Source organism: Nonomuraea sp. NPDC049695, from assembly GCF_040674955.1.
Lineage (GTDB): Bacteria > Actinomycetota > Actinomycetes > Streptosporangiales > Streptosporangiaceae > Nonomuraea > Nonomuraea helvata.
This window is the reverse complement of the sequence record NZ_JBFANV010000010.1, coordinates 1-56141: the sequence shown is the minus strand read 5'-3', so window position 1 is coordinate 56141 and position 56141 is coordinate 1. Positions and strand designations below refer to the sequence as shown.

The window sequence follows — 56141 nt, the reverse complement described above, 5'->3', positions numbered from 1 at the left end:
GCAACGACGACCTGCGCCGCACGCTCGCCACGGACGCCCCGCTGGTACGGGCCATCCCCTTGCCCGCCGTACGCGAACGCCGCTCGGTCACGGTGACGTACCCGTCGCACCCGGTGGTGGACGCGCTGTTCGAGCACCTGGGCGGGTCGCAACCGGTCGCGGACGAGGCGGCCTTCACCGTCTTCTCCGCGCTGACGGGGACGCTGACCACCCACTACCGCTACCTCGCCACGCTCACGTCGTGGGCCATCGGCCACGGCATCGCCTCCGGCGAGGCGGACCGCTACGTTCGCAGCCTCTTCCAGGGCATCGGCCGTGGCCTGGGTGACGAGACGCGCTCTTTGCACCAGCTCGCGGCCGACCACGAGACCCCGAACGGGAACAACGAACGCATCCGCACCACCTGGTTCACCGCTGCCAACTCCGAAGCCCTCGGCAAGGCCCTCGATGACCTCCTGGCCGATCTGACGTAGCCCCGGCCAGGGGGCTCACGCCCCAACCGGCCGGTGAGTTGACGTGAGCCCACGGGCCCATCACACCGGCCGGTTCACGCCACACGGGGCCGCCATGCCGGGCGTGCTCTAGTTGAAGCAGTCCTGCTTGTTGAGCGCGATGCCGTACTCGGTGACCTTGCCGCGCGTGACGCCGAAGCTGTAGTAAGCCTTCTTGTTGCCGGGGACCGTGATCACGTAGAAGCCGTGGAAGTCCTTCTTGATGCGCGGGTAGGCCGCCTTCACCTGCTTGGCAGTGGAGCCGATCGTGATGCCTTCCGGGGTCGTCATCCCCTTCACCGCGAAAATGGCGGCCAGCCCCACGCGCGGCGAGATGTAGATGCCGACCGCGTCCTTCGGCGTCGGGAACTTCTTCAGATCCCAGCCGGAGCAGCCGCCGCCGCCCGGCATCTTCTGGACCACGCCCCCCGTCGCCTTGGCCTGCTTGACCGTCATGCCGAGCTTGACCGCACCGTAACCGTAGGGACCAAGTGTCGGCTTCGTCTGGGCGAGCGCCGCGGTGGAGCCGGAAACAAGCAGGGAGCCGGCGAGGAGCGAGGCCCCGATCATCGTCTTCATCATGTCTGCTTTGACTGCGAAGTACCGCGAAAAGTTCAAAGTCACGATCTATCCCACGCGCGAGTACTTCTGTCGATGTCCATTCGGTTGGCGCGCTCGATCCTGGCAAGCCAGGATGGCCCGCATGCCTACCGTGCCCGAAGATCACATGGGGTCCGCACGTCCGTCCCGGGTCAACGACTATGACAGTCTCGCCGAGGCGTACGCGGCCGAGAACGAGGCCGGCATCGCGAACGCCTATTACGAGCGGCCCGCCATCCTGGCCCTCGCCGGGGAGGTGAGCGGCCGGCGGATCCTCGACGCCGGCTGCGGCTCGGGCCCGACGTTCGCGGCGCTGCGCGAGCGGGGCGCCGTCGTGTCCGGCATCGACAGCAGCGCCGGGATGCTGGAGCTGGCCAGGCGGCGGCTCGGTGAGGGCGCGGACCTGCAGGTGGCCGACCTGCGTGATCCGCTGCCGTTCCCCGACGGCGCGTTCGACGATGTCATTGCGTCCCTGGTCCTGCACTACCTGGAAGACTGGGGGCCGACGCTCGCCGAACTGCGGCGCGTGCTGAGGACCGGCGGCCGGCTGATCGTGTCCGTCGACCATCCCTTTGCCATCCACGCCCTGCACCGTCAGGCCGGGCGCAAGGTCAGCTATCTCGCGACCTACAACTGGACCGAAGAGTGGACCATGGGCGGCCAGAGCGCTCCCATGAGCTTCTGGCACCGGCCGCTGCACGAGATGACCGACGCCTTCGCCGCGGCCGGCTTCCGCGTGGCCGTCATCAGCGAGCCGCAGCCCGTGCCGGCCGCCCGCGAGCTGTTCCCCGACGAATTCCGTGCCCTCGCCAGCGGCCCGAGCTTCCTGTTCTTCGTTCTGGATGCCGACTGACGGCGCCTGGTAACGATCACGGTCTCGGTCCTTACTGGTGGCTTGCCTCGTCGACGAGGGTGGTGACCGTCCGTCCGGGCGCCCAGCGCCTCCCGCGAGGCGTCCATGGACGGCGATTCCTCTACTCTGACCCGGGAAGCGGTCCATCGGGAGAGGTGAACGGTGAGCGACAGTGCGGCCAAGGCCCCCGGCACCGAGCTTTCGGCCGTACTTGAACGCATCACCTACGCCAACGAGGAGACCGGCTACACCATCGCCCGCGTGGCCACCGACCGTTCCGGCTCCGACCTGCTGACCGTCGTCGGCCCGCTGCTGGGCGCGCAGGTCGGCGAGTCGCTGCGGCTGCTCGGCCGCTGGAGCTCCCATCCCCGCTACGGCCGCCAGTTCGAGGTGTGGTCCTACACCACCGTCCTGCCGGCCACCGTGCAGGGCATCCGCCGCTACCTCGGCTCCGGCCTGATCAAGGGCATCGGCCCCAAGATGGCCGAGCGGATCGTCGACCACTTCGGCACCGACACCCTCGAGGTCATCGAGCAGGAGCCGCAGCGCCTGGTCGAGGTGCCGGGGCTGGGTCCCAAGCGGACGAAGATGATCGCCGCCGCCTGGGAGGAACAGAAGATCATCAAAGAGGTGATGATCTTCCTGCAGGGCGTCGGCGTGTCCACCTCGATCGCGGTGCGCATCTTCAAGCAGTACGGCGAATCGTCGGTCTCGGTGGTGAAGACCCGGCCGTACCAGCTGGCCGACGACGTGTGGGGGATCGGGTTCAAGACGGCCGACACCATCGCCCAGGCCGTCGGCATCCCGCACGACAGCCCCGAACGCGTCAAAGCGGGCCTGCGCTACACGCTGTCGCAGGCCGCCGACGACGGCCACTGCTACCTGCCCGCCCCCAACCTCGTCGCCGACGCCGTCAAGATCCTCGAGGTGCCCGCCGAGCTGGTCACCGCCTGCCTGGAGGAGCTCGTCGCCGCCGAGGGCGTCGTACGCGAGCCCGTCCCGGCAGGCGAGAACGTCGTGCCGGCCGTCTACCTGCCGCCCTTCCACCGCGCCGAGCTCTCGCTCGCCTCCGGCCTGCTGTCGCTGCTGCGCTCGGGCCACGACCGGCTCAAGGCCTTCGCCGACGTCGACTGGGAGCGGGCCGAGAGCTGGCTGCACGGCCAGACCGGCGCCGAACTGGCCGCCGAACAGCGTCAGGCCGTCCGCCTGGCGCTGACGGAGAAGGTGGCCGTGCTGACCGGCGGGCCGGGCTGCGGCAAGAGCTTCACCGTACGCTCCATCGTGCTGCTGGCCCGCGCCAAACGCGCCAAGGTCATCCTGGCCGCCCCCACCGGACGCGCCGCCAAGCGCCTGTCCGAGCTGACCGGCCACGAGGCCACCACCGTGCACCGACTGCTGCAGCTGCGGCCCGGCGGCGAGGCCACCTTCGACCGCGACAACCCCCTGGATGCCGACCTCGTCGTCGTCGACGAGGCCTCCATGCTCGACCTGCTGCTGGCCAACAAGCTCGTCAAGGCCGTCGCCCCGGGCGCGCACCTGCTGTTCGTCGGCGACGTCGACCAGCTGCCCTCGGTCGGGGCGGGGGAGGTGCTCAAAGACCTGCTGGCCGCCGAGAACATCCCGCGCGTACGGCTGACGCAGATCTTCCGCCAGGCCCAGGAGTCCGGCGTCGTCGTCAACGCCCACCGCGTCAACACCGGCCACCACCCGATCCTGCAGGGCATGAACGACTTCTTCCTGTTCCCGTGCGAGGAGCCGGAGGAGATCGCCGCCCTGACCGTCGACATCGTCGCCCGCCGCATCCCGCGCCGCTTCGGCCTCGACGCGCGCCGCGACGTGCAGGTCCTGGCGCCCATGCACCGCGGCGCCGCCGGCGCCGGCGCCCTCAACATCGCCCTGCAGGAGGCCCTCACCCCGGCCCGCGAGGGCATGCCGGAGCGCCGGTACGGAGGCCGCGTCTTCCGCGTCGGCGACAAGGTCACCCAGCTGCGCAACAACTACGACAAGGGCGCCGCCGGGGTGTTCAACGGCACCGTCGGCATCGTCACCGACATCCGGCCCGACGAGCACAAGCTGAGCGTCGTCACCGACGAGGACGAGACGGTCGACTACGCCTTCGACGAGCTCGACGAGCTCGCCCACGCCTACGCCGTCTCCATCCACCGCTCCCAGGGCAGCGAGTACCCGGCCGTGGTCGTCCCGCTGGCCACCAGCGCCTGGATGATGCTGCAGCGCAACCTGCTCTACACCGCCATCACCCGGGCCAAGAAGCTGGTCGTCATCGTCGGCTCGCGCCGGGCCCTCGCGCAGGCCGTACGGACCAAGGGGGCCGGGCGGCGGCACACCGGCCTGACCCACCGCCTCTGACCAGAACCCTTTCAGTCACAAGTAATTGAAATGTGACCGAACTTCCCCAATTACTTCGTCGTCTTACAGGTAGGAGCATTAAGGTTTTTGGGGTGCGTTTGGTGTTATGGGGGAAAGGACAGTGTTGAACGTCAGGCCCGCTTGGAGGAAGCCCGCCACCGCAGTCGCGCTGCTCACGGCGGCCACGTTGACGGCTTCATGCTCATCCGGCGGCGGCGGCAGCGCCGCCCAAGGGGGAGGGGGCGCGCCCGAGGGCACCACGTCCGCCACCCCCCAGGCGCCGACCGTCAAGATCAGCCCCGCGGAGGGCAGTTCCAAAGTCAGCCCCGAGAAGAAGGTCGTCGTGACCTCCGACGGCGGCGCCCTGGAGAGCGTGACCGTCGAGGCCGACGGCGAGGAGGTCGAGGGCGCCTTCAACACCGACAAGACCAAGTGGGTCTCCAAGACGGCGCTGAAGCCCTCCACCGGCTACACCGTCTCCGCCAAGGCCGGCGCCACCACCGCCTCCAGCACGTTCACCACGGTCAAACCCGAACGTGAGCTGCAGATCGCCGACGTCACCCCCAACGCCAAGGGCGAGACGATCGGAGTCGGCGCCCCCATCATCGTCACCTTCAACCAGCCCGTCTCCAGCAAGGCCACCATCGAGCGCGCCCTGGAGGTCGAGGCGGAAAAGCCGGTCACGGGCGCCTGGCGCTGGATCAACGACACCGTCGCCATCTACCGCACCGCCAAGTACTGGCCCGCCCACCAGAAGGTCAAGTTCAACGCCCGCATCAAGGGCATCAAGGGCGGCAAGGGCCTGTACGGGGTCAAGGACTACTCCGCCACCCTCAAGATCGGCGCCAAGCAGATCAGCAAGGTCGACACCAAGAAGCACATGATGTACGTCTACCGAGACGGCAAACGCGTACAAACCATGCGCATCAGTGCGGGCATGGCGACCACCCGCGAATACACCACCACCTCCGGCGTCCACCTCACCATGGAACGCGGCAACCCCGTCCGCATGATCTCGCCCGGCCGCAAGAAGGGCGACCCCGGCTACTACGACGTCATGATCAACCACGCGGTCCGCATCTCCAACTCCGGCGAGTACGTCCACGCCAAGGACAACGTGTGGGCCCAAGGCGTGCGCAACGTCAGCCACGGCTGCGTCAACGCCCGCCCCGACCAGGCCCGCTGGTTCTACGACCACTTCCAGCGCGGCGACGTCGTCGACATCACCGGCACCACCCGCGAGCTGGAGTGGAACAACGGCTGGGGCTTCTGGCAGATGCCGTTCTCCCAGTGGAAGAAGGGCAGCGCCCTGAAGAACACCAAAGCGTGATGCACATCCGCCAAGGCCGCGACGGTGACGTCCCCATCGTCTTGGGCATGTTCGACAGCGCCGTCGCCTGGCTGACCTCCCAGGGACGCACCGGCCAGTGGGGCAGCAGCCCCTTCACCGGCAACGAGCGACGCACCCGCCAGGTCACCGACTGGCTCGAGCTCGGCGGCATGCGCATCGCCGAGCTCGACGACCAGCCGGCCGGCTGCATCGTCGTCGGCGCCGCCCACGACTACGTCACCCCCGCCACCGAGCCCGAACTGTACGTGCAGGCACTGGTCACCGACCGGCGCCACGCCGGCCACGCCGTCGGCCGCACCCTGCTGGACTGGGCCGCGGCCGAAGCCGGCCGGCGCGGCGTCGGCCTGCTCCGCGTCGACTGCTACGCCGGCGACGACGGCCGCCTGGTCTCCTACTACGAAAGCTGCGGCTTCACCCGCAGCGCCCCCTTCACCGTGGGGGAGTGGCCGGGCATGCTCCTGCACCGCCGCCTCTGATACGCGGCCGGGTCAGCAGGAGCCGGCGGCCCGGCCCAGCGGCGTGGCATCGCCCGCCTTCAGCGGCGAGGCCAGGAACACCGGCGCCTGCGCCATGAAACGCGGCCGGCTGCCCCGATGCTCCTGCGCGGCGTGCACCGTGAACGGATGCACCACGTACACATCGCCAGGAGCCCCGGTCGCCAGCGCCACCGGCCGCTCCCGCCCCACCTCCTCGAACAGCGGCCCCATCTCCATCGGGTCCAGCACCCGTTCGTCCAGCAGCGCCGCCATGTCACGCTGCGAGCCGGCCCTGATCCGCGTCGGCGCGTCCTGCGGCCCCACATGGGACAGCAGCACCAGCAGCAGCAGCGTCTCCGGCCGCCCGCTCACCCCGTAGCCGCCGTCGGGGCGGGCGGTGTTGGCGTCGATGTGCCAGCCCCGGTCCTCGGCCGCGGGCAGAACCGGGAACCGGACGGGCATGTTGCCCAGGCTCCCGCGCGGCACCCACCCGCCCTCGCCCGCCACGGCGTCCAGCGCCGCACGCAGCCGCCCGCTGTTCATGATCTGCCCGAACGGCCCCTCACCGGTCAGGTCGGCCGTCCACACCACCGGCTGCATCCAGCCGGAGGGATCGTCGGGCGACAGGCCGATCCGCTCCCAGAGCAGCGCCCTGGCCGCATCGCCCACCTCGGGCGGCACCACCGCCTCGACCTTGGCGAACCCGTCGGCCACGAACGCCTCACCATCGATGACATCCACGGACGGCACGCTAGCAGCGCCGTCCACCGGTTTTCCGGCCCGCTCTCCAGCGCCCCTGCCGTACCGTCCCGCCCGCCCCTCGACCCGCCCTCAACCCGCCTTTCAACCGGCCTTCAGGCGTGCCAGAGGGCGGCCAGCTGCCGGGTGGCCAGCCGGGACGGCACGGCACGCAGCAGCACGTCGCGCAGCCACGCGGCGGCGCCGGTCCGGGAGGTCAGCCGCGATTGCCGCGACGCCCCCCGCATCAGGCGGTTGGCGCGGGGCCTGCGCTCGGCGTCGTAGCGCAGCAGCCGCTCGGCGACGTCCGCCGGCTCGGCGCCGCTCAGGTGGCGGGTCAGGGCGGCCGCGTCCTCGAAGGCCTGGCTGGCGCCCTGGCCGAGGTCGGGCGGCATGGCATGCGCGGCGTCGCCGAGCAGGGCGATCCTGCCGGCCACGTACGACGGCAGCGGCTCGGCCAGGCGGGTGATCGCATCGACGTAGATGTCGGCGGCCGGGGTGGCCTCGATCAACTCCGCGACCAACGGGTGCCAGTCGGCCATCAGGGACAGCATCTGCCGGCGCGCCTCCTGCGCGCCGGGCGGTGCGCCGTGCAGGGCCGAGTCGGTGAACCAGTACAGGCGCTCCTCGCCGACGGGGAACAGGCCGAACATCGCCCCGTTGCGGCGGTCGACCAGCTGCCCGGCGAGCAGGTCCGTCGCCAGGCCGGCCGGGCGGGGCAGCATGCCGCGCAGGTCCATCCGGCCGGTCCGGCGCAGCCCGGGGTGGCCGGGGAACAGCTGGGCGCGCAGCTTGCTGCCGATGCCGTCGGCCGCGATCACGGCGTCCGCTCTCGCGACGGGTTCGCCGCCGCTGATCACGCTCACGCCGGCGGGGTCGGGCTCCAGGCGCTCGACCGGGGTCGCGGTGCGCACCAGGCCGGCCGGCAGGGGGGCGCGTAGCCACCGGTGCAGGTGCGCCCGTTCGACGATGGCCACCGCCCCGATCTCCTGCTGCGCCCGGACCACGTCGACGACCAGCAGCGGCCGTCCGCGCCGGTCCCGTAATCCCGCGTGGCCCGCCCGCATGGCGTACCGCCGCACGTCGTCGGCCAGCCCCAGCTCGTCGAGGGCGCGCTGCCCGTTGGGCATGATCGCGATCCCGGTGCCCGCCTCCCGGAGCTCGGCGCCTCGTTCGAACAGCGTCACCTCATGGCCCAGACGGTGCAGCCCCACCGCGGCCGCGACTCCTCCGAGCCCGGCGCCGACCACCACGATCCTCACGAGACCTCCCCAACCCATTCACTACGATCGTACTAGTACGACTATTGGTAGCATGGTCGCATGCCGCCCACCAATCCGGCCCGTCGCCGAGCCCTGACCGACGCCGCCATCGACCTGCTGGCCTCCTCAGGCGCCCATGGGCTGACCCACCGCGCGGTGGAGAAACACGCCGACCTGCCACCAGGAACGGCCTCCAACTACTTCCGCAGCAGACAAGCCCTCCTGGTGGCCGCCGCCGAGCGCATCATCGAACTGCACCACGCCGACACCGACCGCGCCATCGACCAGGCCATCGACCAGCCCACCACCCTGACCGACCTGTGGACGGACTCACTGCTCACAGCGGCGACCACCCTGCGCACCCGCTACCTGGCGATCTTCGAACTGCAACTGGAGGCCGCACGCCGACCAGCGCTCGCCTCGGTGCTCGCGGGCCTGCAGGACACCTCCTTGCAGATCACCGCCGCCCACCACGACAAGCTCGGCCTCACCATCGCGCGCGAGAAGATCCCCGCCCTGATCGCCCTCTACGGCGGCGCGCTGTTCACCCTGGTCACCGCGCCGCCGGACAGCGTCACCCGGGACGTCGTCCGGCACGTGGCCCAGACCATGGTGCACGGCTGCGCCACACCCGAGCCGGCACCACCGACGCCGCGGGAAAGGTAGAGGTTGCCCAGGCCCAGGCAACAAGGACTATAAGTACTTCAGGGCGATCAACCACAGGCGTACTGTGGGCTTTCTGAAAGAGCAATCCAGAGCCTTCGCGGCGAGGAGGGCTCCACTTCGGAAGGAAAGTCCATGCATGGCAAGCACCACACGCTCCTGCTTGCCTCGACACTCATTGCCGGCCTGGCCGGCGGGCCGGTAGCCACTGCCGAGACGGCCACCTCCGCCTCGGCCGCCGTCAAGCCGGCGACCATTTCCGCCGCCCAGGGACCCACCGCGGCCGACCCTGCGTCCCGGCCCCGCCCCTGCGGCACCGCCAAGAGGCACAGAAAGCACTGCCATCACCTGCAGCAGGCGAGAAGAAAGACCAGCAGGCCACGGTCGGACCCGGCCAAGGCTTCCCCTGCCGAACAGGCCAAGCAGCCGCCCGACGTGCTCCTGCCGACCGGCATCAGATGGCCGTAGCAGCCTCCTGAGGCGACCACGCCGGCTGCCCCAGATGCCTGCGCTCACCCCCTGACCGGCAGCAGCGCTCCCGCCACCAGCGCGCGCAGCGCCGACAACGCCTGATCGCGGTCCACCCGGTCGGGCGCCAGCAGCCATACGCAGCGCGGGGGAGCAGCCTCAGGCCGCCTCAGACCAGCGCGAGCTGCGCCGCAGGCGGCTCACGCCGCTCGGCCGCAGGCGCACCACACCCCATCCCATACACCTGGCACAACTGCGCGATCTGCCCCCTGATGCGCCCCTCATAATCCGGCGACGGCACCCCCGACCGGTCATACAGCTCCTCATACCGCCCCACCAACTGCGGATGCTCCTGCGCCAGCCACTCCAGATACCACGAACGCGTCCCCGGCGGCAGCCGCAACACCACCGGCTCCACCGCCCGCGCCCCCGCCGCCGCGATCCGCCGCACCGTCGCCCCCAGCTGATCGGCCGCGTCACTGAGCAACGGCAGCACCGGAGCCATCAGCACCCGGCACTCCACCCCCGCCTCCACCAGCGCCGACACCAGCTCCAACCGCGCCTGCGCGGTTGGAGCGCCCGGCTCCACCGCCCGCCGGATCCGCTCGTCCACGAACGCGATCGACACCGCCACCCGCGCCCCCGCCCGCGCCAGCAACGCCGCATCCCGCACCACCAGCGCGCTCTTGGTGTAGACAGTGAACGGCACCGCCGCCTCCGCCAGCGCCCCGATCACCCCCGGCATCAACCGATACGTCTCCTCGGCCGCCTGATAGCAGTCACCGCTGACCCCCACCGCCAGCTCCTGCCCGTCCCACCGCGCCAACTCCGCCCGCAACCGGGCCACCACGTTCGGCTTCACCACGATCCGCGTGTCGAAATCACGCCCGGCATCCAACCCCAGCCGCCGATGCCCCGCCCGGGCACCACACCCACGACACGCATGAGCGCACCCCCGGTAAGGAGACACAGCCCACTGCTGAGCGACGCCCGCCACCTGCGGCACCCGCTCGATCACCGTACGGGCCTGCAGCTCCAAAAAACCGCCGCGCGCCACCGCACGCCGCTCGATCAGCGGCCGCTCATCGGCGGCCTCCTCGACAAGCGCAAGCGCGTCCCAACCCACACCAACCAATGGAACACGCATTCGACAGCGTTTTCAAGCAGTTCCCGCACACCCGCACCCCACCCCGGCGCCCCGCCCACGCTAAAATTGGCACACCCGTACCACTTTTCCGCACCGGAAGACACCCATGCCCTGGCTCCTGCTCTCCCTCGCCATCGCCTCCGAAGTCCTCGCCACCTCCGCACTCAAACTCAGCAACGGCTTCACCCACATCCCCTGGACCATCGCCGTCGCCACCGGCTACATCACCTCCTTCGTCCTGCTCTCCCAAGCACTCAAACTCCACCTCGACATGGGCACCGCCTACGCCATCTGGTCCGGCGCAGGCACCGCCGCCATCGCCCTCATCGGAGCCGCCTTCATGGGCGAGACCCTCACCCCACTCAAGATCGGCGGCATCCTCCTCATCATCGGCGGCGTCGTCGTCCTCAACCTCGCAGGTGGCCATTGACGCACAACACGCCGGGGGAGCGGACCCACCCCACCACCCCCGCACCCACCCAGGCACGCGGACGCCGCCGCCGCGCCACCCTCCTGACCGCCGCCGTCGACCTGCTCACCGAAGGCGGCTTCGCCGCCGTCACCCACCGCGCCGTCGCCCACCGCGCCAACCTCCCCCTCGCCGCCACCACCTACTACTTCGCCTCCCGCGACCAACTCCTCGCCGAAGCCTTCGCCCAACTCGTCGAAACCGAACTCGCCACCACCCGCGCCTGGATCACCGACCACGGCCTCACCGCCCTGCCCGACCAGCTCGCCGCCGCCGACCGCACCCGCCAACTCGGCCTCTGGGAGCTGTACGTCCACGCCGGCCGCGACCCCGAACTCCAGCACATCGCCCGCCGCTGGACCGACGGCTGCGTCCGCATCGTCGCCGACACCCTCCACCTCCCCGAAACCGACACCCGCGTCCGCCTCCTCTACACCACCATCACCGCACTCTGGCTCGAACACGTCGTCGAACAACGTCCCCTCGACCACACCCGCGCCCTGCTCACCCACGCCGTCAAAACAGCAGAAAACGCATTGCCGCCACCCTGACCCCCACCTACACTGCCCCCGTGCTGAAACCCGACTACCCGATCACCACCCCCCGCCTCCTCCTGCGCCCCTTCACCCCCGACGACCTCGACGCCCTCCACACCTACGAATCCCGCCCCGACGTCGCCCGCTACCTCTACTGGGAACCCCGCGACCGCGCCACCACGCGCACCTTCCTCGACAAAAAGATCACCCGCACCAGCCTCCTCGAGGAAGGCGACGCCCTCGACCTCGCCATCACCCTGCGCCACACCGGCGAGCTCATCGGCCAGAGCCTGCTCATCTGGACCAGCAAGCAACACCGCCAAGGCGAAATCGGCTACGTCCTCCACCCCGACCACCACGGCCACGGCTACGCCACCGAAGCCGCCCACGAAATGCTCCGCCTCGGCTTCGACAGCCTCGGCCTGCACCGCATCACCGGCCGCCTCGACGCCCGCAACACCGCCTCCGCCCGCGTCCTGGAGAAACTCCACATGCGCCGCGAAGCCACCCTCATCGAGAACGAATTCGTCAAAGGCGAATGGAGCAGCGAAACCATCTACGCCATCCTCGACAGCGAATGGACCCCATGACCCCCCTGATCCACCACCTCGCCCTCCGCACAGACTGGCAAAGCGCGCAGAAAGCGGGGGAGTACCGCATCTCCACCCTCGGCCGCACCCTCGACCAGGAAGGCTTCATCCACTGCAGCCGCGACCTCACCCAGCTACGCGGCGTCCACACCGCCTTCTACAGCCACCTCACCGAACCGCTGCTCGTCCTCGACATCGACCCCACAGGCCTCGACATCCGCATCGAGAACGGCTTCCCCCACCTGTACGGCCCCCTGCCCATCACAGCCGTCACCGCCGTACACCCCTACACACCCTGAACACCGGGGGAGAGGGGCGAACAAAAGAGGGGGAACAACACCCGCGCGAACGAACCTCCGCGCCACCCACACAATGAGACCCATGGACACCCGAACGGCCGCCCAGCACTTCGCCGACACCTGGCAACACGGCTGGACCCACCACGACGCCGACGCCATCATCGCCCTCTACCACGACGACGCCGTCCACACCAGCATGCCCTTCCGCCCACCCCACCAGGGCAAACACGCCATCGCCGACTACATCCGATGGTCATTCACCGGCGAAAGCGACCCCCACGTCACCTTCGCCACACCCATCGTCGACGGCGACCAGGCAGCCATCGAATTCCGCGTCCACGCCTACGACAACGGCCGCCCCGTCACCCTCGCAGGCTGCGTCTTCGCCCGCTTCGACCCCGACGGCCTCGCCACCCACACCCGCGACTACTGGCACACCACCGACGGCCACTCATAACCCACCGCACCGACCGGCCCCCACAACCGGCCACACACCGCAAACCCCCCGACACACACACCCGGCACCCGGCCGGAACCGCTCAGCGCGCCACCCGAACCGGCGCCACCGCAGACCGCACCGGCCCACGCGAACCCACAGGAACCGGAGCCGGAGCCGGCTGCGGACGCACCATCTGCTGCGTCTGCTGCTGCTGCGTCTGCTGCTGCTGCGCCAGCTCCTCGGCACGCCGCTCGGCGCACCCACCCGCGCAGTACCCGTTCGACAGGATCAGACGACTTCGCAGCGTCGTATACGCCTCCTTGCCCGAAGCCGGCAGAACCCCCTGACACACCTCACATAGCACCGACTGACTCCCCACGTGCTGCTCCTCTCGCCATGCGAATAGCAGGATCTCCAACACTAAAACGACACAACCCGCCAAGGACAGCGATTCAACAGAGCGTCAAAAGGCCGGTCAACGCCCGGGAGAGCCCCGCCACACCACCCACCACGCCACAAAACCCCCGCTCACCGCCCGATCCGCACCTCCACAAAGATCACGGAGAGCCACCGGACACGTCACGGAGAGATAAATCACACCAAACCCACCAACCCCACCCGCCGAGGGGAGCACCCCACTCCTCCCAGAAGCCCTTACTTGACATAATGTTCATTATCAAGCAATCAGCATAAACAGGCCGCACCTGGGCAGACGCCCACCATGTCCGCCCTCGACATCAACGCCCCCGGCCTCGTCGCGCTCACCGCCGTAGCCGCCGCACTCGCCATCTGGCTGATCATCGTGGCGGTCCGGCTCACCCAGCGCCCACGCAACCGGCCCGGCATCCGCGTCGACCTCGTCGACCAGGCCCGCGAGCTCAAAGCCCTCGGCCAGATCCAGGAAGCCGTCTTCCTCGTACGCGGCGAGACCGGCATGAGCCAGCGCGCCGCCGCCCGCTTCGTCAACCGCCTCTGACCCCCCACCCCCGAATCAGACTTTGCACACGTAACCAGACAGAAGCTGGATTCTGTCTGGTTACGGACAAAGAAGCACATTATGGGGCAAAGCTGCGCACAGCGTCCCGCGAGCGACACATCGTCGCTCGCCATGCAGCCCGTGGCATCTCCCCGATGACGGGCCCCGCTGTTTTCTCGGGGCCGTTGCAGGACGCGAACGCGCGGTGACACAGCGGCCACTCCCCCAGGGTTGGAGCTCCCGGACGGGTGCGCTCCTTCAGACGGCCGGCGGCAGGGGTTTGTCGTACAGCCAGGCGGACAGCAGCGGGCCCACCGGCCGTGCCGTGTGCCGCTGGACGTGCGCGGCCAGGTCCTGGGTGGTGACGTTGCCGTGCCGGTGCGCGGTGGTCCAGGCGCGCAGGGCGGGAAAGAACGCCTCGTCGCCCAGCGTCCGGCGCAGGGCGTGCACGGTCAGCGCGCCGCGCTTGTACACGCGGTCGTCGAACAGCATGTCCACGCCGGGGTCGGCCAGGACGAAGTCCTGCGGCAGGCCGGCGAGCCGCTGGTGCCAGCGTCGGGCGTGTTCGGCGGCGGGCGGGCCGCCGGATGCCTCGGACCACAGCCACTCGCCGTAGGTGGCGAAGCCTTCCTGGAGCCAGATGTCGCTCCAGCAGGACACGGTGAGGCTGTTGCCGAACCATTGGTGCGCCAGTTCGTGGGCGATGAGCCGTTCGGAGCCGCGGTGGCCGTCGACGTGGTTGCGGCCGAAGATCGACATGCCTTGTGCTTCGACGGGGATGTCGAGGTCGTCGTCGGCGACGACGGCGATGTAGCCGGTGAACGGGTAGGGGCCGAATCGGTGGGTGAAGGCGGCCATCATCTCGCCTTGGCGGCCGAAGTCGTGGCGGGCGCGGGTGCCGAGGCGTGGCGGGTGGGCGAGTTGGGTTCCGGCGATGTCGGTGAGCTGGTAGCGCCCGATCTGCACGCTGGCTAGGTAGGTGGCCATGGGTTCGGGTTGGTCGTAGGTCCAGGTTGTGGTGCCGGCTGCGCGGCGGTGGGCGGTGAGGATGCCGTTGGCGACGACCTGGTAGGGGGATGCGGTGGTGACGGTGATGCGGTAGGTGGCCTTGTTGTCGGGCCGGTCGTTGCACGGGAACCAGGAGGGTGCGCCGGTCGGCTGGCCGGCTACCAGTGCGCCGTCGGTGAGTTCTTCCCATCCCAGGCCGCCCCAGGGGCTTGGGATGGGTGCGGGTCTGCCGGTGTAGCGGATTTCGACGACGGTGTCGGCTCCGGCGGGTAGTGGTGTGGGCAGGGTGATGCGTAGTTTGCCTGGTCGGTGTGCGTGGCGGGCGGGGGCTCCGTCGACGGTGACGGCTGGGATGCGGAAGCGGCCGAGGTCGAGGTCGAGGGTGGTGAGGGGTTCGGCGGTGGAGATGGTCAGCCGGGCTGTGCCGTCGAGCCGGTTGCCGGTGACGCTGTATTTCAGGGTGAGGTCGTAGTGGGAGACGTGGTAGCGGTGGTCGCCGTGTGCGGGGAAGTACGGTGTCATCGCCATGCCGAGATGGGGTTGCCGAACCATCGTGTTCGGGCGGGTACGGCTTCGCCGCGCATGACGAGTGAGGCCGGTCCGATGGTGGTGTCGTTCCCGATGTGGGCGGCGGGCAGGATGACGCCGTGTGGGCCGAGGGTGGCGCCGGCGTCGAGGGTGACGGTGTCGATGTTCATGACGCGGTCGTGGAAGAGGTGGGTTTGCAGGACGCAGCCGCGGTTGACGCAGGCGCCGTTTCCGAGTGTCACGAGGTCCGCTTCCGGCAGCCAGTATGTGTCACATGTGACCCCATGCCCGATCTGTGCCCCAAGTGAACGGAGCCACGCGTTCAATGGTGCGGTTCCCAGCCATGGCTGGGCGAACCAGGGGGCGGCCAGCACTTCCACGAAGTTGTCGGCGAGTTCGTTGCGCCATACGAAGGAGTTCCACAGGGGCCGGCTGCCTGCTGTGATCCGGCCGACGAGCGCCCATTTCGCGGCTGTGGCGACGGTGGCGGCGAGGATGCCCGCGGCTGCCAGGAGGACGCCGCCCAGTGCGAGCGCCGCGGCGTAGCCGTAGGCGGCGGCGAGCCATTCGAAGGCGGCGGCGGTCAGGACGGCGAGCGTGACGGTGCACATGGCGGGTACGAGGCGGAACGTCTCGACGAGCGCTCGGGCCGCTTTGTAGCGGGCGGGCGGGTGGTAGGTGCGGCTGCGGTCGGCTTCTTCGGCGGTGCGGCGCAGCTCCATGGGTGGCATGCCGACGTATGAGGAGCCGGATCGGGCCTTCTTCGGTGTGGCCGACAGTACGCCGACGAGGCCGTCCTTGGGGACTTTGCGGCCGGGTGCGGTCATGCCGGAGTTGCCGAGGAAGGCGCGTTTGCCGATCCGTGCGGAGGCGATGCGCATCCAGCCGCCGTCCAGTTCGTACGGGGCGACCATCGTGTCGTCGGCCAGGAAGGCGCCGTCTCCGACGGATGTCATCGTGGGCAGGGCCAGGACGGTGGACAGTTCGGTTCCGCGGCCGACTTTCATGCCGAGTGCCCGTAACCAGGCGGGTGTCAGGACGCTGGCGTACAGGGGGAACAGCCAGACGCGGGCTGAGGCCATGAGCCGGCCTGTGGTCCATGCCTGCCAGGCTTGGCGGCTGTGGACGGGGTGGCGGCCGGCGTGCAGGCCTGTGCCGAGCAGTCGCACGCTGGCCAGCGTGATCAGGGCGTAGGTGGTCATGCCGGCGATGGTGGCCAGTGGCACGGCGGGCAGGGCGGCGGTCAGGGCTTGGCCGAGTGTGGGTGCGTCGGCGGCGGACGCGGCCAGGACGGTGAGGGCGGCTGCGGCTGCGGTGGCCGGGAGCAGGCTGAGCGCGATGGCGGTCAGGGCGTACAGGGTGGCCCAGGTCCGGGAGCGGGCGGGTCGTTCCGCCGGCCGGGATCTGCGTGACTTGCCTTGTCTGAACGCCGGGGCGCCGGCCCAGAGCTGGCCTGCCGGTACGTTGCCGGCGACCGCTGATCCGGGGGCGATCTGGGCGTTCTTCCCGATTTTGGTGCCGGGCAGGAGTGTTGATCGGGAGCCGATTCTCGCGCCGGCGCCGATCTTGATGTCGCCGATGTGGAGGCGGCCGCCGTCGTACCAGTGGCCGCGGAGGTCGACTTCCTGCTCGATCGAGGCGCCGCTGCCCAGTTTGAGCAGTCCGGTGATGGGGGGCGGGGAGTGCAGGTCGGCGTCGCTGCCGACGTGGGCGCCGAGCAGGCGGGCGTACCAGGCCAGGTAGGGTGCGCCGGCGAGGTCGGGGACGCCGAGCCGTTCGGCGAGGCGTTCGGCGAACCACAGGCGCAGGTGGACGCTGCCGCCGCGTGGATGGCTGCCTGGTCGTACGCCGCGCAGCAGGAGCCGGGCCGTGGCCGCGGACAGGCCCATCCGTCCGGCGGGGGTGACGAACAGCAGGGCGCCCAGGGTGACCCACCACCATGACAGGGTGGGGGCCCAGGCGGGGGCCAGCAGGTTGCCGAGGGCGGCGAGCGGGACGATCCAGCGCATCGCGCCGATGGTGAGCAGCGGGATCATGAGTGCTGACTGCGCCAGCGCGGCGCGGGTGGGCATGGGGGTGACGGGCCGGCGTTCCGGCTTCGTCTCGCCTCGGTCCTGCAGCAGTCGCGCCAGTCCGCCGAGCGTGGGCTGCGCGTACACGTCGCCGACGGCCACGTCGGGGTGGTCGGCGCGCAGCATGGACACGAGCCGGGCTGCGGCCAGGCTGGTGCCGCCGTCGGTGAAGAAGTCGGCGTCCCGTCCTTTCGGTGCGACGCCGAGGATGGCGGTCCACCGTTCGGCCAGTGCCGTCTCGGCGGGGCTCAGCGCGCCGTCGGTCGCGGTGGGCGCGGTGGGCGCGGTCAGGGGCCAGGGCAGCGCGTCGCGGTCGACTTTGCCCGAGGTTCTGGTCGGGAGGGTGTCGACTGCTGCCAGGCGCGGTACGAGGGCGGCGGGCAGTGAGTCGGTGAGCAGGTCGCGGGCGTGGCCGGGGTCGAAGCCGGGTTCGGTGACGACGTAGCCGACGAGTACCTGGTGGCCGCCGCCGGCGGTGCGGACGGCCGCGGCGGCGCCGGTGACGCCGGGCAGGGTCCGCAGGGCGGCTTCCACTTCGCCGAGTTCGATCCTGCGGCCGCCGAGTTTCACCTGGTCGTCGGCGCGGCCGAGGAACAGCAGGCCCTGGGGGTCGGCTCGGACGAGGTCGCCGCTGCGGTAGGCGCGTTCCCAGCCGAGGGACGGCAGCGGCGCGTACTTCTCGGCGTCTTTGACGGGGTCGAGGTAGCGGGCGAGGCCGACGCCGCCGATGACCAGTTCGCCGCTCTCCCCCATGGCCACCGGTTCGCCGTCGCCGTCGATGACGGCGAGGTCCCATCCGTCGAGGGGCAGGCCGATGCGTACGGGCCCGTCGCCGGTGAGGGGCGCCGCGGAGGCGACCACGGTGGCTTCGGTGGGTCCGTAGGTGTTCCATACTTCGCGTCCGGGTACGGCGAGCCGTTCGGCGAGTTCGGGCGGGCAGGCTTCTCCGCCGAAGATGAGCAGCCGGATGCGGTCGAGGTGCTCGGCGGGCCACAGCGCGGCCAGCGTGGGTACGGTCGAGACGACGGTGATCTGCTGCTTGGCCAGCCAGGGGCCGAGGTCGATGCCGGTGCGTACGAGGGCTCGGGGCGCGGGCACCAGGCAGGCGCCGTGCCGCCATGCCAGCCACATCTCCTCGCAGGAGGCGTCGAAGGCCACCGACAGTCCGGCCAGCACGCGGTCGCCGGGGCCGAGCGGCCGTTCGCGCAGGAAGAGTCCTGCTTCGGCGTCCACGAACGCGGCGGCGGAGCGGTGTGTCACCGCGACGCCCTTCGGCTTGCCGGTTGAGCCGGAGGTGAAGATGATCCAGGCGTCGTCGTCGGGTGTGGGCGGCGTCGGGGTTGTGGCGGCGTGGCCGCTGACGGTCAGTTCGCCGGAGATGACCGCGTCGACGTCTGCCTCGGCGAAGACGAGCGCGGCTCGTTCTGGCGGGTCGTCGGCGTCGACGGGCACGTACGCGGCGCCGGCGGCGAGCACGGCGAGGATGGACAGGTACAGGTCGGCGGTTCCGGATGCGACGCGTACGCCCACCCGGTGGCCGTGGCCGATCCCGGCGGCGGCGAGTTCGGCGACGAGGCGGTCGATCTCGGTGCGCAGTGTGCGGTAGTCGAGGCGTACGGTGCCGTCGTCGATGGCGAGGGCGTGCGGGTGCCGGCGGGTGGTCTCGTCGAGGATGTCGATGAGGGTGCGTGGCGGTGCCGCCAGCATGCCCGCGGGGTAGAGCGCGGTCGCGGTGGTGTGGCGTAAGTCGGTCTGGTGGCTGGGCAAGCAGTGCTCCTGTGGGTCGGCGGCGGCTGACATTGAAGGGTACGTGCCGTTCTTCTTTGATCGGTCGCGGCCGGCGATGGCGCGGCGGGCGGGTGGCGGCCGCTCCCCCGGCGGTTGGGGCTCCTGGATGGGGGGATTCGGTTCGGGCCGGGTGCGGAGTCTGGGGTCCACCACAGCGGATGTTTCGGGCAAATCGGTCCAATTAGGGCCGGTCTGGGCGGGTTTTTTGCGGTGAAATGTCACCGGCAGTGGACGATCCGTGTCAGCATCAAAGACATGTATGGGCCATATGGGACTGCCTTAAATGAGGGAGACGGGAGAGAACGCCCGTCCCGCTGAGCACTCCCCTGCCGTGCCCCGTTCCGTGTCGTCTACCTTGCCTGGAAAGAAGTCCCCCGTTGCGTATCTTGCTGCTGTGCTCCTCGTTCAACGGCCTGACCCAGCGTTGCTGGCTGGAGTTGCGCCGCGCCGGCCATGAGGTGAGTGTCGAGCTGGCCGTCTCGGAGCAGGCGATGGCGGAGGCGGCCGAGCTGGCCAAGCCGGATCTGGTGATCTGCCCGTTCCTGAAGGAGCGGGTGCCTGAGGCGCTGTGGCGTTCCCACCGTACGGTGATCATCCATCCGGGGCCGCCCGGGGACCGGGGGCCGTCGTCGCTGGACTGGGCGATCCTGGAGGGCGAGAGCGAGTGGGGCGTGACGGCGCTGCAGGCCGTCGAGGAGATGGACGCGGGCCCGATCTGGGGGTACCGGACGTTCGCGATGCCGTCGGAAGCGCCGCGCAAGTCGGCGCTGTACAACGGTCCGGTCGCCGACGCGGCGGTGGAGCTGGTGACGGAGGTGGCGGCCAAGGCGGCCGATCCGTCGTTCGTGCCGGTGCCGCTGGACTACCGTGCGCCGGAGGTCCGGGGCCGGCTGCGGCGGGCGATGCGGCACTCCGATCGGGAGTTCTCCTGGGAGGAGCCGACGCAGGACATTCTGCGGCGGGTGCGGGCCGCCGACGGGGCGCCCGGCGGTCGGGCGATGTTGTGCGATGTGCCGGTGCGGGTGTTCGACGTGTACCGGGGTCCCGATCTGGCGGGGCGGCCGGGGCAGGTGGCGGCGCGCCGGGAGGGCGCGGTCCTGGTGCACACCGGCGACGGCGGTTCGGTGTGGGTGGGCCATGTGCGGCTGGAGCAGGACGGAGCGATCAAGCTGCCGGCGGCGCTGGCGCTGGGCGATCGGGTCGCCTCGGCTCCGGAGCGTTCGGGCTACAGCGAGATCACCTATGACCGCAGCGACGGCGTGGGAGTGGTGAGTTTCGACTTCTACAACGGGGCGATGTCGACCGAGCAGTGCCGGCGGCTGTCGTCGGCGCTGCGGTACGCGGTGGCGCAGGACACGCGGGTGCTGGTGGTGCGGGGCGGGGAGACGTTCTCCAACGGCATCCACCTGAACGTCATCGAGGCCGCGCGCCAGCCGGAGCTGGAGGCGTGGCTGAACATCAACGCGATCAACGGGGTGTGCCGGGAGATCGTGGGCTGTACGAGCCAGCTGGTGGTGACGTCCATCGGGGGCAACGCGGGCGCGGGCGGGGTCATGATGGGGCTGGGCGCCGACCGGGTGATCATCCGGGAGTCGGTGGTGCTGAACCCGCATTACCGGACGATGGGCCTGTTCGGCAGCGAGTACTGGACGTACGTGCTGCCCCGCCGGGTGGGCGCGGAGACGGCGCGCAGGCTCACGCAGCAGGCGTTGCCGGTCGGCGCGGTGGAGGCGGTCGAGATAGGACTCGCCGATCGGATGCTGGGCGGGCCGCGGCTGGACTTCGAGCGCAGGGTGCTGGAGTACGCCGAGCGGCTGGCGGCGGATCCCGGTTATGATCGACTGCTGGCGGGGCGGCGGCAGGCGCGTGAGGTCGATGAGCGGCGCAGGCCGCTGGACGCGTACCGGGCCGAGGAGCTGGCGGAGATGAGCCGCGACATGTTCGACGACCGCAACGAGTTCCGGGCGGCGCGGCGGGCGTTCGTGCACAAGGCGAAGGCTTCGGCGACGCCGGAGCATCTGGCGGGTCATCGGGAGTTGTCCGGCGCGTCGGCCTCTGCCGGCGCTGCGGCATCTCATATGTGAGATATGGTCTCGTGTTGTGGCAGATGACTATCTTGTGCGGATCGGCCGGCTGATCCGGGATGCGCGTCAGCATCGTGGATGGACGCAGTTGCAGCTGGCGGATGCTCTGGCGACGTCTCAGAGTGCGGTCAACCGGATCGAGCGCGGCAACCAGAACATCAGTCTTGAGATGATCGCCCGGATCGGTGAGGCGCTCGACAGTGAGATCGTCTCGCTGGGATATGCGGGGCCGATGCATCTGCGGGTGGTGGGCGGCCGCCGGCTGTCGGGCAGCATCGACGTCAAGACGTCGAAGAACGCGTGCGTGGCGTTGCTGTGCGCGTCGCTGCTGAACTCGGGCCGGACGATCCTGCGGAAGGTGGCGCGGATCGAGGAGGTCTACCGGATCCTGGAGGTGCTGGCCTCGATCGGGGTGCGGGCCCGGTGGATCAACGAGGGCAGCGACCTGGAGATCGTGCCTCCGGCCCGGCTGGAGCTGGAGGCGATGGACACCGAGGCGGCCCGCCGCACCAGGAGCGTCATCATGTTCCTGGGCCCGTTGATGCACCGCACCGAGCAGTTCCAGATCCCGTACGCGGGCGGCTGCGACCTGGGCACCCGCACGGTGCAGCCGCACATGTCGGCGCTGAAGCACTTCGGGCTGGACATCACCGCGACGGGCGGGTTCTACCACGCGCGGGTGGACCGGGAGGTGTCGCCGTCGCGGCCGATCGTGCTGACCGAGCGGGGCGACACGGTGACGGAGAACGCCCTGCTGGCGGCGGCCCGGCACGACGGCGTGACGGTGATCCGCAACGCCTCCTCCAACTACATGGTGCAGGACCTGTGCTTCTTCCTGGAGCAGCTGGGCGTGCGCGTGGAGGGGGTGGGGACGACGACGCTGACGGTGCACGGGCTGCCCGACATCGAGCGCGACGTCGACTACTCCCCCTCCGAGGATCCGGTGGAGGCGATGAGCCTGCTCGCGGCGGCGGTGGTGACGTCGTCGGAGCTGACGATCTGCCGGGTGCCGGTGGAGTTCCTGGAGATCGAGCTGGCGGTGCTGGAGGAGATGGGCCTCGACTGCGATCGGGGCCCGGAGTACGCGGCGGCCAACGGGCGTACGCGGCTGGTGGATCTGACGGTGCGGCCGTCGAAGCTGATCTCCCCCATCGACAAGATCCACCCGATGCCGTTCCCTGGGCTGAACATCGACAACGTGCCGTTCTTCGCGGCGATCGCGGCTTCGGCGCAGGGCTCGACGTTGATCCACGACTGGGTGTACGACAACCGGGCGATCTACCTGACGGAGCTGACCCGGCTGGGGGCGTCGGTGAAGCTGCTGGATCCGCACCGGGTGCTGGTCGAGGGTCCGACGCGGTGGCGCAGCGCGGAGATGATGTGCCCGCCGGCGCTGCGGCCGGCGGTGGTGGTGCTGCTGGCGATGATGGCCGCGGAGGGCACCTCGGTGCTGCGCAACGTTTACGTGATCAACCGCGGGTATGAGGATCTGGCCGAACGGTTGAACGCGTTGGGAGCGCGCATCGAGACGTTCCGCGACATCTAGCGTTCCTGTCGGTGCCGGCCGCTACGGTCGTCCTTGGATCTTTTCTCGTGCGCGGGACATTCGAGGGGAAGGTGGCGGCCGGTGCGGCCTGCGGAGCTCGAGCGGCTGACGGTGGCGGAGGCGGCTGACCGTTATGTGGAGCTGGTGCGGGCCAGGACGGTGACGGGGGCGCTGTCGCCGTCGACGGCAGAGGTGTATGCGCGGGATGTGGCGACGCTGGTGGAGCTGGCCGGCGCCGAGGTGGTGCTCGACGATCTGACAGGCCAGGACGTGGACGCGCTGCTGCTGGCGTTCGCGCGCCGACCGGACGGGCGGCGGCGCACGGCCAGCGGCGGGCAGTCACCGTCGTCGCAGGCGCGTTTTCGCCGGTCGATCTCGGCATTGTTCAAGCATGCGACGCTGGCGGGCTGGGTGCAGATCAACCCGATGACGGCTTCGACGGTGACGGCCAAGGAGCGCGGCGGGTTGCGGCCGCAGCGGCGGGCGTTGACGCGCGAGCAGGCGCAGGGGCTGATCGGGGCGGCGCGGGCGCTGCCGGAGGCTCCCCCGGCGGCCAAGCGTCGCGACCAGCGTACGGAGTTGCGCGACGCGGTGATCGTGCTGCTGCTGTCGACGGTGGGGCCGCGCGTGTCGGAGCTGGTGCGGGCCAACGTGGAGGATTTCTTCACCAACGACGGGGTGCGTTACTGGCGGATCTTCGGCAAGGGCGGGCGGACGCGGGACGTGCCGTTGCCGGACGGCGTGGCCCGGGTGTTGCAGGAGTATCTGGAGCGAGGGCGGCCGACGGTGGTCGACGCAGTGTCCAACGCGGGGGCCGGTGCGGGGGCCGACAAGGCGTTGCTGCTGTCGTGGCGGGGGCGGCGGCTGGCGCGGGGGGACGTGCAGGCGGTGATCGACCGGGTGCAGCGGCGCGTGGATCCCGATCAGCGGCGTTCGGTGACGCCGCACGGGTTGCGGCATACGACGGCGACGCATCTGCTGGCGGACGCGGTGGACATGGACGCGGTGCGGCGGGTGCTGGGGCACAGCGATCTGTCGACGCTCGGCCGCTATCGCGATGAGCTGCCGGGTGAGCTGGAGGTGGCGATGCGTACCCATCCGCTGCTGCGCGGCAAGAGCGGCCGGTGAGTGCGGTGCCCCTCCCCCCCTGCCGCTCGCGACGGAGAATTCGATAACTATACCGGTATCGCGGGTATAGAGTGGGTTACATGGTACGACCTCCGCTGACCCTTGAGGAGCGGCTGCGCGGCGAGCAGCTGGGCTTGATCCTGCGCCGGGCCCGTGGCGAGCGCAGCATCGTCGAGGTCGCGGCCGCCGCCGGCATGTCCGCCGAGACCCTCCGTAAGATCGAGACGGGCCGGATCGCGACGCCGGCGTTCTTCACCATCGCGGCCCTGGCCGACGTGCTCGGCATCTCGCTCGATCGGCTGGCCACCCGCTCCACGCCCGCCCCTACCTGACCGGCTGCTCCCCCGGGCCGTCGCCTGGACGGCCGCGCCGTCACCGAGCTGCGCGCCCAGGGCCGCCAGGTACCCGACGAGGTCCTGGCCCACATCTCACCCGGCCACAGCGCCACCATCAACGTCGTCACCACGGGTCACGGCGGTGGCGGTGCTGCGCCGTCCTGCGCGGCCGTGACGATGAGGGCCTCCCCGGCGGAGAGGCCCTCATCGTCATGTACGGGCCCGGCGTCCGGACGTCACGGTCACTGCAAGCGCCACAGCTGGGCGTCGTTGGGCGAGGTGCAGGTGAAGACCTTGGCCAGCTGCCCGAGGGTGTCCAGGCACAGCGAGGGGTCCAGGGCCGACTTCAGCTGGCCGAAGCCCACCCCCGTGGACGGGATCTCCCCCTGGTGCAGCCAGCGCTCGCCGGCCAGGCGGCTGGGGTCGCAGGTGTGCTGCACCACCTGCGCGCCGAACGCGGCGACCTCGTTCCTGACCTCGACGCACTTGCCGCTGCCCCGGTTGGACAGCTGGTAGACGAAGGCGCCGGAGCCGTCGACCGACAGCAGGGTGGGCAGCCACAGCTGGGCGTCGTTGCCTTTGCAGGAGATGCGCTGGAGGACGGCGTTCTCGGTGGTGGAGGCGTCCTTGACGTCCAGGCACTTGCTCTGCTCGGCCTCCTGGACGTTGAAGAAGCCGCCGAGGGCCAGCGGGCCCGGGCCTGGCGGGGGCGCCACCGGCCCTCCGGTCGGCTGCACCGACGCCGATGCCGACACCGACCCCGGCGCCGGGGTCGGCTGGTCGGCGGCGTTCGCGGCGGCCGGCACGAGGCAGGCGGCCGCGGAGATCGCCGTGGCGATCGCCGCGGCCAGCAGCAGCGGCGCGGTCGAGCGTCGTGCGCGGCCGGAGAGGATCTGGTTCATGGGCGTTTTCTCGCTTCCTGTTGAGGGGTTTTCGATCCGTTACGTGAGGGCGCTGCGGCGTGTCAGCTGCCTTCCTGCACCTGGAAGATCTGGTCGGCCACCAGCCCGTGGGCCTCGCGGTGCACCGCCGCGGCCGCCTCCGCCGAAGGCGCCTCGACCAGGCAGAAGATCGTGCCTTGGCTCTCGTCGACCCAGTAGCGCAGGTAGCTGACGTCGTGGCGGCCCTGATGCTGCAGGTCCGCCTGGTGCGCCTGGACGACGTCGGCCATCGCGACGCCCTGGGCGATGGTGTGGACGTCCATGTAGAGCGGCATGCCGGCCTCCCGTTCCGTGGTGAGTCCCGCCAACCGTAGGGACGCAGGCCGGGGAGCCGGATCGGGAGCGGTTGCCTATGTTGCGCCGCGCGTTCCCTAGATTTCCGTGCGGGAGGTGCGCGCGCTCAGGCGTCGGCGGTGGCGTCCGCCTCGGTCAGGCCGAGGCGGACGGCCTGGTCGGCGGCGGCGGCGCGGCTGGGCGCGCCCAGCTTGGCGAGGATCGCCGAGACGTGGTGGCCGGCCGTCTTGACGGAGATGAAGAGCTTGGCGGCGATCTCGGCGTTGGTGTGCTGCGCGCAGAGCAGGTCGAGCACCTCCCGCTCGCGCCGGGTCAGCCCGGAGGGATGCTCCCGCGTGGCCGCGCGCGGCCCGGCCGGCAGCGAGCGGACGCCGAGCCCGCGCAGGCGCCCCCTGACGATCCGCGCCGCGGACAGGGCGCCGAGGTCGGTGAGGATGCGCAGGGCCTCGCGCAGCTCCGGCTCGCCGCTCGCGCCGGACAAGGCCAGCGCGGCATCATAGCGGCAGCCCAGCTCGCTCCAGGCCCGCGCCGCCCCGGCCGGGTCGCCGCCGAGTTCCAGCCGGTACGGCTCGGGAAACACCCCGTGCGGGATGCGCGGGGAGCCGGTGCGCGCCAGCCAGACCGCGACCGCGCCGCGTTCCCAGGCGTCGGCGGTGGCGGCCACGTCGCAGGCCAGCTCCGCCTCGCGCCGCGCCTGGCCCGTCCTGCCCTCCAGCCAGTACGCCTCGGCGCGGGTCAGCCGCACCGGGACGATCTGCTGCGGCTCGCCGGTGCGGTCGGCCAGCTCGGCCGCCTCGTCGAGGTGCGGCCAGAGGCCGCCTTCGCCACGACGGGCCAGGACCGAGCCGATCCTGCGTACCGTGCACATGCGGTTGGACGGGGAGCGGCCCACCGTGGCCAGGATGGCGGCGCTGATGGCCAGCGACTCCTCCCAGCGTCCGGTGCGTTCCATGATGGTGGCCTGCTCGCCGCGCACGCAGGTGCCGTACGTGGGCAGGTCGTGCTCGTCGCAGTAGGCGATGCCCTCGGCCGCGCACCGTTCCGCCTCGGCGAAGCGGCGCCGGCCGCTGTGCATGGCGACCAGGTTCGTGTAGGCCCGGCCCGCCTGGTCCTGGTGCCGCCCGGCCAGGGCGACCTCGAGCGCGCGGCGCATCTGCTCCTCCCAGGCGCCGCCGCGTATCCAGGCGCACGCGGCCCGGGTGTTGAGGGCGTCGCTGAGCACGTCGGTGGCGCCGAGCGGCTCGGCCAGCTCCTGCGCGCGCAAGGCCAGCGGCTCGGCCAGGTCGTGCTCGTAGCGCAGCATCCGGTGGTTGGCCAGCGTGGCGTACGCCCAGGCCAGTTCGATGCCGGGGCCGAGCGGCTCCAGGACCGCCACGGCGGCCTCGGCGGCGGCGACCTCGCCGTGGCACAGGTTCCACTTGATGCGCGACAGCCGGCGCAGCGCGCTGCCCTCCCGCAGCCGCTCGCCTACCTGGCGCCACTGCGTCAGCGCGCGTTCGCAGGCCTCGGCCGCGTCCTGCCACTGGTCGAGCAGGGCCGCCTCGTCGGCCAGCTCTTCGCACAGCTCGGCCACGGTCGCGGCGTCGGCCCCGGTGTCGGCGGCGAAGCGCAGGGCTCGCCGGTACTGGGCCGCCGCCTCGCGGTGGGAGGCCAGCCAGGCCGCGCGGCGGGCGGCGGCGGGCGCGTGGCGCAGGACCGCGGCGGCGTCGCCCGCGGCCTCGGCGTGGAAGGCCATCCGGGCGTCGTCGTCGCAGCCCAGCGCGGCAAGAGCGGCCAGGACCAGTCCGTGGGTGGCGCGGCCGCGGCGGGCGGGCAGCGCCCCCTCCACCGCCAGCCGGGCGATCTCGTGGCGGAAACGCAGCCATTCGCCGTCGCCGGTGAGGAGCCCGCACGCCAGCAGCTCGTCCACGGCCGGGGCCGGGCACGGGGTCACCGCCTCCAGCAGCCGCCACTCCACCCGGGTGCCCATCAGCGCCGCGACGTCGAGCACCTGGCGGGCCGCGCCGCTCAGGCGCGCGGCGCGCGCCAGCACCGCGTCCCGGGCCGAGCCCGGAACCTCGTGCATGCCGGCCTGGACGACCTCGGTCACGTAGAACGGGTTGCCGCCGGTCAGCCGGTGCAGCGCGCCGGCGTCGGCGTCGCTGCCGCCGGCCAGCTCGCGTACGGCCCGCGTGGACAGGGGCGCCAGGCCGATGCGCCTGGTCGAGCGCTGCGAGGCCAGATCGCCCAGGGTGACGCGCAGCGGATCGGCGGCCGAAAGGCCGTCGTCGCGGTAGGTGGCCAGCAGCAGCAGCGCGCTGTCGCGTAGCCGCCGGCCGAGGAAGCGCAGCAGGTCGAGGGTGGCCTCGTCGGCCCAGTGGACGTCCTCCACCACGACCACGTCCAGCCTGGCCGGGTCGCCGATCTCGCGCAGCAGCCCCCGGAACAGCTCCTCGCGTCCGGCGCCGGCGCGGCACAGCTCCAGCAGCGGGCCGCCGAGCTGCTCGGCCAGGTCGAACAGCGGCCCCAGCGGGCGCGGGGTGAACAGTCCGTCACAGGCGCCCCACGACCATCGCGCCGCCGGCAGGTCCTGCTGGAAGTGCTCGACCAGCGCCGACTTGCCGACGCCTGCCTCGCCCGCGATCAGGACCAGCCGCCCCTGTCCGCGCCCTGCCTCGGCCGCGTACTCGGCCAGCGACGCCAACGACGACTCCCGCTCCAGCAAGCGCATCCCCGTAGTATCCGCCACCGCCGGGCGGCTGGTAAGGGATCTCTTCGCCGGGGCATCGGGCGGTGTGGGGCCGATGGGTTACCTAGGCCGGGGGTACCTACACGTACCCGTAGTCGAATAGGTACCCATATGGGGATTTATCCCGTCTCGGTGTTTGGCGTGGTCCAGCAAGCTGGATGCGTGTTCTGTACACATGCGCCGAACGGGGAGGGGAGATAAGTGCCAGCCATGTTGCAGCCGCAAGTCGAGCAGAGCGTCGTCCCGGACCAACCCGCGCTGCGGATGGTGACGTGGAACGGGCTTCTGGCCGTGGCAGACGGCCTGGCCGTTCGCGCCGGGTTGACGAAGCAGGACCGCGCCGTCTCGTGGCTGCTGTCGGCACGGCCTTCGGCGGTGCCCAGCGCGCGGCGGATGACCGCCGTCCGGCTGGCCGCGTGGGGGTTGCAAGAGCAAGCCGAGGACGTTGACCGGCTGGTCAACGAGCTCGTCACCGACGCCTTGCGGCACGCCACCGACAAGATCAGGCTCGCGCTCTGGGTGGAGGAAGGCCTGCTGCGGGGCGAGGTGGAGGACGTCAGTGCCCAGGCCGCGGCCACAGCCGCGCAGCCGCGGCACGTCACGCTGCTGGGGCACCTGGTGTGCTGCTGGGGGATCGCCGGCAAGGTCGTGTGGTTCGAGCTCGTCACATCGGAGCGGGACTGCCCGCACGCCCACCCGGACCGAACCGATCGAAAGGAATGACGCATCGTGCGCCAGATCAGGATCCGCACGTCCAAGCGGCCACGCCGGCCTGCTCAGAGCACGATGGATCTGCGGACCCCGTCAGGGCGGCCGCTGCCGTTCTGACACCTACGAGAAACGACGGGCGGAACCGGCCAGACCGGTTCCGCCTTCCTGACGGGCACGTCACTGGCCGTCGGCTCGGGCGCGCTCCCCCACCCACACCGCGATCTGCGCCCGCGAATTGAATCCCAGCTTGGTCAAGATGTGCTCGATGTGACCTTCGGCGGTCCGCTGGGCGATCACCAGGGACGCCGCGATCTCCCTGTTCGTCAGCCCTTGGGCGACCAGCTCGGCGATCTCCGTCTCGCGGCGCGTCAGCGGCGGCGTCTCCCCCTTGGCCACCCGTCCGGGCTTGTCCTCCTGCAGCGCGTACGCGAGCGCCTCGTCGACAGGCATGCCGGCGCCGCGCCGCACGGCCGCCTCGAACGCCGTATCCCCCAGCTCCTGACGCATCGCCGCCTGGCATTCGTCGTGGTAGCGGGCCAGGTGCCCATACCCTGACAGCGGCGCCCCGATCGGGCTCCACATCGTCTCCAGGATGCCGAGCAGGCGCGCGGCCCGCTGGTGGTGGCCCTGGCTGGCGGCGATCCAGGCCAGCACCTCGATGTTGAGGCCGGCGCCGAGCCGGTCACCGAGGGAGCGGTTGAAGGTCAGGCTCTGTTTCTCCAGTTCGGCGGCGCGGGCCAGATCGCCCTGCCGCCATACCTCCACGCCGAGCGCCATCATCGTGTACGCCTTGTGCCAGCCCTCCCCGTGGGCGTCGCACACCGACAGGCACTCCTCGCCCGCCGCGATGGCGCGCGAGGAGTCACCCAGGAACGAGTGGGCGAGCGTCAGCCGGATGAGCGACAGCGCGATCCCCACCGGGTCGCCGTTTCGGCGGTGGCGGGCCAGGGCGTCCCTGTATAGCTCGATCGCGGCCTCCGTTCGCCCCTCGCACATGGCCACCATCCCGGAGAACAGCGCCACGTAGGCCAGGACCGGCTCGTCGTGCAGCTGCTCCCCGATACGGCGGCTTTCGTCCAGCATCGCGGTGGCGGCGGGGCGGTCGGCCTGGATGACCGCCAGCCAGCTGGCGGCCCACAGCGCGCGGGCGCGCGCCGCACTGGGTTCGGTGTCGGCGGCCAGCGCCCGTTTCAGCCAGTCGCGTCCCTCACCCAGGTAATAACTGGTGATCCAGTGGTACAGCAGATCGCCGGCCATGTTCAGCGCCGCGTGGTCCTCGCGCGGCGTGCTCAGCCAGCTGTCGAGGGCGGCCCGCAGGTTGGCGTGCTCCTTCTGAAGCCGGCCGAACCAGGCGATCTGCTGGGGGCCGAACAGCTCCGCCCGCGCCTGCGCGGCGAGGTCGCGGTAATAACCACGGTGCCGTGCCAGCAGGCCCGCCTCGCCGCCGGAGCCGGCCAGGCGCTGGCGTCCGTACTGGCGCAGCGTTTCCAGCATGCGGTAGCGTACGCCGCCCGGGTGGTCTTCTCGCATCAGCACGGACTTGTCGACCAGGCCGATCACCAGGTCGATCACGTCCTGGCGGGCGATGCCGTCCCCGCTGCAGACCGTCTCGGCCGCCTCCAGGTCCAGTCCCCCGGCGAAGACCGAGGCCCGCTGCCACAGCAGGCGCTCTTCTTCCAGGCATAGCGTGTAACTCCAATCGATCAGTGCCCGCAGCGTCTGGTGCCGGGGCAGCACCGCCCGTGACCCGGAGGTCAGCAGGCGGAAGCGGTCATCGAGCCGGTCGAGCAGTTGCTGGGCCGACAGGGCGCGCAGCCGGACGGCGGCCAGTTCGATGCCGAGCGGCAGTCCGTCGAGCAGGTGCACGATGCGGGTGACGACGTCGCGGTTGTTCTCATCGACGGTGAACGTCGGCAGCACGGAACGGGCGCGTTCGGCGAACAGCCGTACGGCGTCCTGTTTCACCAGCGTCTCCAGCGGCGGCGCCGGCAGCTCGCAGGAGGGCAGCGGCAGCGGCGCCACGGGCACGACCTGCTCGCCGCCGATGCCGAGCGGCTGCCGGCTGGTGGCCAGCACGCGCAGGTCGGGTGAGGCGCGCAGGAGCGTCTCGGTGAGTACGGCGCATTCGCCGACCATGTGCTCGCAGTTGTCGAGGATGAGCAGGGCCTGCTTGTCGCGCAGGTAGCGGGTCAGGACCCGCATGGGCGGGTCGCCGGTGTGGTCGCGGATCTCCAGGGCCTCGGCCACGGCCTGGGCGAGCATGCCGGGGCAGTCCAGTTCGGCCAGTTCGGCCAGCCACACGCCGTCGCGGAAGGCGCGCCGTACCTCCTGGCCGACGCGCAGGGCCAGGCGGGTCTTGCCGACTCCGCCGACGCCGGTGAGCGTCACGGCCCTGGAGGAGGACAGCAGGTGTTTGACCTCGGCCACCTCGTGCCGACGCCCCACGAAACTCGTCACCTCGGCGGGCAGCCCACCGTTGGGCTGTCCCCGGTAGGTGCCGGTCGTCACCGTTGTCATTGGCGCCTTCCGCGATGCGGCCGGCGGGTCTGCATCGGACCGCATCCCACGTGGTCCAGGTTATGTCGCGGCCGTTATCCCAGACGAGCACGGTCAAGAACCCACAACAAGTTTTGGCCATCGCATGGTGTAACGGCGTCTCGGCCTTGACGGCGGCCCGGTTGACCTTTAGGTCAACGGTGTGCGTCCCGCCCGGCTCAGCGCTATCGCGTGCGGCTGGTGGCTGCTTCGTCGCCGGTGTTCGCCGGCTGCTCGGCGGCCAGGCAGGCCAGCAGGCGCAGGCGTTCGGCGGAGGGCGATCCGGGCTCGGCGGTGTAGATCAGGAGAACCAGCCCGGGTTCGGCGGTGATGGCGAGTTCTTCGTAGGCGAGGACGAGTTCGCCGACCTCGGGGTGGATGAAGCGCTTCGTCCCTGTCCCGTGGGTGCGCACGTCGTGCGCGGCCCAGAGCGCGCGGAACGTCTCGCTTCGGGTGGACAGCTCGCCGACCAGGTCCTGCAGGGCGCGATCGTGGGGATCGCGGCCGGCTTCCGCGCGCATGATCGCGACACACATCTCGGCGAACAGCTCCCAGTCGGGGTAGAACGCGCGCGAGGCGGGGTCGAGGAACTGGAAGCGGGCAAGGTTGGGGGTGCGGCCGCCGTCGCCGATCACGGGCGAGTAGAAGCGGCGGCCGAGCGCGTTGGTGGCCAGCAGGTCCTGGCGCGGGTTGCGGACGAAGGCGATGCCGTCGGTGATGGCGTCCAGGGCCCAGTGCAGGCTGGGGCGGGAGGCGCTCTGCCGGGTCGGGCGGCGGCGCGGGCGGCCGGATGCGGGGATGCCGTCGGCGGCGCGCGCCAGGTCGAACAGGTGCGCGCGTTCGGTGTCGTCGAGGCGCAGCGCCCGCGAGATCGCCTCCAGGACCGATGAGGACGCGCCGGCGATCGCGCCGCGTTCGAGCTTGGCGTAGTACTCGACACTCACCCCCGCCAGGATGGCGACCTCGGTGCGCCGCAGGCCGGGCACGCGCCGGTTGAGCCCGGCGGGGAGGCCGGCCTGCTCGGGGGTGACCTTGGCCCGTCGCGACGTGAGAAACTCGCGAACCTCGCGGCGATTGTCCATAATCCCAGCGTAGAGGGGGTCCGGCAGGCTCTGGGGTGCCCTGTCAGTACACCCATCGACAGAGACTCCCGCTCTGGCGCTGGACGCCTTTCACTGGTGTGGTGCTCCATCCATCTCCACCCGCGTCACGTCCGGTCTGCCGGCTGCTGCCGGCGCTGCTGCTCCTGCTGACCATATTCGGCCCCATGTCGATGGACCTGTACCTGCCCGTGCTGCCGGCGTTGACGATCGAGCTGGACGCCGGGACGTCGACGGCGCAGCTGACCGTCACCGCCTGCCTCATCGGCCTGGCGCTCGGACAGCTCATCGCCGGGCCGCTGTCGGACCGTTTCGGCCGCGGCCGGCCCCTGTACGCCGGCGTGGCCGCCTACATCGCGACCTCGGTGTTGTGCGCGGCGAGTCCGAGCATCGAACTGCTCATCGGCGCCCGTCTGGTGCAGGGGCTCGCCGGCGGCGCCGGCATCGTGATCGCGCAGGCCGCCGGACGAGACCTCTACTCCGGCGGGCGGCTCATCCGCTACTACGGCCGCATGACCGTGCTCGGCGGCCTGGCCGCCATCGTCGGACCCCTGCTGGGCGGGCAACTGGCCAGGATCACCGACTGGCGCGGGCTGTTCGTGTCCCTGGCCGTGATCGGCGCGGTCATCCTCGCGGTCATCGCGTCCGGCTACCGGGAGACGCTGCCGGCCCACCGCCGTACGACGGGCGGATTCGCGCAGACCGGGCGGGACGTCCGCCGGCTGCTGTCGGACCGCGCCTTCAGCGGCGCGGTGCTGCTGCAGGGATGCGTCAACGCCGCCCTGTTCGCCTACCTGGCCGGGGCCACGTACGTGCTGCAGGGCATCTACGGGCTGTCTCCGCAGCAGTACGCGATGGCGTTCGGGCTGAATTCGGCCGGGTTCATGGCGTTCGGCTACCTCGCCGGGCGCAGCAGCGAACGGTGGAGCGTGACGGGCACGCTCGTGGCGGGCCTGGCCATGTGCGCCGTCGGCGCGCTCGGCCTGCTCGCCAGCGGGCTACTGACACTGCCGCTGGCCGCGGTGATCATGTCGTTGCTGGTCATGGTCAGCGGCGTCGCCGTCACCACCCCGCCGGCGACGACGCTGGCCCTGGCCGGCTACCCGCAGATGGCCGGGACCGCGTCATCGCTGCTCGGCATGGCACGCTTCGCCTTCGGCGGGCTGTCCGCGCCGTTCGTCGGCCTCGCCGGGGCGGCCACCATGCTGCCACTCGGCATCGTCACCGTCGTCTCGGTCGCCCTCGCGGCGGTGGCCTACGCGACCCTCATGACCCGTCGCCGCCCCCGAACCGCGCCCGAACGACCGCTCACCGACGCGCGGGCGGGCTGACCCCACCACCGGCGCAAGAAGACCACCACAGATCCACTCGAAACCTGGAGAACCTCACCATGCGCGCAGTCATCATGCACGCTCCCGGCGACGTCCGCGTCGAGGAGCGCCAGGCCCCGGCCATCGTCGAACCGACCGACGCCATCATCCGCCTGGCCGCCGCCTGCATCTGCGGATCCGACCTGTGGCCCTACCGCGGCCTCGACCCGATCCACGGCCCCACGCCCATGGGGCACGAATACGTCGGCGTCGTGGAGGAGATCGGCCCGGCCGTCAACGACATCAAGGTCGGCGACTTCGTGGTCGGATCGTTCTTCGCCTCCGACAGCACCTGCGAGATCTGCCAGGCCGGATACCAGAGCCGCTGCGTGCACGCCGTACCCATGGGGATGATCGGCACGCAGGCCGAACGGCTGCGCGTGCCACTCGCCGACGGCACCCTCGTCCCCACCGGGGCCCAGCCGACGGCCGAGCAGATCCCGAGCCTGCTGGCCGCCTCCGACGTGCTCGGCACCGGCTGGTTCGCCGCCGTCGCGGCCGAGGCCGGGCCCGGCAAGACGGTCGCGGTCGTCGGCGACGGCGCAGTCGGCCTGCTCGGCATCCTGGCCGCCAGGCAGCTGGGCGCCGAACGCATCATCGCCATGAGCCGTCACGCCTCACGGCAGAAGCTCGCCCTGGAGTTCGGCGCCACCGACATCGTCACCGAGCGCGGTGACGACGGCGTCGCGAAGATCAAAGAGCTGACCGGCGGGCTCGGCGCGCACTCCGTCATCGAGGCCGTCGGCACCCGCGAGGCGATGATGCAGGCCATCCGCGCCACCCGTCCCGGCGGGCACGTCGGCTACGTCGGCGTCCCCCACGGCGTGGACCTGCCCGGCGAGGAGCTGTTCTTCTCCGGCGTCCACCTGCACGGCGGCCCGGCCCCGGTGCGCCAGTACCTGCCGGAGCTCATCAGCCTGATCATGAACGGGGAGATCGACCCCGGCCGGGTCTTCGACCTCACCCTGCCCCTCGACCAGGCCGCCGACGGCTACCGGGCCATGGACGAGCGCCGCGCCATCAAGGTGCTGCTGACGCCCTGACCTCACCATCCCCACGGCCCGGCTGACACGGCCAGGCACACGCCGCCCAGCGGCATGGGTCGTGGCCGTCTCGCCCGGGCCCGCAAGTCCTCGGGAGCGGGCCCGTACCAAAGGAGCAGTCTTCATGCGTGTCCATGCCTACGCCGCGCCGGCCTCCGACGTGCGCTACCGCTTCGTCATCGACACCACCACCCTGGCGCCTTCCACCCAGCCTGACCAGCGCTTTTGATGGGTAGTGGTGACTCTCCGGCCGACGACACAAAGAGAGCGACCATCGACATGGACCACCAGCATCTGGGCCGGAGCGGCCTTCGGGTCAGCCGGCTCTGCCTGGGCACGATGAACTTCGGCATGACCACCGACGAGCCCACCTCCTTCGACATCATGGACCAGGCCATGGAGGCGGGGATCAACTTCTTCGACACCGCCGACGTGTACGGCGGTCCCCAGTCCCCGGACATGGACAAGGGTTACGGCATCTCGGAGGAGATCATCGGCCGCTGGCTCGCCCAGGACCGCACCCGGCGTGACCGGATCGTCCTGGCGACCAAGGTGTATCAGCCGATGGACACCGGCCCCAACGACCGGCGCCTGTCGGCGTACCACATCCGCCGCGCGTGCGAGGCCAGCCTGCGCCGGCTCCAGACCGACCACATCGACCTCTACCAGATGCACCACGTCGACCGCTCCACGCCGTGGGAGGAGATCTGGCAGGCGATGGAGCAGCTCGTACGCGAGGGCAAGGTCACCTACATCGGCAGCAGCAACTTCGCCGGCTGGGACATCGCCACCGCGCAGAACGCCGCCACCGCGCGCAACCTCCTCGGCTTGGTGTCGGAGCAGAGCCTGTACAACCTGACCGCCCGGACCGTCGAACTCGAAGTGATCCCGGCGCTGCGCTACTACGGCATCGGCCTCATCCCCTGGAGCCCCCTCGCCGGCGGCCTCCTCGGCGGCGTCTTGCGCAAGGCGGAACAAGGCCGCCGCACCAGCGAGCAGGTGCGGCGGCAGATCGAGCAGCACCGCTCCCAGCTCGAACGCTACGAGGCTCTCTGCGCGGACCTCGGGGAGGAACCCGCCGACGTCGCGCTGGCCTGGCTGCTGCACCATCCCGTCGTCACCGCCACGATCATCGGTCCGCGCACCACCGAGCAGCTCAGCGGCAGCCGGCGGGCGCCCGAGATCTCCCTCTCCGACGGAACACTCCGGGAACTCGACGACATCTGGCCCGGCCCAGGAGGAGAAGCGCCCCAAGCATATGCTTGGTAGCGACGGCACCGCGCCTCATCGTTTCCGGCAGGCGGCCGTCCACGACCTCACCCGCCCCCCGGCTCGCACCGCCGCCAAGTGAGCACTGACGCGGCCGCACCACAGGACTCGTGGATCCGTGAGGGAGGGGGACGGGGCGCGGGGTGGCGCGGTGGGTCTTGACGCGACGCCCCGGGCCCCGCCCCAGTTCAGGCGTTCAATGCGGCCGGTACGGGCACGGGCAGCTCGAACCAGACGACCTTGCCCCGGCCCGTCGGGACGCTGCCCCAGCCCGACGACAGCACCTCCACCAGCAGCAGCCCGCGCGACCCCTCGTCGTCGGCGGCGGCCGCGCGCGGGCGGGGCGGCAGGGGGCTGGAGTCCTCGACCTCGCAGCGCAGCAGCCCGTCGGCGGCCGACAGGTTCAGGCGCACGATCCCGCACGCGTGCCGCACCGCGTTGGTGACCAGCTCGCTGACCAGCAGCTCGGCGAACTCGCACGTCTGGTGCAGCCCCCACTCCGCGAGCTGGGCGCGTGCCGCCTGCCGGGCCTTGAAGACCGAGCAGGTCCGGGACGCGAACGTCCACGACGCCGGAGCTACGTTCATGCGGCCTTGCCGCTCAGTGCGGGGACGACGCTGCGGCCGTCGGGCAGCAGCTCGCCCGTGTCGTCGAAGAAGACGACTCCGTTGCACAGAAGTCCCCATCCCTGCTCCGGGTGGTACGCCACCAGGCGCGCGGCATGATGGTCGATGGCGTCCGCGGGAGGACAGGGAGGCTGGTGCGTACACATGGTGCGATTCCCCCGTTCCTCACATCCAGCCGATTCCTTCACGTTCCAGACTGCCTCACGTATCCGCCAAGAAAGAGGTGAGAAATCCCCACTTAGGTACCTATTTCGAGTACCTACGTAGTGTTCCCACACCCCCGCCGAAGACACACCCCCAACGCCCGCCGCACCACCTAGCTACATGCCCTTGCAGGCATATAACCAGGAAGGTATATCAACGAGCCATGCGCTTCGACGTGCTCGCCGACCCCAACCGCCGCCACATCCTCGACCTCCTCCTCCAACACCCCCGCAGCGTCGGCGACATCACCCACCACCTCGGACTCACCCAACCCGCCACCAGCAAACACCTCCGCATCCTCCGCGAAGCCGGACTCGTCACCGTCCGCAAAGACGCCCAACGCCGCTGGTACGAACTCCGCCCCGCCCCCCTCGCCGAAATCGACGCCTGGCTCACCCCCTACCGCAAACTCTGGAACCACACCCTCGACCGACTCGAACAACACCTCGACACCATGGAAGACGACCAATGACCGACAACCTCACCCTCCACCCCGACGGCCGCACCACCCTGCACATGCAACGCCGCCTCCCCCACCCACCCGAAAAAGTCTGGCGCGCCATCACCGACCCCCGGCACCTCGCCCACTGGTTCCCCGCCACCGTCACCATCGACGGCGACCACATCACCTACGGCTTCGGCCCCGACGGACACATCACCGAAAACGACCCACCCCACGTCTTCGCCCACACCTGGGGCGACGACGAACTGCGCTGGGAGATCCGCCCCGACGGCGCCACCGCCAGCATCCTCACCCTCACCCACACCTTTACCGACCACCACGGCGCCGCCAGCTTCGCCACCGGCTGGCACACCTGCATCCTCGCCCTGCGCGCCACCATCGGCGCCCCGCCACCCGCGCCCTTCACCACACCCGGCCTCCAGACGGGAGCGGTCACCCGGATCGAGACCGCCAAACTCCTGGAGTACGACACGCCGACCGGCCCCGTCCGCTGGGAGCTCACCCAAGGCACCGGCCAGGGCGCGCGCCTCATCGTCACCCACACCGGCGACACCACCACCCTCAGCGCCTGGCGCGTCCGCGTCGAGGAGCTGGCCTCCTCGCTCGTCAGCTAAGGGTTTTGAAGGGAGTGAAGCGGAAATCGCATCAACCCACGCCCTTTACAATGTAGATCATTAACCTTCGAGGCCCAGCGCCGCCGCCGTCACCCGCCGCGCCCGCCCAGGCTGCACCAGCAGGTCCGTCGAGTCCGACAGCTGATCCACACACCCCACCACCGGCAGGTCCCGGATCACCGGATCCGACACCGCCGCCATCAACGCCTCGGCGAACCGGTCACCCCCGATCACCTCGAACGGCCGGTCGAAGAAGCCCCGTACCCGACCGTCCAGCGGCTCGGCCAGCGCCACCCGGTTCTGCAGCGCCGCCACCCGCGCGTACGCGCCCGACAGCCCCTCCTGCCGCTCCCGCCAGGAGCGCGCCGCCACCGCCGCCCCCAGGCACTCCCCCAGCTCCGCCGAGCCCGGCAGCCGCGCCAGCGCACTGCCCAGCCATTTCGCGTACGGCGGGTAGCGCCGCCGCAGCAGCAGCGCCAGCCGCATCACCTCACGCGCCAGCCGCGCCCCCACGACGGCCGAACCCAGCTCGTCGCCCACCTCGCCGCACCGCCCGGGGAACGGCTCCTCCTGCGCGATCCGCCGCCACTGACACGCCAGCACATACCGCCACACATCCGGCGGATACCAGCGCAGCGCCGCCCTGGCCGCCTCCAGGGCACCGCCCTCCAGCCCGTCATGGAACACCTCGCCCCCCGTCACCTCGGCCAGGCTCTGCCACGGCACCGACAGCCAGTCCAGCAGCGACACCCCGCCCCGCGGGTCGAAGCCCAGCCGCTCCACCAGCCACGCCCCCAGCTCCGTCACCGTCACCCCGGGCTGCACACTGCCGTGGTAACCGAACACGGTCGGAAAACCGCAGAAACGCTCCGGCAGGCCTGCCGCCACCTTCGCCCGCACCTCGGCCACCGACTCCGCGGCCACGAACACCAGCACCCGCGGCCCCCAGTCATGGTCGGCCGAGCGGGCGGTGTCGAACTCCAGCACCTCCGACCCGGGCCCGATCAACGCCGCACTGTGCGCCACCCCGGGCACCAAGGGCGCCACCACCTCGCCATAAAAGGCGCGCGACAACTCAATACCTGGCACAAAATCGGACATCACCCCGTCAACTGTGCCGCAGCGCCGTCCGAACCTCACCCGATTTTCCGGACGCGTCATCAAGGTCCGCCCGGGGGCGTCCCGGCGGCGAGCAGGTGGGTGAGGGTGGCGGTGAGCCAGCGTTCGTAGCCGTCGGCATCCCAGCCGATCATGTCGCGGGCGAGCAGGTACGTCTCGGTGTGCACCAGCACGGCGCTGGTGTCGGTCAGCCAGTCCAGATCGTGGCCGGCGGGCAGGAGCCCGTCGGCGGCCATCTTGGCCCAGAAGGCGTGGACGTTGTCGCGGGTGGCCTGGCGGCCGGCCCGAGAGGCGGCGGCCGGGGTTTCCGTTCAGGCAGTCACGCGGGAGGCCAGCACGCGCCGCCGCCGGTAGCCGACCCGCTCATAGACGGTGATGGCCGCCGCGTTCCCGTCGTCCACCATCAGCGCCGCCCGCCCGTAGCCGGCCAGCAGCTCGCGCGACACCCACCGGCACACCCGTTCGGCCAGCCCCCGGCCGCGAAACCGCGCCCGGGTGGCGACCCCGGCCAGCAGGCCCACGGTGGGCGCCGACCACGCGTCCGCCGCCACCGCCGCCAGCTCACCCTCCACCCGCACGCCCGCCCACCGGCTCACCCCGGACACGCCGGGCACCGCGTACGAATCGGGCGCATCGGCCGCCAGCAGCGCCGTGACCTCCGCGTCGGCGGCCGGCTCCAGCCAGCCCACCCCATCAGGAGCGGGCCCCCGCAGAGCGGGCAGGCTCATCCAGGAGAACGTCCCGGCCGGCTCCAGCCCGTCCAGCTTCGCCGTCACCTCGCCCACCAGCTCCCGCTCCCCGAACGGCCGGTAGGAGGGCCCCAGCTCGGCGAGCGCGTGGCCCACCAGCTCCACCGCGCACGAGACGCCGCCCCACACGGCTAGCCGGTCGCGCCGCGACGCGCCCGGCGCGGCGGCCACGACCGCGTCGCCGAGCGCCCACGCCCGCGCTCCCCCGCGCAGGCCCTGCGCCGCCCACATCAGCAGGTCGTCGTCGCCGCACGCCTGGCGCACCTGCCCGGCATCGGTCAGCTCACGCACCATCACGAGATCACACCCGCCCCGCGCCGGCCGGCTAACGGACCATCACACGATCGCACCTGCGCGGCGTCGGCCGGCTCACGCACCATCACAAGATCGCGCCGGGCCGGTACGCGGCCGCCTGCGGGTGCGCCGCCACGACCTCGCCCACCCGCTGCGCGACCTCCCGCACCTGATCGGCGGCCGCGCCGGTGAACGACACCCGATCGGCCAGCAGCCCCTCCAGCTGGTCGCGCTCCAGCGGGAAACGGGCGTCGCCGGCCAGCCGCTCCAGCAGCTCGTTGGCCGCGCCACGCGAGCGCATCGCCAGCGCCGCCCCCACCGCGTGCTCCTTGATCAGCTCGTGCGCCGTCTCCCGGCCCACCCCGGCCCGCACCGCCGCCATCAGCATCTTCGTCGTCGCCAGGAACGGCAGATAGCGGTCCAGCTCCGCGGAGATGACCGCCGGGAAGGCGCCGAACTCGTCCAGCACCGTCAGCATCGTCTCCACCAGCCCGTCGAAGGCGAAGAACGCATCCGGCAGCGCCACCCGCCGCACCACCGAGCACGACACGTCGCCCTCGTTCCACTGGTCGCCCGCCAGCTCGCCCGCCATCGAGGCGTAACCGCGCAGCACCACGGCCAGGCCGTTGACCCGCTCGCAGGAGCGGGTGTTCATCTTGTGCGGCATCGCCGACGAGCCGACCTGACCCTCCTTGAACCCCTCGGTGACCAGCTCGTGCCCGGCCATCAGCCGGATCGTCTTGGCCAGCGACGACGGCGCCGCCGCCAGCTGCACCAGCGCGCTGATCGCCTCGAAGTCCAGCGACCGCGGGTAGACTTGCCCCACGCTCGTGAACCGCTCGGAGAACCCCAGGTGGGCAGCCACCCGCCCCTCCAGCTCGGCCAGCTTGCCGCGGTCGCCGCCCAGCAGGTCGAGCATGTCCTGAGCGGTGCCGACCGGGCCCTTGATGCCGCGCAGCGGGTAGCGGCCGATCAGCTCCTCCAGCCGCCGGTAGGCCACCAGCAGCTCGTCGGCCGCCGTGGCGAACCGCTTGCCCAGCGTCGTGGCCTGCGCCGCCACATTGTGGGAACGGCCGGCGATCACCGTCGCCTCGTGCTCCACGGCCAGGCCGGCCAGGCGGGCCAGCAGCGCCACCACCCGGTCACGCACCAGCAGCAGGCTGTCGCGCACCTGCAACTGCTCGACGTTCTCCGTCAGGTCGCGCGAGGTCATGCCCTTGTGGACCTGCTCGTGCCCGGCCAGCGCGTTGAACTCCTCGATGCGCGCCTTCACGTCGTGGCGCGTCACCCGCTCGCGGGCCGCGATCGAGTCGAGATCGACCTGGTCGACCACCTTCTCGTAGTCGTCGATCGCGCCCTCGGGAACCGCCACCCCCAGCTCGGCCTGCGCCCGCAGCACCGCCAGCCACAACCGCCGCTCGGCGACGATCTTGTAGTCGGGAGACCACAGACGGGCCAGCTCCGGCGAGGCATAACGGGAGGCCAGGACATTCGGGATACGCGGTGTACGCGGCTTGGCGGTCACGTCGGACAAGTCTATTGACACGCGAGCGCCCGCACGGCACCGGGCCGTACGGGCGCCAGAGCCACCCGAGATCAGGTGGCCGGAGTGAGGACCTTCTCCTCCTGCTTGGGCTCGGCCGGCTTGCGCCGCATCCGCTCCTTGGCCCGCTCCACCATCGTGTAGAGCGTCGGAACGAGCACCAAGGTGAGCAGCGTCGAGCTGATCAGACCGCCGATCACCACGATGGCCAGCGGCTGCGAGATGAACCCGCCCGACCCGGTCACCCCCAGCGCCATCGGCGTCAGCGCGCAGATCGTGGCCACCGCCGTCATCAGGATCGGCCGCAGCCTGCGCCGGCCGCCCTCGACGACCGCCTCCACCACGCCCATGCCCTGCTCGCGGTACTGGTTGATCAGGTCGATCAGCACGATCGCGTTCGTCACCACGATGCCGATCAGCATCAGCATGCCGATCAGCGCCGGCACGCCCAGCGGCGTGTCGGTCGCCACCAGCAGCCCGACCGCGCCCGTGGCCGCGAACGGGATCGACACCAGCAGGATCAGCGGCTGCACGAAGCTGCGGAACGTCGCCACCATGATCAGGAAGACGATCGCGATCGCCGCCAGCATCGCCAGCCCCAGATCGGAGAACGCATCCGCCTGCTGCGCCGACGCGCCGCCGATCTCGTAGGTGGCGCCCGCGGTCAGCGCCAGCCCGTTCAGCTTCGTCGTCAGCGCCTGCGTCACGCTGCCCAGGTTCCCCGCGTCGGTCACCTTGCCCGACACCGTCGCCGAACGCTCACCGTCGATCCGCGTCACCTGCGTCGGCCCGGCCACCTGCCGCACGTCCGCCACCGACGACAGCTTCACCATCCCGGACGCGGTCGCCAGCTTCAGATCCTTGATCGCCTTGATGTCGTCCGGCGCGTCCGCGCCACGCAGCACCAGGTCGCTCACGCGGCCGTCCAAGGTGATCTGGCCCAGCGGCGCGCCGCGGAACGCCTGCGCCACCGACTGCCCGACCTGCGCCTCGCTCAGCCCGCGCTCGGCCGCCTTCTCCCGGTCCACCGCGACCTCGACCCGCGGCGCGCTGGCCTCCAGGTTGGACGACACATCACGCAGCCCCGACACCTCACCCATCGCGGTCTTGACCGTGTCGGCCGCCGTGCGCAGCGTCTCGGCGTCGGGCGCCTGCACGATCACGTCGATCGAGTCGGAGGAGAACCCGCCCCCGCCGGCACCGCCCACCGTGACCTCGCCGACGCCGGACAGCTCCTTGATGCGGTCGCGCAGCACCTGCTGCACCTTGTCCGCGTCGGACCCCTCCTTGATCGTCACCGAGTACGACGCCCGGTCCGCGCCGCCGCCGACCGCGCCGCCCTGCATGGCGTTGCCGCCACCCACGTTCACCTGGTACGTCTCCACGCCGTCCAGGTCCTTCAGCACGCCCTCCACCTTCTGGGCGGCCTTGTCGGTGGTCGCCAGGTCCGTACCGACCGGCATCTTCTGCGACAGGGAGATCGTGTTCTGGCCCGAGGAGTCCAGGAAGTTCGTCTGCAACCCGCCCGCCAGGCCCATCGTGGCGACGAACACCGCCACCCCGATCAGCACCGTCGTCAGCTTGAACCGGGTCGCGAACCGCAGCACCGGCAGGTAGGCCCGCTGCAACGGCGAGCGCAGCTCCTTGGCCTCGGCCTCCTCACGCTGCTTGCGCGCCTGCTCCGGCGTCAGCTCCGGCGTCTTGAGGAACCAGTACGCCAGCACCGGCACCACCGTCAGCGACACCACCAGCGAGGCCAGCAGCGCCACCGCCACCGTCACCGAGAACGGGCCGAACAGCTCGCCCACCATGCCGCCCACGATCGCGATCGGCGCGAACACCGCCACCGTCGTCAGCGTCGAGGCCGTCACCGCCCCCGACACCTCGCGCACCGCCGCCAGGATCGCCTGCAGCCTGGCCTCGCCGTAGGCGAGATGCCGCTTGATGTTCTCCAGCACCACGATCGAGTCGTCCACCACCCGGCCCACCGCGATCGTCAGCGCGCCCAGCGTCAGCATGTTCAGCGAGTAGTCGCCCGCCCACAGCACGATCAGCGCGATCACCACCGACAGCGGGATCGACACCGCCGTCACCAGCGTCGAACGCACCGACAGCAGGAACACCAAGATGACCAGCACCGCGAACGCCAGCCCCAGCAGGCCCTCGGTCGTCAGGCTCCGGATCGACTCCTCCACGTACGGCGCCTGGTCGAACACCACCGACACCGCCGTGTCCGAGCCGTCGCCCAGCGCCTTGGTCAGATCCGGCAGCTTGGCGTTGATGTCGTGCGAGATCGACACCGCGTTGCCGTCGGGCGTCATCGTCACCGACACACCCAGGCTCGACGTGCCGTCCGTACGGGTGATCGTCGTCGCGTCCGCCAGCCCCTGCTTGATCTCCGCGACGTCGCCCAGCTTCACCGGCTTGAGCGGCTTCGGCTTGACCTGCTGCTGCGGGAAGGCCGCCTGGCTCGGCTGCCCCTGACCCGGCCGCGCCGTCTGCCCGGTGGGGGGACGCGTCTGGGACTGGCCCTGCTGCTGACCCTGCTGCTGGGGGACGGCCGCCGGTTGGGCCGGGGTCAGATACAGGTCCTTCAGCTTGGCCACCGAGTCGACCCGCGCGCCCACCTGCACCGTCAGCGACTTGCCGTCAGAGGTCAGCGTGCCCGCCGGGATCGGCGTGCCGTTCGCCTTCAGCACGTCGGGGATCTGCGAGGCCGACACCCCTGCCGCCGCCATCTTCTTGGCGTCCGGCTCGATCGTCACCACCTCGTCGCGGGTGCCGGTGACCTGAGCCTCCCGTACACCCTCCACGCCCTGCAGCTCCGGCACCACGATCCGGCGCAGCTTGTCGGCCATCGCCCGCTCGTCGCCGCCGTCGCCCACCGCCAGCACCACCACCGGGATGTCGTCGGTGTTGCCCGCGACCACCTGCGGATCCACCCCGTCCGGGAGGGCGACCCTGCTGATGGCCTGCTGCATCTTGTTCAGCGACGACTCGACGTCGGTGCCGTACTCGAAGGCCACCTGGATCTGCGCCAGGCCCTCCTTCGACGTCGAGGTCATCTGCTCCATGCCGGCCAGGCCCTGGAAGGACTCCTCGATCGGCTTGGTGACCTGGTCCTCGACGATCTCCGGCGAGGCGCCGGGGAACGGCGCGACCACGAACGCGCCGGGAAAGCTCAAAGACGGCAGCAACTGCTGTTTCAACTGCGGGATCGTGAACGCGCCGAACGCGCTGATCACGACCGCGACCAAAATCACAAGGCTGCGGTTGAGCAGACTCAACCGGGCGAATGCGGTCATAGGCGTCCCCTCCAAGAGTACGCCCCAGACTAACACTTCGCCTTGGACGAATATTTAGACAGATTGAGCTTTCCTGATAACCTTCTCAGGAAGCGAGAGGTGAGCGTGAGCGACGAACGCGAAGACTTGATCCGCAGGATCACCGAAACACAGCGTGGCATGGGGCGACTGTTCGCCCAGCACCAATCCCCCTTGTTCTCCTCCAACCTCACCATCCGACAACTCCACGTCGTCATGCTCCTGTCCCTCAACGGCTCCGCCTCAGGACAGGACCTCGCCCACCACCTCGGCGTCAGCCTCGGCACCGTCACCGGCATCGTCGACCGCCTGGTCGCCCAGGGCCTCGCCACCCGGCACGAGGACCCCCAGGACCGCCGCGTCCGCCGCGTCGAACTCTCCCCCGCGGGCACCGACCTGATCGAGGAGATCAACAACGCCGGCTTCGAGCACTACCGCCGCATCCTCGACCACCTCGACACCGACACCCTGCGCTCCCTGGAGCAGGTCACCCGTACCATCCGCGCGGTGGCCGACAAGCTCTACAACACCTGAGGCTCTCAGTTCGCCCGGTGGCGGCTCGGCGTCATACGCATGACGCCGAGCCGTTCACGTCGTTGTCGGGGTGGTGTTTCCGTAAGTGCTGGGTTGAACTAACCCGGGCGCCTTTACGTTGTAGATTCCGTAGCCAGCCGGGACAGCACCTCCGGCAAGTCCCCCTCGTACACCACCGTCAGCCGCCGCGTCGCCCGCGTCACCGCCACGTACAGATCCTGGCCCCCCATCGGCGACCGCCCCAGGATGCCCGCCGGATCCACCACCACGACCGCGTCGAACTCCAGCCCCTTGGCCTGGCCCACCGTCAGCGCCACCACCGGCGCGTCCAGATCCCCGTCGGGGAAGAGCGCGGACACCTCCGCGTGGCGGGCGTCAGAGGAAACGACGCCCACCCGGCCCTCACCGATCAAGGCCAGCTCCTCCGCCACCAGGCCCGGCAGCCCGGACGGCGGCATGCGCACCGCGCGCGGCAGGGCGCCGCCCTCGCGTACCGACTCCGGCGGCTCCTGGTCCGGCGCGAACGCCCGCAACACGTCCGCCGCCACCGCCATGATCTCCACCGGCGTGCGGTAGTTGACCAGCAGCCGCTCCACGCGCCAGCGCCCCGCCAGGAACGGGTCCAGCACCTCCCCCCACGAGCGCGCGCCCGCCGCCGACCCGGTCTGCGCCAGGTCGCCCACCACGGTCAGCGACTTCGCCGGCACCCGCCGCATGATCATCCGCCAGGCCATCGGCGACAGCTCCTGCGCCTCGTCCACGATCACATGCCCGTACGCCCACGTCCGGTCCGCCGCCGCCCGGTCGGCCGTCGTCAGCGTCAGCCCGTCGTCGGCGTGCCGCTCGGCCAGCACGTCGGCGCGATCGAAGATGCCCTCCTCCAGCACGCCGGTCGACTGCAGCACCTCCCGCGCGTACAGCTCCTCCGAAGCCTGCTCCTGCGCGGCCTGCCTGGCCGCCACCCGGCGGGCGGAGTCGTCCTCGCCCAGCAGCTCGGCCGCCTCGTCCAGCAGCGGCACGTCACCGACCGTCCACCCGGCCTCCGGCGAGCGCAGCAGCTCGTGCCACTCCAGGCCCGACGGCGCCACGGCCCACAGCGTGTCGAACGACGACAGCAGCTCGGAGATCAGCCGCTGCGGCGTCAGCTCCGGCCACAGCTCGTCCACGGCCTGCCGTACGACCGGCTCGCCCCACAGCCGCTGCGAGGCCAGCTCCAGATCCAGCTCGTCCAGGTCACCCTCCAGGTCGAGCGGCTGCGACAGCTCCGGCTCGTCCTCGATGACCAGCTCCTCGATGTGCAGCGACTCCTCCAGGGCCCGCGCCTCCGCCTTGGCCAGTTCCTTGAGCAGCTCGGTGACGTACAGCTTGCGTGCCATGTTGTGCGGCAGGCGCACCGCCTGCGCCCGCTCGCGCAGCCGCAGGCAGGTCTCGCGGGGGACCCGCAGGCTCAGCCCGTCCAGCTCGACCACGAGCTCGCCCTGGGGCACTCCCTGACGCAGCTCCAGGGCGCGGGCGACCACCTCCGCCATCCGCACGTCGCCCTTGACCACCGCTGCCGCCGGCGTGTCGGCCGCGCTCACCCGCACTCCCGGGAACATCTCCTCGACCGTGGTCATCACCACCTGCGTCTCCCCCAGCGCCGGCAGCACCTGGCTGATGTAGCGCAGGAACATCGGGTTGGGCCCCACCACCAGCACACCGCGCCGCTCGAGCGTGTCGCGGTGGGTGTAGAGCAGGTACGCCGCCCGGTGCAGCGCCGCCACCGTCTTGCCGGTGCCCGGCCCGCCCTGCACCACCAGCGCCCCCTGCAGCGAGGAGCGGATGACCCGGTCCTGCTCGGTCTGGATGGTGGCCACCACGTCGCCCATCCGGCCCGTCCTGCCCCGCCGCAGCGCCGCCAGCAGCGCCGCCTCGCCCACGAGCGCGCGCCGGTCACCGTCGCTCATCCGCTCCAGGTCGAACACCTCGTCGTCGATGCCGACCACCGTGCGGTCCTTCAGATGCAGGTGCCTGCGGCGCACCAGCCCGCCCGGGTCGGTGGCCGTGGCCACGTAGAACGGCCGCGCCGCGGGGGCCCGCCAGTCGATCAGAACCGACTCGTGTCTCTCGTCGCGCAGCCCGATCCTGCCGACGTACGTGCCGGCGCCCGAGGCGTCGTCGATGCGGCCGAAGCACAGGCCGCGCTCGACCGCGTTCAGCTGGGCCAGCCTCCTGGCCTGCTCCGAGGCCATCGCCTCGCGCTCGACCATCGCCTGGCGGGTGCCGCAGGCCCTGCCGTACACCTCACGCAGCGCCGCCTGCGCCCGCTCCCTGGCGACGTCGAGCCTGCCGTACAGCCACGCCACAGTGCGCTGTTCGCTGTCAAGGGCTTCCGCGAGACTATCTTGACGATTAGTCATTCGGTGGTATACTCCTAACCGGAAGGGGTGTGGAGCTCTGCTTTTGAAATGAAGCATTCGAGCTTAACCCCGCGCGAGGCCGCGCGCAAACGATCAGGTCATCGACTGCTTGGCCGGCATGCGTCCGCTTCACCGTTCAGGCAGTAACGTGATCCGATGCCCCGACTGCCCATGTTCTGCGTAGCCGTCCTGACTGTCGCAGCCGGCTTGGGGGTGCGCGCGCTGTTCGACGGCCCTGTGCCGAAGTACGCGGGCGATGCCCTCTACACGGTGTTGATCTACACGCTCGTGGTGCTGATCCTCCCCAGGGTCAGGCCCTGGGTGGCGGCGGCACTGGCGGCCGGGGCGAGCTGGGTGATCGAGTTCGCCCAGCTCGGGGAGATCCCGGCCGTGCTGCGGCCGCTGCTGGGCAGCACGTTCAACCCGCCCGACCTCTTCTGGTACGCGGCCGGCGCCGCCGCGGCCTGGGCCGCGCACACGCTCTGGCTACGAAGGGCGGGATGACGGCGGGAGGTCGCGCCAGCGTTCGGCCGACGCCAGAACGTCCAGGCTGATCCGCTCCAGGAACGCACCGCCCCTGGCCAGGCGGCGGCCCACGGGCGTGTCGAGCCCGAGCGCCTCCCCCGCCGCCTTCGTGATCTCCGCCGCCGCGAGCGTCTGCCGCGAGCTGATCACCGTCGAGTGGTACCAGGCGTCGTCGTCGACCACGTAGATGTCGCGCCGCCGCTGCGGATCGCGTTCACGCCTGATCAGCCCCTGCTGGGTCAGGTAGCCCACGGCCATGGAGATCGAGGCGGGACTGACCTTCAGCCCGCGCGACAGCTGAGCCGCGGTGAGCCTGCCGTCCTCGCTCAGCCACAGGCTGATGAGCACGCGCGCCACCATTTTCGGCAGGCCCATCCCGATCGCCATCTCGACGGCTTCCTCTTCCACCTCGAAGACCTTGCGGTCCCGGCGTTCGGCCTCGGGCGAACGGGCCAGGGTGCCGCGCCGCGCCCGCCGCGCCGCCGCCTGGTGCGCCCGCTCGGGGCGGTAGTCACTGGGGCCGCCGTTGCGGCCGACCTCGCGGCTGATCGTCGAGGTCGGCCGGTCCAGTCGCCTGGCGATCTCGGCGTAAGAGCGGCCTTCGGCCAGGCCGGTCGCGATGCGCTGGCGGTCCTGCCGGGTCAACCTTCCTTCTGGCATGACGCCAGTATTGCGTTCGGCGTCATACAATGCAACGCTTTATTGCATTCAGCTTCACCGTCAACGCATCAATATAGTGGCTTTGAACTGCGCTTATGCGTATCGATTGATTGACATCATTTCTGAAAGCAACGTAGCTTTCAATCATGTCGAACACGTACTATCGCGACGAGCCGGTCACTCCGTCCCTCGACCGAGCACCCGCCTGTCCCTTCGATCCCGCCCCTTCGCTCACCGCCCTGCGCGCAGAGCAGCCGATCGCCCGCCTGGCCGCGCCCGAGGGCGCCCCCGGCGTCTGGATGATCACCGGATACGACCTGGTCCGCCAGATCCTCGCCGACCCGCGCTTCAGCTCCCGCTACGAAACCCACTACCACCCCCTGGCGGGCGGGCACCTGCCGCCCGCCCCCGTCGGCGACCTGACCGGCATGGACGCACCCCAGCACACCCGCTTCCGCAAACTGCTGGCGGGCAAGTTCACCGTCCGCAGGATGAACCTGCTCACCGATCGGGTCACCGAGATCACCCGTGAGCGGCTCGACGCGATGGAGCGGCAGGGGCCGCCCGCCGACCTCGTCGAGGTCTTCGCGCAGCCGGTTCCAGCGCTGATGATCTGTGAGCTGCTCGGCGTGCCGTACGAGGAGCGCGATCAGTTCCAGAGCTCCACCCGGGTCCTGTCGGACGCCGGGACCGCTGAGGCGCAGTACGCCGCCTTCGTCGAGCTCGGCACGTACCTGCGGGAGCTCGCGCTCGCCAAGCGGGCCAAGCCGACCGACGACCTGCTCAGCGACCTGGCCACCGGCGGCGACCTGACCGACGAGGAGCTCGGCGGCGTGGCCGCCTTCCTGCTCGGCGCCGGGCTCGACACCACCGCCAACATGCTCGCGCTCGGCGCCTTCGCCCTGCTGCGCAACCCGGCCCAGCTCACCGCCCTGCGCGGCGACCCCGACCTGGCCGTCGGCGCCGTCGAGGAGCTGCTGCGTTACCTGTCGATCGCCGCCACCGGTATGCGCGGCGTGCTGGAGGACGTGGAGCTCGGCGGTAGGCAGCTCAAGGCGGGCGACACGGTCATCATCGCGATCAACGCCGCCAACCGGGACCCGGCCAGGTTCGCCGACCCCGACGTGCTCGATCTGCGCCGCTCGGCCGCCGGGCATCTGGCCTTCGGCCACGGCGTCCATCAGTGTCTCGGTCAGCAGCTTGCCCGCGTCGAGATGCGGGTCGCGTTTCCCGCGCTGCTCATCCGCTTCCCGACGCTGCGGCTCGCCGTACCGGCTGAAGAGGTGTCGCTGCGCACCGACCCCTCGCAGGTGTACGGCGTGCACAGCCTGCCCGTCACCTGGGATCGGGGGTGAACGCGATGCGCACCTTCGTCTCGGTGACGGGGCTGCGTAAGTCCTACGGCGCCCACCGCGTCCTGGACGGCATCGACCTCACCATCCCGCAGGGCACCGTCTTCTCGCTGCTCGGCCCGAACGGCGCGGGCAAGACCACCACAGTGCAGATCCTGTCCACCCTGATCAAGGCCGACGCGGGCGAGATCCGGGTGGCCGGGCACGAGCTGGCCAAGGAACCCGACAAGGTGCGTGCCGCGATCGGCGTCACCGGCCAGTTCTCCGCGGTCGACAGCTTCCTCACCGGCGAGGAGAACCTGCGACTCATGGCCGACCTGCTCCACCTCGGCCGAGCCAAGGGCCGCACGCGCGCCCGCGAACTGCTGGAGCGCTTCGACCTCACCGACGCCGCGCGCAAGCCCGCGGCCACCTACTCGGGCGGCATGCGCCGCCGGCTCGACCTCGCCATGACCCTGGTCGGCACGCCCAAGCTCATCTTCCTCGACGAACCGACCACGGGCCTGGACCCCCGCAGCCGCCGCACCATGTGGCAGATCGTCAGGGACCTCGTCCAGCAGGACGGCGTGACCATCTTCCTGACCACCCAATACCTGGAGGAGGCCGACGAACTCGCCGACCGCATCGCGCTGCTCAGCCAGGGCCGGCTGGTGGCCGAGGGCACCCCCGAGGAGCTCAAGCGCATGGTCCCCGGCGGCCACATCGTCGTGCGCTTCGCCGACCCCGACGGCTACCGCAGGGCGGCGAGCCACGTCGGCGCCACCTCCAGGAACGACGCGGCGCTCACCGTCCAGATCCCCGACTCCGGCGGAGTCAGGACGCTGAGGAAGCTCCTGGAATGGCTGGACACGCATGCCATCGACGTCGCCGAGCTGACGGTGCACACCCCTGACCTGGACGACGTCTTCCTCACCCTGACCCAGGAGCCCTCGCGATGAGAGCGATCACCGACTCGGCGACGATGACCCGCCGCCAGATCAAACACATCTGGCGCTACCCCACGCTGATCCTCACCTACACCGGCGTCCCCGTGGTGTTCCTGCTGCTGTTCGTCTACGTCTTAGGCGGCACCATGGGCGCGGGCATCGGCGGCGACCGCGCCACCTACGTCGGCTACCTCACCCCCGGCATCATGATCACGACGATCGCCGGCGCCGCGCAGGGAACCGCGATCTCGGTGGCCATCGACATGACCGAGGGCATCGTCGCCCGGTTCAAGACCATGGCCATCGCCCGCGTCTCGGTGCTCACCGGGCACGTGCTCGGCGCGCTGGTACAGAACTTCATCGCGATCGCGGCAGTGACCCTGGTGGCCGTGCTGATCGGCTTCCGGCCGTCCGCCTCGGCGCTGGACTGGCTCGGCGTGGTCGGTGTGCTGGCCATGTTCACCTTCGCGATCACCTGGCTGTCGGTCGCGCTCGCCATGGTCGCCAAGAACGTGGCCACGGCCAGCAACCTGCCGATGCCGCTGATGCTGCTGCCGTTCCTCGGCAGCGGCTTCGTCCCGACCGAGTCGATGCCGGCCGTTCTGGGCTGGTTCGCCGAGCACCAGCCGGCCACGCCTGTCATCGAGACGCTGCGCGCGCTGCTGGCCGGGCGTCCGGCCGGGTCCAGCTTCCTGGAGGCGGCTGTGTGGAGCGCGGGCATCGCCCTGGTCAGCTATCTGTGGGCACGCAGGCTCTACAACCGGTGAGGTTCACTGGATTCGGTCCAGCATGACGGCGATCTCGTCGTGTCACCGGCCGCAAACGAGCGGTCAGGGCTTCGTGACCAGGCCTTCTTCCGCCGATCCTGTGGAATGATTGGCTGCGGCAGCGTGGCCAATCCGAGGAGAGTGGTGTGGCCGACTCGACCCCGTACCGGCCCGTGGACCGGGTGGGGGGCCGACAGCTCGCCGCCATGCTGCCCGACCCGGCCGGGACGAGACCCGCCTACCGCCACCTGGCCCAGGCGATCAGCGCGCTGATCCTGGACGGGCGGATCGCGTTGCACGTCAAACTGCCCGCCGAGCGGGAACTGGCCACCGCTCTGAACACCAGCCGCCCCACCATCACCGCCGTCTACAACCTGCTGCGTGAGAGCGGCTACGCGCACAGCCGGCAGGGTTCGGGCACCTGGACGGCCCTGCCCGAGGGGCGTACCCCCAAAGGCCTCGCACGCGCACTAACGCTCCCGAACACCGCCATAGACCTGGCCAGGGCAGCCCCCGGCCTGCCGGAGTCGACGCTCACCGACGCGCTCGCCCGGATCGCTCCGCAGCTCGCCGAGCACGCGCACACCCCTGGCTACCACCCCTACGGCCTTCCGGAGCTGCGCACCGCCATCGCCGAGCGTTTCACCCAGCGGGGCCTGGCCACCGTACCCGAACAGATCCTGGTGACCTCCGGCGCTCAGCAAGCGCTGACACTGGTGCTGGGGCTCGTGTGCCGCCCCGGCGACCGGGTCATGGTCGAGAATCCGTCCTACCCGAACGCTCTTGAGGCCATACGCCGGGCCCGCCTTCGGCCCGTGGCAGTGCCGGTGACCGACAGCGGCTGGGACATCGAGATCATCGAATCGACCCTGCGCCAGATGGTGCCCCGACTGGCCTACCTGATCCCCGACTTCCACAATCCCACCGGCCTCCTCATGCCTGACCAAGAGCGCGCCCGCGTCCTGCGCGCCGCTCAGCGCTCTGGCGCCTGGCTGGTGATCGACGAGACGTTGGGCGAACTCGCCCTCGACGTTCCCGCCCCGCCGCCCTTCGCCTCCCGCGCCGCCCCCGGTGGCGCCGGACAGGTCATCACCATCGGTTCGATGAGCAAGACGCACTGGGGCGGCCTGCGCATCGGCTGGCTGCGTGCCCCCTCGCAGCTGGTGACCGAGCTCGCCGGCCAGCGGATCGCCAACGACCTGGGCGGCTCGGTTGTGGACCAACTCCTGGCCGTCGCCCTCCTGCCCCGGGCCGCCGAACTGTTGCCGCACCGCCTGGAGCAGATGCGCGAGCGGCGTGCGGCCCTGGCCGCTGCCCTGTCCGAGCGCATCCCGACGTGGACCTGGCGGCTGCCGCCCGGCGGCCTGTCGCTGTGGGTGGATCTGGGAGAGCCCATCGCCTCGGCGCTGGCCGAAGCCGCACCGGACTACGGCGTACGCATCGAAGGCGGCGCCTACTTCTCCACCGACCCGGGCATCTTCGAACAACGCCTCCGCATCCCCTACACATTGCCTCCCGACACCCTGCGCGAGGCCGTACACCGGATGGCCACCGCCCTGGCCGACGGCCTCCCACCCTCGAGCGCCGCCGGCCGGCCCCGCTGGGTCGCCTGAGACCGTCGCGCCAAAGGTTCGCGCAGGCCGGAGCCCACCGCCTGCGGTCACCAGCCGCGAGCAGGCTGGTGACCTTCGTCATCGCCTCCGGCAACGCTGACAGCGGGCCTCAGCGCAGCGCGGCCTCGCCTGTCCGGACGGCGCGCAGGGCGCGCTCTACGGTCTGCTGGTTCTCGCCGACCGGGGCCACGTAGTCGAGGACGTAGCGGGCGGCGTTCTCCCCCAGCGTTCGGATGATCACCCACGTGGCGAGGTATTGGGACGACAGGCAGCCGCCCGCCGTGGCGATGTTCCCCTCAGCGTGGAACGGCGCGTCCAGCACGGTGACACCGCAGTTCTCGACGAAGGGCCGGCTCGTCCTGTCCGTGCAGGCAGGCATGCCCTCCAGCAGCCCGAGCCGCGCGAGGACCAGCGTGCCGGAGCACTGAGCGCCGATCAGCTGGCGCGAAGGGTCGAGCGGCAGCCTGGAGATCAGCCGGTCGTCGGCGACCACTTCCCGCGTCTTCACCCCGCTGCCGATCAGTACGACGTCGGCCTCGGTCACGAACTCCATCGGCCGCTGCCCGCGCGCCTCGACGCCGTTCCTGGACGTGACCACCGGCGTCGGCGTTGTGATGAAGGCTTCCAAGCCGTCATTCCGGCACCGATTGATCAGCGCGGAGGCGATGAAGCTGTCAAGCTCGTTGAATCCGTCGAAGGTGACCACTGCTACCTGCACCACAACTCCTTCACGTACGGGATCGGATCTGCAGTCTGTCGGGCGCGCCGTCGCGGGTCGTGAGCCAATCAGCGGATAGTGGCATGCCCGCCGCCCTGGTTTCCGCCGTCGAACGCCTCTTCCCTCGGGCGAAGTGAAACCCGAGGAGACACACCACCGCTACTTTGCGCGCCCGCCAGGAAGATCACCGGAAAAAGGGCGCCCCGCTACACGTAGAGGTGCCGTACACCAACGTGGTCAAGCGGCCAAATAGGCCGTGAGCTGGGATATAAGCTTCCAACTCGGTGCGCGCCGTTGGCCGTTCGACGGCAGGGCGGCCTGTCGCGGTTCGGGGACGTACTTGTAGATGGTCGAGCGGCTGACGCCGAGCAGGCGGGCGATGGAGGAGACGCTGTTCTCCGGCCGGGTGAGCAGGTTCCGGGCATGCCGGACCTGCTCGGAGGTCATGGCCGGCGGGCGTCCCACGCGCCGGACGAGGCGCGAGCCACCGCGCCCCGGGAGCGTCTACCAGACCAACGCTGGATCGCTGGTGCCGCTGACGGAGCTGTTCCGCGTCACGGCTGACCTGAGCAGGCCCGGCTCCGCCCCGGAGACGGAGGCTTGGAGCGAAGCCGGGGTTCAAAGGAACAGGTCCGCGCTGCGCTGGACGTGGTAGAGGAACTCGTCCCCGAGGAGGACGGCGCGGCCGAGGCGGCGATGCGCGCCGCGCTGGCCGAGAAATACAACACCGTGCGCCCGTTCCTGCGGTTGCTGGGCGAGTCCAAGGACGCCGGGGCCGTCGCCTCCGCGGCCGACCCGCTCTATGACGGGTGCGCGAGAGTTTCGTAAAGTTCGCGCAGGGGCTCGACGTCGGGGACCTGGCCGCGGCGGGCCGGGGCGCTGCTCGAGGTGGCAGACTCCGACGACCCGCCGCTGCGGGTGTTCTTCGGCACCGAAGGGCTGCCGATGACCCAGCAGGCCTACGCCGAGCGGCTCACGACGCGGGCCGACTGGGAGGAGCTGTCAGCGCCGGCTCACTGACTGCTTGGCCTCCTGACTGTTCGGCCCGGACGCCCCGCGGCGTGCGGGCCGCGGTCAGCCACAGGCCGGTGAATACGGCGCAGGCCAGCGTCACGGCACCCGCCGTGAGGAAGGCGCTGTTGAGGCCGGATTCGAAGGAGGCGCCGCCGGACTCCCGCGTGTGGACGATCGCCCCGAGCACCGCCACGCCGAGCACCGCGCCGATCTGCCGGGTGGTGCTGCTGACGCCCGAGGCCAGGCCGCCTTCCTGCGGGCTGACCGCCTGGATGGCGGCCCCGGTCAGCGGCGACATGGTCAGAGCGAACCCGATCCCGACGACCGCCAGCCGCCACCACACGTTCCCGTAGCCGGTATCGGCGTGGACGAAGCCCAGCGCCAGCAGCCCCAGCCCGGCCAGCGCCAGGCCGATGCCGGCGACGACGCGGAAGCCGTACCTGGCCGCGAGGCGGCCCGCGAACGGGCTGACGATCACCATGGCCAGCGAGAC

General features: G+C 70.8%; 55 protein-coding genes (1 of these 55 running past the window's edge). 32 read left to right on the top strand and 23 right to left on the bottom strand.

Features of this window, described 5'->3' with window-relative positions:
- Positions 1-473, top strand: the 3' portion of a protein-coding gene (locus tag AB0J64_RS11865; RefSeq protein ID WP_364024496.1) for an NAD(P)-binding domain-containing protein. The gene continues 292 nt to the left of window position 1, outside the view; only the last 473 of its 765 coding nucleotides appear in the window; its start codon lies beyond the left edge, outside the window; the stop codon is at positions 471-473.
- Between the two features lie 108 nt (positions 474-581).
- Here the strand turns inward: AB0J64_RS11865 and AB0J64_RS11860 are convergent, their stop codons facing one another.
- Positions 582-1073, bottom strand: a complete 492-nt coding sequence (locus tag AB0J64_RS11860) for a hypothetical protein (protein WP_364024493.1) — start codon at positions 1071-1073, stop codon at positions 582-584.
- Between the two features lie 121 nt (positions 1074-1194).
- Between AB0J64_RS11860 and AB0J64_RS11855 the strand changes: the two genes are divergently transcribed.
- The 4 genes from AB0J64_RS11855 to AB0J64_RS11840 all read left to right on the top strand — a co-directional run bounded on the left by AB0J64_RS11855 (position 1195) and on the right by AB0J64_RS11840 (position 6138).
- Positions 1195-1944 carry a class I SAM-dependent methyltransferase gene (locus AB0J64_RS11855; protein WP_364024490.1) on the top strand — a complete coding sequence of 250 codons (750 nt, stop codon included), beginning with the start codon at positions 1195-1197 and terminating at the stop codon, positions 1942-1944.
- Between the two features lie 162 nt (positions 1945-2106).
- Positions 2107-4311, top strand: a complete 2205-nt coding sequence (locus AB0J64_RS11850; protein ID WP_364024487.1) for an ATP-dependent RecD-like DNA helicase — start codon at positions 2107-2109, stop codon at positions 4309-4311.
- Between the two features lie 124 nt (positions 4312-4435).
- The gene (locus tag AB0J64_RS11845; protein WP_364024484.1) at positions 4436-5641 is read left to right on the top strand and encodes an Ig-like domain-containing protein; all 1206 of its coding nucleotides are present in this window, start codon (positions 4436-4438) and stop codon (positions 5639-5641) included.
- A 47-nt stretch (positions 5642-5688) separates the two neighbouring features.
- Positions 5689-6138 (top strand): GNAT family N-acetyltransferase, encoded by a 450-nt coding sequence (locus AB0J64_RS11840; RefSeq protein ID WP_364024481.1) that lies wholly within the window; start codon positions 5689-5691, stop codon positions 6136-6138.
- Positions 6139-6150: 12 nt separating this feature from the next.
- Here the strand turns inward: AB0J64_RS11840 and AB0J64_RS11835 are convergent, their stop codons facing one another.
- Positions 6151-6879, bottom strand: coding sequence for a phytanoyl-CoA dioxygenase family protein (locus AB0J64_RS11835; RefSeq protein WP_364024479.1), 729 nt, complete (start codon positions 6877-6879; stop codon positions 6151-6153).
- Between the two features lie 113 nt (positions 6880-6992).
- Positions 6993-8138 carry an FAD-dependent monooxygenase gene (locus AB0J64_RS11830; protein WP_364024476.1) on the bottom strand — a complete coding sequence of 382 codons (1146 nt, stop codon included), beginning with the start codon at positions 8136-8138 and terminating at the stop codon, positions 6993-6995.
- 60 nt (positions 8139-8198) lie between these two features.
- Between AB0J64_RS11830 and AB0J64_RS11825 the strand changes: the two genes are divergently transcribed.
- Both AB0J64_RS11825 and AB0J64_RS11820 read left to right on the top strand, forming a co-directional pair.
- The gene (locus AB0J64_RS11825) at positions 8199-8804 is read left to right on the top strand and encodes a TetR family transcriptional regulator (RefSeq protein ID WP_364024473.1); all 606 of its coding nucleotides are present in this window, start codon (positions 8199-8201) and stop codon (positions 8802-8804) included.
- Positions 8805-8936: 132 nt separating this feature from the next.
- Positions 8937-9269, top strand: a complete 333-nt coding sequence (locus tag AB0J64_RS11820; protein WP_364024470.1) for a hypothetical protein — start codon at positions 8937-8939, stop codon at positions 9267-9269.
- A 169-nt stretch (positions 9270-9438) separates the two neighbouring features.
- Here AB0J64_RS11820 and AB0J64_RS11815 read toward each other — a convergent pair whose 3' ends face one another.
- Positions 9439-10395 carry a radical SAM protein gene (locus tag AB0J64_RS11815; protein ID WP_364024467.1) on the bottom strand — a complete coding sequence of 319 codons (957 nt, stop codon included), beginning with the start codon at positions 10393-10395 and terminating at the stop codon, positions 9439-9441.
- Positions 10396-10522: 127 nt separating this feature from the next.
- On the opposite strand from AB0J64_RS11815, the gene AB0J64_RS11810 reads away from it, so the two are divergent.
- From AB0J64_RS11810 to AB0J64_RS11785, 6 genes are all read left to right on the top strand, one after another.
- A complete protein-coding gene (locus AB0J64_RS11810) occupies positions 10523-10846 on the top strand; it encodes a multidrug efflux SMR transporter (RefSeq protein WP_364024464.1) in 324 nt (107 codons plus the stop codon).
- A complete protein-coding gene (locus tag AB0J64_RS11805; protein ID WP_364024461.1) occupies positions 10843-11436 on the top strand; it encodes a TetR family transcriptional regulator in 594 nt (197 codons plus the stop codon). Before AB0J64_RS11810 ends, AB0J64_RS11805 begins: the two co-directional genes overlap by 4 nt.
- 20 nt (positions 11437-11456) lie before the next feature.
- The gene (locus tag AB0J64_RS11800) at positions 11457-12011 is read left to right on the top strand and encodes a GNAT family N-acetyltransferase (RefSeq protein ID WP_364024458.1); all 555 of its coding nucleotides are present in this window, start codon (positions 11457-11459) and stop codon (positions 12009-12011) included.
- A complete protein-coding gene (locus AB0J64_RS11795) occupies positions 12008-12310 on the top strand; it encodes a DUF952 domain-containing protein (protein WP_364024455.1) in 303 nt (100 codons plus the stop codon). The genes AB0J64_RS11800 and AB0J64_RS11795 overlap by 4 nt, the downstream gene beginning before the upstream one ends.
- 82 nt (positions 12311-12392) lie before the next feature.
- Positions 12393-12767, top strand: coding sequence for a nuclear transport factor 2 family protein (locus AB0J64_RS11790; RefSeq protein WP_364024453.1), 375 nt, complete (start codon positions 12393-12395; stop codon positions 12765-12767).
- Between the two features lie 703 nt (positions 12768-13470).
- Positions 13471-13725 (top strand): hypothetical protein, encoded by a 255-nt coding sequence (locus AB0J64_RS11785; RefSeq protein WP_364024450.1) that lies wholly within the window; start codon positions 13471-13473, stop codon positions 13723-13725.
- A gap of 258 nt (positions 13726-13983) precedes the next feature.
- Here AB0J64_RS11785 and AB0J64_RS11780 read toward each other — a convergent pair whose 3' ends face one another.
- A complete protein-coding gene (locus AB0J64_RS11780) occupies positions 13984-15261 on the bottom strand; it encodes a M1 family metallopeptidase (protein ID WP_364024447.1) in 1278 nt (425 codons plus the stop codon).
- Positions 15252-19100: a Pls/PosA family non-ribosomal peptide synthetase gene (locus tag AB0J64_RS11775; RefSeq protein ID WP_364024444.1), complete on the bottom strand. Its 3849-nt coding sequence runs from the start codon at positions 19098-19100 to the stop codon at positions 15252-15254. The genes AB0J64_RS11780 and AB0J64_RS11775 overlap by 10 nt, the downstream gene beginning before the upstream one ends.
- 398 nt (positions 19101-19498) lie before the next feature.
- Between AB0J64_RS11775 and AB0J64_RS11770 the strand changes: the two genes are divergently transcribed.
- The 4 genes from AB0J64_RS11770 (at position 19499) to AB0J64_RS11755 (ending at position 24211) form a co-directional block, all read left to right on the top strand.
- Complete coding sequence (locus tag AB0J64_RS11770) at positions 19499-21205, top strand: enoyl-CoA hydratase-related protein (protein WP_364024442.1); 1707 nt, start codon at positions 19499-19501, stop codon at positions 21203-21205.
- 16 nt (positions 21206-21221) lie between these two features.
- Positions 21222-22751: a UDP-N-acetylglucosamine 1-carboxyvinyltransferase gene (locus AB0J64_RS11765; RefSeq protein ID WP_364024440.1), complete on the top strand. Its 1530-nt coding sequence runs from the start codon at positions 21222-21224 to the stop codon at positions 22749-22751.
- 81 nt (positions 22752-22832) lie between these two features.
- Positions 22833-23879, top strand: a complete 1047-nt coding sequence (locus AB0J64_RS11760) for a tyrosine-type recombinase/integrase (protein ID WP_364024438.1) — start codon at positions 22833-22835, stop codon at positions 23877-23879.
- Between the two features lie 80 nt (positions 23880-23959).
- Complete coding sequence (locus AB0J64_RS11755) at positions 23960-24211, top strand: helix-turn-helix transcriptional regulator (RefSeq protein ID WP_364024435.1); 252 nt, start codon at positions 23960-23962, stop codon at positions 24209-24211.
- A gap of 245 nt (positions 24212-24456) precedes the next feature.
- On the opposite strand, the gene AB0J64_RS11750 is transcribed toward AB0J64_RS11755, so the two are convergent.
- The 3 genes from AB0J64_RS11750 to AB0J64_RS11740 form a co-directional block, all read right to left on the bottom strand.
- On the bottom strand, positions 24457-25116 hold the full coding sequence (locus tag AB0J64_RS11750; protein ID WP_364024432.1) for an RICIN domain-containing protein: 660 nt from the start codon (positions 25114-25116) through the stop codon (positions 24457-24459).
- A 62-nt stretch (positions 25117-25178) separates the two neighbouring features.
- On the bottom strand, positions 25179-25430 hold the full coding sequence (locus tag AB0J64_RS11745; RefSeq protein WP_364024429.1) for a DUF4242 domain-containing protein: 252 nt from the start codon (positions 25428-25430) through the stop codon (positions 25179-25181).
- A 125-nt stretch (positions 25431-25555) separates the two neighbouring features.
- Positions 25556-28159, bottom strand: a complete 2604-nt coding sequence (locus AB0J64_RS11740) for an AAA family ATPase (RefSeq protein WP_364024426.1) — start codon at positions 28157-28159, stop codon at positions 25556-25558.
- 228 nt (positions 28160-28387) lie between these two features.
- Here AB0J64_RS11740 and AB0J64_RS11735 point away from each other — a divergent pair, with 228 nt between their 5' ends.
- Positions 28388-28900, top strand: a complete 513-nt coding sequence (locus AB0J64_RS11735; RefSeq protein ID WP_364024423.1) for a hypothetical protein — start codon at positions 28388-28390, stop codon at positions 28898-28900.
- A gap of 165 nt (positions 28901-29065) precedes the next feature.
- Here the strand turns inward: AB0J64_RS11735 and AB0J64_RS11730 are convergent, their stop codons facing one another.
- Together AB0J64_RS11730 and AB0J64_RS11725 are read right to left on the bottom strand one after the other, a co-directional pair.
- The gene (locus AB0J64_RS11730; protein WP_364024420.1) at positions 29066-31405 is read right to left on the bottom strand and encodes a LuxR C-terminal-related transcriptional regulator; all 2340 of its coding nucleotides are present in this window, start codon (positions 31403-31405) and stop codon (positions 29066-29068) included.
- A 203-nt stretch (positions 31406-31608) separates the two neighbouring features.
- A complete protein-coding gene (locus AB0J64_RS11725; RefSeq protein WP_364024417.1) occupies positions 31609-32505 on the bottom strand; it encodes a helix-turn-helix transcriptional regulator in 897 nt (298 codons plus the stop codon).
- 98 nt (positions 32506-32603) lie between these two features.
- Here AB0J64_RS11725 and AB0J64_RS11720 point away from each other — a divergent pair, with 98 nt between their 5' ends.
- From AB0J64_RS11720 to AB0J64_RS11710, 3 genes are all read left to right on the top strand, one after another.
- Complete coding sequence (locus tag AB0J64_RS11720; protein ID WP_364024414.1) at positions 32604-33854, top strand: multidrug effflux MFS transporter; 1251 nt, start codon at positions 32604-32606, stop codon at positions 33852-33854.
- Between the two features lie 59 nt (positions 33855-33913).
- Positions 33914-34936, top strand: coding sequence for a zinc-dependent alcohol dehydrogenase family protein (locus AB0J64_RS11715; protein ID WP_364024411.1), 1023 nt, complete (start codon positions 33914-33916; stop codon positions 34934-34936).
- 279 nt (positions 34937-35215) lie between these two features.
- Complete coding sequence (locus AB0J64_RS11710; protein ID WP_364024409.1) at positions 35216-36205, top strand: aldo/keto reductase; 990 nt, start codon at positions 35216-35218, stop codon at positions 36203-36205.
- A gap of 188 nt (positions 36206-36393) precedes the next feature.
- Here AB0J64_RS11710 and AB0J64_RS11705 read toward each other — a convergent pair whose 3' ends face one another.
- Positions 36394-36792: an ATP-binding protein gene (locus AB0J64_RS11705; RefSeq protein WP_364024406.1), complete on the bottom strand. Its 399-nt coding sequence runs from the start codon at positions 36790-36792 to the stop codon at positions 36394-36396.
- On the bottom strand, positions 36789-36977 hold the full coding sequence (locus tag AB0J64_RS11700; protein ID WP_345002884.1) for a DUF5999 family protein: 189 nt from the start codon (positions 36975-36977) through the stop codon (positions 36789-36791). The genes AB0J64_RS11705 and AB0J64_RS11700 overlap by 4 nt, the downstream gene beginning before the upstream one ends.
- 221 nt (positions 36978-37198) lie before the next feature.
- On the opposite strand from AB0J64_RS11700, the gene AB0J64_RS11695 reads away from it, so the two are divergent.
- Positions 37199-37507, top strand: coding sequence for a metalloregulator ArsR/SmtB family transcription factor (locus AB0J64_RS11695; RefSeq protein ID WP_364024403.1), 309 nt, complete (start codon positions 37199-37201; stop codon positions 37505-37507).
- Positions 37504-38112, top strand: coding sequence for an SRPBCC domain-containing protein (locus AB0J64_RS11690; RefSeq protein WP_364024400.1), 609 nt, complete (start codon positions 37504-37506; stop codon positions 38110-38112). The genes AB0J64_RS11695 and AB0J64_RS11690 overlap by 4 nt, the downstream gene beginning before the upstream one ends.
- Positions 38113-38172: 60 nt before the next feature.
- Here the strand turns inward: AB0J64_RS11690 and AB0J64_RS11685 are convergent, their stop codons facing one another.
- The 5 genes from AB0J64_RS11685 to AB0J64_RS11665 form a co-directional block, all read right to left on the bottom strand.
- Positions 38173-39159, bottom strand: a complete 987-nt coding sequence (locus AB0J64_RS11685) for a DUF4037 domain-containing protein (RefSeq protein ID WP_364024397.1) — start codon at positions 39157-39159, stop codon at positions 38173-38175.
- A gap of 113 nt (positions 39160-39272) precedes the next feature.
- On the bottom strand, positions 39273-39467 hold the full coding sequence (locus AB0J64_RS11680; RefSeq protein WP_364024394.1) for a hypothetical protein: 195 nt from the start codon (positions 39465-39467) through the stop codon (positions 39273-39275).
- A 75-nt stretch (positions 39468-39542) separates the two neighbouring features.
- Positions 39543-40274 carry a GNAT family N-acetyltransferase gene (locus tag AB0J64_RS11675; RefSeq protein WP_364024391.1) on the bottom strand — a complete coding sequence of 244 codons (732 nt, stop codon included), beginning with the start codon at positions 40272-40274 and terminating at the stop codon, positions 39543-39545.
- An 85-nt stretch (positions 40275-40359) separates the two neighbouring features.
- Entirely contained in the window at positions 40360-41799 is a 1440-nt protein-coding gene (gene purB / locus AB0J64_RS11670) for an adenylosuccinate lyase (RefSeq protein WP_364024388.1), read from the bottom strand.
- Between the two features lie 71 nt (positions 41800-41870).
- Complete coding sequence (locus AB0J64_RS11665; protein ID WP_364024385.1) at positions 41871-45122, bottom strand: efflux RND transporter permease subunit; 3252 nt, start codon at positions 45120-45122, stop codon at positions 41871-41873.
- Between the two features lie 105 nt (positions 45123-45227).
- Here AB0J64_RS11665 and AB0J64_RS11660 point away from each other — a divergent pair, with 105 nt between their 5' ends.
- Complete coding sequence (locus AB0J64_RS11660; protein ID WP_364024382.1) at positions 45228-45674, top strand: MarR family transcriptional regulator; 447 nt, start codon at positions 45228-45230, stop codon at positions 45672-45674.
- A gap of 113 nt (positions 45675-45787) precedes the next feature.
- Here the strand turns inward: AB0J64_RS11660 and AB0J64_RS11655 are convergent, their stop codons facing one another.
- A complete protein-coding gene (locus tag AB0J64_RS11655; RefSeq protein ID WP_364024379.1) occupies positions 45788-48073 on the bottom strand; it encodes an ATP-binding domain-containing protein in 2286 nt (761 codons plus the stop codon).
- Positions 48074-48229: 156 nt separating this feature from the next.
- Between AB0J64_RS11655 and AB0J64_RS11650 the strand changes: the two genes are divergently transcribed.
- Positions 48230-48577, top strand: coding sequence for a DUF2809 domain-containing protein (locus AB0J64_RS11650; RefSeq protein WP_364024376.1), 348 nt, complete (start codon positions 48230-48232; stop codon positions 48575-48577).
- On the opposite strand, the gene AB0J64_RS11645 is transcribed toward AB0J64_RS11650, so the two are convergent.
- Complete coding sequence (locus AB0J64_RS11645) at positions 48560-49258, bottom strand: helix-turn-helix domain-containing protein (protein ID WP_364024373.1); 699 nt, start codon at positions 49256-49258, stop codon at positions 48560-48562. The genes AB0J64_RS11650 and AB0J64_RS11645 overlap by 18 nt on opposite strands.
- Before the next feature lie 146 nt (positions 49259-49404).
- Between AB0J64_RS11645 and AB0J64_RS11640 the strand changes: the two genes are divergently transcribed.
- The 4 genes from AB0J64_RS11640 (at position 49405) to AB0J64_RS11625 (ending at position 53916) form a co-directional block, all read left to right on the top strand.
- Complete coding sequence (locus tag AB0J64_RS11640) at positions 49405-50613, top strand: cytochrome P450 (RefSeq protein WP_364024370.1); 1209 nt, start codon at positions 49405-49407, stop codon at positions 50611-50613.
- Between the two features lie 5 nt (positions 50614-50618).
- A complete protein-coding gene (locus AB0J64_RS11635) occupies positions 50619-51548 on the top strand; it encodes an ATP-binding cassette domain-containing protein (protein ID WP_364024367.1) in 930 nt (309 codons plus the stop codon).
- The gene (locus AB0J64_RS11630) at positions 51545-52303 is read left to right on the top strand and encodes an ABC transporter permease (protein WP_364024364.1); all 759 of its coding nucleotides are present in this window, start codon (positions 51545-51547) and stop codon (positions 52301-52303) included. Before AB0J64_RS11635 ends, AB0J64_RS11630 begins: the two co-directional genes overlap by 4 nt.
- A 146-nt stretch (positions 52304-52449) precedes the next feature.
- The gene (locus AB0J64_RS11625; protein ID WP_364024361.1) at positions 52450-53916 is read left to right on the top strand and encodes a PLP-dependent aminotransferase family protein; all 1467 of its coding nucleotides are present in this window, start codon (positions 52450-52452) and stop codon (positions 53914-53916) included.
- A 109-nt stretch (positions 53917-54025) separates the two neighbouring features.
- Here the strand turns inward: AB0J64_RS11625 and AB0J64_RS11620 are convergent, their stop codons facing one another.
- Positions 54026-54634, bottom strand: coding sequence for a DJ-1/PfpI family protein (locus tag AB0J64_RS11620; RefSeq protein ID WP_364024359.1), 609 nt, complete (start codon positions 54632-54634; stop codon positions 54026-54028).
- A gap of 237 nt (positions 54635-54871) precedes the next feature.
- Positions 54872-55081 carry a helix-turn-helix domain-containing protein gene (locus AB0J64_RS11615; RefSeq protein WP_364024357.1) on the bottom strand — a complete coding sequence of 70 codons (210 nt, stop codon included), beginning with the start codon at positions 55079-55081 and terminating at the stop codon, positions 54872-54874.
- Here AB0J64_RS11615 and AB0J64_RS11610 point away from each other — a divergent pair.
- From AB0J64_RS11610 to AB0J64_RS11600, 3 genes are read left to right on the top strand one after another with little or no spacing between them, the layout of a single operon-like run.
- Positions 54981-55289: a hypothetical protein gene (locus tag AB0J64_RS11610; RefSeq protein ID WP_364024855.1), complete on the top strand. Its 309-nt coding sequence runs from the start codon at positions 54981-54983 to the stop codon at positions 55287-55289. The genes AB0J64_RS11615 and AB0J64_RS11610 overlap by 101 nt on opposite strands.
- On the top strand, positions 55283-55462 hold the full coding sequence (locus tag AB0J64_RS11605) for a hypothetical protein (RefSeq protein ID WP_364024852.1): 180 nt from the start codon (positions 55283-55285) through the stop codon (positions 55460-55462). The genes AB0J64_RS11610 and AB0J64_RS11605 overlap by 7 nt, the downstream gene beginning before the upstream one ends.
- Before the next feature lie 60 nt (positions 55463-55522).
- Positions 55523-55654 carry a hypothetical protein gene (locus AB0J64_RS11600; protein ID WP_364024354.1) on the top strand — a complete coding sequence of 44 codons (132 nt, stop codon included), beginning with the start codon at positions 55523-55525 and terminating at the stop codon, positions 55652-55654.
- On the opposite strand, the gene AB0J64_RS11595 is transcribed toward AB0J64_RS11600, so the two are convergent.
- Positions 55608-56141, bottom strand: a 534-nt coding sequence (locus tag AB0J64_RS11595) for an MFS transporter (RefSeq protein WP_364024351.1), incomplete at its 5' end; no start/stop codon positions are given. The two genes, AB0J64_RS11600 and AB0J64_RS11595, sit on opposite strands and share 47 nt — an antisense overlap.

What these genes read in the sequence shown, in the direction of transcription:
- AB0J64_RS11855 (WP_364024490.1), top strand. Translation starts at nt 1,195, where the DNA reads ATGCCTACCGTGCCCGAAGATCACATGGGGTCCGCACGTCCGTCCCGG.
- AB0J64_RS11710 (WP_364024409.1), top strand. Translation starts at nt 35,216, where the DNA reads ATGGACCACCAGCATCTGGGCCGGAGCGGCCTTCGGGTCAGCCGGCTC.
- AB0J64_RS11740 (WP_364024426.1), bottom strand. Translation starts at nt 28,159, where the DNA reads ATGCGCTTGCTGGAGCGGGAGTCGTCGTTGGCGTCGCTGGCCGAGTAC.
- AB0J64_RS11725 (WP_364024417.1), bottom strand. Translation starts at nt 32,505, where the DNA reads ATGGACAATCGCCGCGAGGTTCGCGAGTTTCTCACGTCGCGACGGGCC.
- AB0J64_RS11655 (WP_364024379.1), bottom strand. Translation starts at nt 48,073, where the DNA reads ATGACTAATCGTCAAGATAGTCTCGCGGAAGCCCTTGACAGCGAACAG.
- AB0J64_RS11630 (WP_364024364.1), top strand. Translation starts at nt 51,545, where the DNA reads ATGAGAGCGATCACCGACTCGGCGACGATGACCCGCCGCCAGATCAAA.
- AB0J64_RS11650 (WP_364024376.1), top strand. Translation starts at nt 48,230, where the DNA reads ATGCCCCGACTGCCCATGTTCTGCGTAGCCGTCCTGACTGTCGCAGCC.
- AB0J64_RS11690 (WP_364024400.1), top strand. Translation starts at nt 37,504, where the DNA reads ATGACCGACAACCTCACCCTCCACCCCGACGGCCGCACCACCCTGCAC.
- AB0J64_RS11680 (WP_364024394.1), bottom strand. Translation starts at nt 39,467, where the DNA reads ATGGCCGCCGACGGGCTCCTGCCCGCCGGCCACGATCTGGACTGGCTG.
- AB0J64_RS11785 (WP_364024450.1), top strand. Translation starts at nt 13,471, where the DNA reads ATGTCCGCCCTCGACATCAACGCCCCCGGCCTCGTCGCGCTCACCGCC.
- AB0J64_RS11675 (WP_364024391.1), bottom strand. Translation starts at nt 40,274, where the DNA reads ATGGTGCGTGAGCTGACCGATGCCGGGCAGGTGCGCCAGGCGTGCGGC.
- AB0J64_RS11810 (WP_364024464.1), top strand. Translation starts at nt 10,523, where the DNA reads ATGCCCTGGCTCCTGCTCTCCCTCGCCATCGCCTCCGAAGTCCTCGCC.
- AB0J64_RS11730 (WP_364024420.1), bottom strand. Translation starts at nt 31,405, where the DNA reads ATGACAACGGTGACGACCGGCACCTACCGGGGACAGCCCAACGGTGGG.
- AB0J64_RS11705 (WP_364024406.1), bottom strand. Translation starts at nt 36,792, where the DNA reads ATGAACGTAGCTCCGGCGTCGTGGACGTTCGCGTCCCGGACCTGCTCG.
- AB0J64_RS11695 (WP_364024403.1), top strand. Translation starts at nt 37,199, where the DNA reads ATGCGCTTCGACGTGCTCGCCGACCCCAACCGCCGCCACATCCTCGAC.
- AB0J64_RS11645 (WP_364024373.1), bottom strand. Translation starts at nt 49,258, where the DNA reads ATGCCAGAAGGAAGGTTGACCCGGCAGGACCGCCAGCGCATCGCGACC.
- AB0J64_RS11750 (WP_364024432.1), bottom strand. Translation starts at nt 25,116, where the DNA reads ATGAACCAGATCCTCTCCGGCCGCGCACGACGCTCGACCGCGCCGCTG.
- AB0J64_RS11790 (WP_364024453.1), top strand. Translation starts at nt 12,393, where the DNA reads ATGGACACCCGAACGGCCGCCCAGCACTTCGCCGACACCTGGCAACAC.
- AB0J64_RS11820 (WP_364024470.1), top strand. Translation starts at nt 8,937, where the DNA reads ATGCATGGCAAGCACCACACGCTCCTGCTTGCCTCGACACTCATTGCC.
- AB0J64_RS11825 (WP_364024473.1), top strand. Translation starts at nt 8,199, where the DNA reads ATGCCGCCCACCAATCCGGCCCGTCGCCGAGCCCTGACCGACGCCGCC.
- AB0J64_RS11635 (WP_364024367.1), top strand. Translation starts at nt 50,619, where the DNA reads ATGCGCACCTTCGTCTCGGTGACGGGGCTGCGTAAGTCCTACGGCGCC.
- AB0J64_RS11795 (WP_364024455.1), top strand. Translation starts at nt 12,008, where the DNA reads ATGACCCCCCTGATCCACCACCTCGCCCTCCGCACAGACTGGCAAAGC.
- AB0J64_RS11615 (WP_364024357.1), bottom strand. Translation starts at nt 55,081, where the DNA reads ATGACCTCCGAGCAGGTCCGGCATGCCCGGAACCTGCTCACCCGGCCG.
- AB0J64_RS11755 (WP_364024435.1), top strand. Translation starts at nt 23,960, where the DNA reads ATGGTACGACCTCCGCTGACCCTTGAGGAGCGGCTGCGCGGCGAGCAG.
- AB0J64_RS11840 (WP_364024481.1), top strand. Translation starts at nt 5,689, where the DNA reads ATGTTCGACAGCGCCGTCGCCTGGCTGACCTCCCAGGGACGCACCGGC.
- AB0J64_RS11640 (WP_364024370.1), top strand. Translation starts at nt 49,405, where the DNA reads ATGTCGAACACGTACTATCGCGACGAGCCGGTCACTCCGTCCCTCGAC.
- AB0J64_RS11665 (WP_364024385.1), bottom strand. Translation starts at nt 45,122, where the DNA reads ATGACCGCATTCGCCCGGTTGAGTCTGCTCAACCGCAGCCTTGTGATT.
- AB0J64_RS11735 (WP_364024423.1), top strand. Translation starts at nt 28,388, where the DNA reads ATGTTGCAGCCGCAAGTCGAGCAGAGCGTCGTCCCGGACCAACCCGCG.
- AB0J64_RS11745 (WP_364024429.1), bottom strand. Translation starts at nt 25,430, where the DNA reads ATGCCGCTCTACATGGACGTCCACACCATCGCCCAGGGCGTCGCGATG.
- AB0J64_RS11860 (WP_364024493.1), bottom strand. Translation starts at nt 1,073, where the DNA reads ATGATGAAGACGATGATCGGGGCCTCGCTCCTCGCCGGCTCCCTGCTT.
- AB0J64_RS11700 (WP_345002884.1), bottom strand. Translation starts at nt 36,977, where the DNA reads ATGTGTACGCACCAGCCTCCCTGTCCTCCCGCGGACGCCATCGACCAT.
- AB0J64_RS11780 (WP_364024447.1), bottom strand. Translation starts at nt 15,261, where the DNA reads ATGGCGATGACACCGTACTTCCCCGCACACGGCGACCACCGCTACCAC.
- AB0J64_RS11715 (WP_364024411.1), top strand. Translation starts at nt 33,914, where the DNA reads ATGCGCGCAGTCATCATGCACGCTCCCGGCGACGTCCGCGTCGAGGAG.
- AB0J64_RS11610 (WP_364024855.1), top strand. Translation starts at nt 54,981, where the DNA reads ATGGTCGAGCGGCTGACGCCGAGCAGGCGGGCGATGGAGGAGACGCTG.